The organism is Bacillus sp. KICET-3 (assembly GCF_033261025.1).
Taxonomy (GTDB): Bacteria; Bacillota; Bacilli; order Bacillales; family Bacillaceae; genus Bacillus; species Bacillus sonorensis.
Genome location: NZ_CP137345.1, coordinates 3,676,038 through 3,733,501, shown reverse-complemented (window position 1 = coordinate 3,733,501; position 57,464 = coordinate 3,676,038). Strand labels below are relative to the sequence as shown.

Below are 57,464 nucleotides of genomic sequence, written 5' to 3'. Positions count from 1 at the left end.
TTAGCTCAACATTCTCATATCAGGGTTGGCGAGCACGGTGCTAAAACTCTCGCGGTATAGGAACATCAGCGTTTGACGATCGCTCTTAACCCCTTTTTCATGATGATGATTTATTTCCGCTTGATGAAGATACAATTTCAAAAATCTCAATAATTATAATATGAAAACCGTAAAACACTTTAGTGACACATTGATGATTAAAAATGGTATACCTCGAATTCTTCATTTGCACCCATAATCATCCAGTCTATCTTTCAACCGTTTTTTAATGATGATTTAATGATTATACTTCTGGCTTTTCTATAGATGTAAGTCATGTTCTTTTAAGGAACTGTCTTCACATACGATTCTTCTAAAAAACTAAATTCTATTCTTTAAAGCCGCGACGTTTTTATAGAAATATTGTTAAAATGTATCTACAATCAAATACCGATTCTGCAACAAATAATGATCACGCTTCATCATCTGTTTGCCGCGGTGCTGCCGGGATTTTGACGAATATGATAAAGAACGCATATCGCTTTAATCTTCAAGTATTCTGCCGCCGGTCATACGCTCTGTTTAACATTTCGGCGGATTCGAGAGGCCGGTGCATCGTTCGAAAAAGCCAGATCTATGACAGGTCCGGCTTTTTTGCCCTGCCGAATATACCGGAAAAATGATACAATAAATGAAAAAGTTTGCGCCGGTGTCCAATAGGTTATTTGGGGGGAGTGTTTGATGAACACTGCGGCGTTTTGTGTTTTGCTATTATCGGCATTCATCCATGCTTCATGGAACTATCTTTCTAAAAAAGCCGGTGGCGGCATTGCATTTATTTGGCTTTTTACTGCGATCGCAGCCGTTTTTTACTGTCCTTTGGCCATAGGGGTTATATTATATGAAAAACCGGATATAGGACTCTGGGAAATCATTCTGATCATTGCGAGCATCCTCGTTCATTTGGGTTGTTTTCTCGTCCTTCAAAAGGGGTATAAAATCGGCGACCTTTCTCTTGTCTATCCGATTGCAAGGGGCACGGGCCCGCTGCTGACGTGCATACTGGCGGTCATCATCTTTCATGAGAAACTGACGCTGTTCACATTTATAGGCATCCTGCTGATTATGGCGAGCATTCTCTTTTTTACGGGAGGAATGAAAAAGTTAAAGGAGGAGGGGGCGCTCATTCCGATCCTTTACGGATTGGCCGTCGGGGCAATCATCGCAGCCTATACGATCCTTGACAAAGCGGCGGTCAGCCATTTTCTCATTCCGCCGCTGCTGTTGGATTATTGCAATACGATCGGCCGGCTGATCATCTTGACGCCTTTTGCGGTGAAGAATTGGAATGACGTCAGGGCCGAATGGAACAATCATCGGCTGGAGGCGGCCGGGGTGGGAATTTTTAATTCCCTGGCATATATTTTAGCCCTGGGCGTTATGGTTTTCGCTCCTGTCAGTCATGTCGCCCCGATTCGCGAGATCAGTATTTTAATCGGAACGATTATGGGTTCTGTTCTTCTTTCTGAAGGTTTTGGAAGAGTGCGTGTCATCGCCGCGTTTTTAATGGTGCTGGGGGTGATTTCGGTGGCCGCCGGTTAATGCCTGGGTTGTATTCAGCAGCACTTATCCGGTATATTTGTAAAATAATCAGAAATGAAAAAGGTGTTTGAAAGATGAAGAAATTGATCGTTGTCGGCGCTGGCATACTCGGGTCGTCAGCCGCCTATCACCTCGCAAAGGAAGGCGCCGATGTGACATTGATTGACCGCCGGGATCAGGGCCGGGCTACTGATGCCGCGGCGGGAATCGTCTGTCCATGGCTGTCGCAGCGCCGGAATCAGGCGTGGTACAAGCTGGCAAAGGGCGGGGCGAGTTACTATACTGACTTAATCAAGCAATTGGAAGCCGATGGCGAAACGGATACGGGATACAAACGAACGGGCGCCATCAGCCTTCATACAGACGAGCGGAAATTGGGGCAGATGGAAGAACGGGCGTATAAGAGACGCAACGATGCTCCGGAAATCGGCGACATAGCCCGCTTAACGCCGGAAGAAGCAAAGCGGTTATTTCCGCCTTTGGCAGAAGGGTATGGCGCGGTTCATATCAGCGGGGGAGCGCGGGTAAATGGAAAGGCGCTGCGCCGTTCGCTTGTGAGCGCCGCCAAAAAACACGGAGCTGCCGTGATCGAAGGGAATGCCGAATTGCTGTTTGAAAACGGTCGTGTGGGCGGAATCAAAGCGGGAGAAAGAGAAATTCCCGCTGATCAGGTGCTCGTCACCGCCGGCGCTTGGGCAAATGAACTGCTCGCGCCATTGGGAATCAATTTCTTAGTAACCTATCAAAAGGCGCAAATCGTCCATCTCCGGCTGCACGGCTTTGATACCGGCGGCTGGCCGGTCGTGATGCCGCCGAATGACCAGTATATCCTCTCATTTGAAGACGGAAGGGTCGTCGCCGGAGCGACCCATGAAAATGAGGCCTGTCTTGATGACTGCCGGGTAACCGCCGGCGGGCTTCATGAAATTTTTGCAAAAGCGCTGTCCATCGCCCCCGGTCTTGAAAATGGAACGATGCTTGAAGCGCGGGTAGGCTTCAGACCGTTTACACCGGGATTTCTTCCCGTGATCGGTCCGCTGCCAGGTATAAAAGGCTTGCTGGTCGCTAATGGGCTCGGTGCTTCAGGGCTGACATCGGGGCCCTATCTCGGATCAGAGCTGGCAAAGCTCGCTCTCGGCAAACAGGGCGACATTGACGTCAGCCTGTATGATCCGGCCGGCGCGCTGGCCATTTGATAAAAAAACGTTTGCTCATCCCAAGATGAGTGAACGTTTTTTCTTTTGTTGGAAAAGAAAAGCGGTAAATACTCGGCGATCACCATCGTGCAAATGAAAAAGGCATTTATTTTTTAAAAGTTCAGAAAATTATATTGACAGCTCTCTGTGTTCCCTATTACCATAACAATATATAATGTTATATAACGTTATATAATATGAGAATAGGAGTGAAGGAATTGAGCAGTCAGGCTACAGCAAAAGTAAACCCGGGAGTTCAGGCTTTTTTGCAGGATTTGAAAGGAAAAGAGATTGATCACGTATTTTTTGTGGCATGCGGAGGATCTTCCGCGATTATGTATCCGAGCAAATACGTGTTTGACAGAGAATCGAAAGCAATCAGTTCAGACCTTTACAGCTCAAACGAGTTTATTCAGCGCAATCCTGTACAGCTTGGCGGGAAATCGCTCGTTATTTTGTGCTCCCACTCAGGAAACACGCCGGAAACCGTGAAAGCCGCAAGTTTTGCAAGAAGCAAAGGGGCGCTGACGATCGCCATGACGTTTAAGCCGGAATCTCCTTTGGCAAAGGCGGCGCAATACGCCGTTCAATATGATTGGGGAGATGAAGCGCCCGCGATCAATACAAATTACGGCGTCTTATACCAAATCGTCTTCGGCACGCTGCAAGTATTGGAAAATCACCCGAAATTTGAGCAGGCGATCGATGGCTTGGATAAACTCCAGGCTGTTTATGACCATGCTTTGCAAAAAGAAGCTGAAAACGCGCATCAATTTGCAAAAAACCACCAAAAAGAAGAGGTCATTTATACGATGGCAAGCGGTGCGAATTATGGCGCCGCCTATTCCTACAGCATCTGTATCCTCATGGAAATGCAATGGATTCACTCCCAGGCCATTCATGCCGGCGAATATTTCCACGGCCCGTTTGAAATCATTGATGAGTCGGTGCCTTTTATCATCCTGCTAGGTCTGGATGAAACAAGACCTCTTGAAGAACGCGCCCTCGCTTTCTCAAAACGATACGGCAAAAAGCTGACGGTGCTTGATGCCAAGAATTACGATTTTGCCGGAATCAGCGAAGCTGTCAAAGGATACCTCGCCCCTCTGGTGCTGAACCGTGTATTGCGCATGTATGCCGATCGCCTGGCGGAAGCGCGCAATCATCCGCTGACGACAAGACGGTATATGTGGAAAGTCGAATATTGATATAACATTATATAACATCATGTACCACTTCCACGACCTCTAACATCCTAAGTCTTCTCCGCTTATCAGAAAAAGAAACGGCGTGACGGCCCGGATGATGATGACGCATTTGTGCCGTCACCCTTTATTACAGGTTGCTATGGCAATAATCATATCGATGCTTTTTTAAAGGAGGATTTTGATTTGAAAAAGAGATATGTGTTCCTAATTGCCGCGATCATCGGCATGCTGCTTGCAAGCGGCTGTTCAGGATTTCAAAGTTCGGGGGCCGATTCAGGAAAAATCACCTTGAAGCTGTTTCACCGCTGGCCGAAAGAGCCTGAAAAAAGCTTCTTTGAAGAAGCTGTCAAAGAATTTGAAGACAGCCATCCCGACATTTCCATCCAAACGGAAGCGGTTTTGAATGATTCTTATAAAGATAAGATCAAAGTCATGCTTGGTACAAGCCAGCCTCCGGATATTTATTTTTCATGGAGCGATGAATTTGCCAAGAAAATCATCAGAGGGGGCAGGGCGCTTGATTTGACCTCTTATTATCAGGATGATCAGACATGGTCTTCACAGCTTTTGACATCCCAGATCGAGCCGTTCTCCGACGGCGGCAAAACATACGGCGTTCCTTGGCAGATGGCCTCCAAAGAATTTTTTTATAACAGAGACATTTTCAAAAAACTGAAGCTTTCTCCTCCGAAAACGTGGGACGAGCTTATAGACGCGTCAAAGGTTTTAAAAGAAAACGGCTATACCCCGGTCGCGTTCGGCGCTAAAGCGACATGGGCGATATCGCACTATATCGGGACGCTGAACCAGCGGCTTGTCGATGAAAAAACAAGAGAGAAAGACTATCATACGAAAAACGCGAGCTTTACAGATAAAGGATATATAGAGGCATTGGCCAAATTCCAGGAGCTCTCTCCTTACTTTACGAAACATGTAAACTCTGTCGATCACGAATATGTCAGGCAGCAGTTTAAGAGCGGGAAAGCCGGAATGATCTATGCGGAGACTTCGGAGATCAAGCTTGTCAATGGCGCCGTCAATCTCGGCTTGTTTCCTTTCCCTGATATCGCCGGGCAAAAAGGGAGTTCCGACATGCTGACGGGAGCTCCGGAAGGCTTTATGATTTCATCGAAAACGAAGCATCCGAAAGAAGCGATGGCGTTTTTGAAGTTTTTGACGTCGAAACAAATGGGGGAAAAACTCGTGAAGGACGTCGGAAAGTTCAGTCCTGTCAAAGGAACGGCCAATAAAGGCAACGCCGATGATAACCAGCTGGAAGCCGTCGAAAGCCTGAATAAGGCAAAAGGAATGGTCGCCTGGTTTGACATGGATGCCGACCCGGAAATCGTCGATGCGTATTTAACAAACGTTCAAAAGATGCTTGAGGGGGATATGACGCCTGAACAGGTTATGAAAGACGTGCAAAAAGCGGCCAAATCCAAGTGAAAAGGAGATGAAGCGCTGTGGTGAATCGGAGTCGGTGGCTTCCCTATGTCTTTCAAAAGATGCTTGAGGGGGATATGACGCCTGAACAGGTTATGAAAGACGTGCAAAAAGCGGCCAAATCCAAGTGAAAAGGAGATGAAGCGCTGTGGTGAATCGGAGTCGGTGGCTTCCCTATGTCTTTTTGTTTCCGGCTTTGCTTTTTCTGTTATTTGTCTATATTCCGATCCTGCAAAACATCGTGTTGAGTTTTTTTCAATGGAGCACATTTGAGCCGCAAAAAGCGTTTATCGGTTTCAACAACTACATTGAGCTGTTTCATGATCCGGTATTTTATCAATCGCTTAAAAACAATGCGCTTTATGCCGCCGTTTCGATCGTCTTTCAAGTAGGAGGAGGATTGATCACCGCCGCCATTCTGGAGGACCGGCTTTTAAGAAAAAGCTCTCCTTTTTTCCGAACGGTTTTTTTCCTTCCTGTCGTCATTTCGATGACGGTTATCGCTTTATTATTCGATTTTATCTATAATCCGGAAACGGGTCTGCTGAATCAGTTTTTGCGGGCCGCAGGACTTGAGCAATGGACGAGAGCCTGGCTCGGAGAAAGGGAAACGGCGATGCTTTCGGTCATTTTTGTCTCTCAATGGCAGTCTGTCGGCTATATTGCGATGCTTTATATCATCGCTATCCAAAAAATCCCGTCAGAGCTTTATGAAGCGGCCCGCATGGACGGCGCGGGAAAGATCAGGACTTTTTTTGCCATCACCGTGCCGGGAACGAAGGAGATGTCATTTGTCGCCGTCGTGATGACGCTGACGGGCGCTTTTACCGTGTTTAACGAACCGTATATTTTGACGGGCGGAGGCCCTGGAAACGCCTCTGAGGTGCTCAGCACGTTTTTGTATAAGTCGGCGTTTTCGAAAGATATGATGGGCTATGCTTCAGCGATTGCGACCGTCATTTTATTGATCACGCTCAGCCTTTCTGTTATACAAATGAAGCTGTTCAAAACAGGGAAGGGGGACTGAAAACATGCAGCCGGAAAAAACGGAGCCGTTTGTTCCCGGGGCTGTTCCGGACAGGAGCGTGAAGGCGGGAAGAAGGCGGACAAAGCGGCATATCGGAGTGCCCGCAGTTTACTTGTATTTGCTTTTGTATACAGCCGCAGTCAGTTATCCGTTATTTTGGATGGTGATGAGCTCGCTGAAAAGCTCTGACGAGATTTTTGAGCACAGCTGGTCCCTCCCGAAAGAATGGCATTTTGAAAATTACGCGGCGGCCTGGAATCAGGGGATATCCGCTTATTTTATGAACAGTGTCATCGTGACATTTTTGACATGTGTGATCACTGTGTTTGTCAGCGCATGGGCGGCCTATGGATTGGCGAGGTTTGAATATAAGGGCAAAACAGCGGTTTTCATTCTTTGTCTCGGCGGGCTGATGCTGACGCCGCAGATCAGCATTGTTCCGCTTTATTCGATCATTCAGTCGCTTGGGCTTTACAATACGTACTGGGCGCTGATTTTGCCTTATGCCGCTTACCGGATCCCCTTTACGATCATTTTGATTCGTTCGTATTTTTTATCAATCCCGAAAGAGCTTGAAGAAGCGGCATATATCGACGGGTGCACAAGCTTCGGTGTATTTTTCAGAATTTTCTTGCCGATAAGCGTGCCGATCCTGCTTACATCGGGAATTTTGACGGCTTACCATACTTGGAACGAATTTATGTTTGCGATTATTTTTATTGATGATGAAAGCTTGAAGACGATTCCGGCCGGCCTGATGCAATTCAGGGACGCACTTGCAACTGATTGGGGCGTGCTGCTGGCGGGGCTGACGATTTCGGCGGCGCCGATCGTCATTCTGTTTTTATTGATGCAAAAATATTTCGTCCGCGGCATTGCCGGCGGGAGTGTAAAAGGCTAGGGGAGGAATGGATGTGAAGTTGCTTGCAATTGGTGACAATGTCGTCGATTATTACGAGGATCAGGATATGTTTTATCCCGGAGGAAATGCGCTAAATGTCGCCGTTCTTTCGAAACGGGCGGGAGCTGAAGCTTCGTATATCGGCATTGTTGGCGGTGATGAAGCGGGAGATCATGTGTTGAAAGTTCTGAAGCAGGAAGGAATCGATATCAGCAGAATCCGGCGCGCCTACGGGCAAAACGGCATGGCTGTCGTCAAGCTGAACGAACAGGGCGAGAGGGTGTTTGTCCGTTCAAACAAAGGCGGTATCCAGTCTGAGCTCGGCCTGATCTTGACAGAAGAGGATGCCGACTTTATCGCCTGTCATGACATCGTGCATACGAGTGTATACAGCCGAATGGAACACGCGCTGATAGAACTCGGCAAGCATGCTGCTGTTTCATTCGACTTTTCCACAAACTATGAGCGGGAATATGTAAAACGGGTTTGCCCTTATTTGACGTATGCCTTCTTTTCGGGAAGCGGGCTGACAAAAGAGGAGTGCCTGCAGCTGATCGGGGACGCCAGCCGCTTTGGCGCTGAGATGGTATGTGTGACGAGAGGGGAGGAGAGCGCTCTTTTTTGTCGGGAGGGCAGCATCATCGAACAGCCCGTTTTTCCAGTACGGGCGATTGACACGCTCGGAGCCGGCGATTCTTTTATTGCAGGATTTTTGACGGCTTATATGAAAGAACGCGATCTGAAAAAGGCTCTCATGTCAGCAGCCGAAACGGCGGCAGATACATGCCTGATATATGGAGCCTTCGGCTGCGGACACCCTTTTTCGCTAAAGGATCGTGCCAATTAGTGAGAACTGTTGATCGTAAATGTGACACGGTTCGTATGCATCAAAAACAATGAGCAGTAAATAGGTTCGTCCTTGGCGCAGTAGGCGACTTTATCAATTTCAAACAGCGCATCCCCGATATCGCATGCCAAATGTTTGCTGTCTTCCGCTTTTGCAAAAACGACATTTAACAGCTTTGTATTGTAGGCGGGGCTTACTTGATATTCAGTCTTTAAAATCTGGTGCATAGACACGGAATCGCTGATGAAACGGTCGATATCGGGAAACCGTCTGAGCGGATAGTGCGTAATCTCAAATGTGAACGGCTGTTCGTCATTGAACAATATCCGCTTCAGTTCAAGCACAGGGCTTTCAGGCGGCAGCTGAAGCCGCTTGGCAATGTACTGGGGGGCCGCTGTTTTTTCGGCGGAAATGACTTTGTGCTTCGGTTTTTTTCCTGTCGACATCATGTATTCGGAATAGCCGTTTACGGCGACCAGCTCCCGTTTCATTTTCGGGCTTTTTACAAACGTCCCTTTTCCTTGCTGCCGTGTCAGATAGCCTTCTTCCACAAGATCGGAAATCGCCTTTCTGACGGTAATTCGGCTGACTTGATATTTCTCGCAAAGTTCATTTTCAGCGGGCAGTTTTTCTGAAGGTGAATAAATTCCCCGCTTGATATCGTCTGATATGATTTGTTTAAGCTGGAGATACAAAGGCTTGGAACTATCGTTATTTAACAAAATAGACGTCCTCCTTCACGTGTTCAAGACCATTATAATGTATTATTACGTTATAATACAATTCAGGGACAGGCAGAAGATCTAAAAAATTACGGCAAACATGAAAATAGGGAGAGGTGTACATGGCTTCATTAACGTTTCATCACGTCCATAAGAAATACGGGACAGATCATCATGCTTTAAAAGATTTTCATTTAGAGGTCCGGGATCAAGAATTTCTTGTCATCGTCGGTCCTTCGGGGTGCGGAAAATCGACGGCGCTGAGGATGACGGCCGGTTTGGAAAAGGTGACGGAAGGAGAGCTTTATCTCGGGAATGAGCTGATCAATCACGTGCCCCCGAAGGACCGCGATATCGCCATGGTGTTTCAAAATTATGCGCTTTACCCGCACATGACGGTCTTTGACAATATGGCGTTCGGATTGAAGCTGAGAAAGCTTTCAAAAAGAGAAATTGAGAAACGGGTGCACGAGGCGGCTGAGATTTTGGAAATCGGCCATTTGCTGAAACGAAAGCCGAAAGCCTTGTCAGGGGGCCAAAGACAGAGGGTGGCGATCGGCAGGTCTATCGTCCGCGAGCCTCAAGTATTTTTGATGGATGAGCCGCTGTCAAATCTGGATGCCAAATTAAGAACGGCAATGAGAACGGAAATCAGCAAGCTTCACCAGCGGCTGAAGACGACAGTCATCTATGTCACCCATGATCAGACTGAAGCCATGACGATGGCAGATCGCATTGTCGTAATGTACAACGGGGAAATCCAGCAGGTGGCAAGTCCGCACGATATTTATCACCATCCGGCTAATCAGTTTGTTGCCGGCTTTATCGGCTCACCTGGCATCAATTTTTTTAAGGGCATCATCGAGGAGCAGAACGGTGAGCTGTTTTTCGCCAATTCTTCGATTCGCCTTCATATTCCGAAAGAAAAAAGCGGTGTCTTACAAAGGAAAGGCTACCTCCGAAAGGAAGCGGTGCTCGGCATCCGGCCGGAACATGTGAACGAACAGGGGCAGAGAGAAGAAACAAGCTTTCAGGCGCAGGTTGAATTAAGCGAAAATATGGGGTCTGAACAATTTCTGCACGCCGCAATAGGAGAAGCCCCTCTTATTGCTAGACTCGACGGTGCTAAAAACCTTTCGCCCGGAGAGGAAATCAGCCTGTCCGTCAATATGGAGCATGCCGTCTTTTTTGATCCTCACACAGAAGCGGCAATCTAAAAAGAATCAGACTAATGATAATCGGGTCGGTTACGTATAACTTTAAATTAAAGGTTAAAGAACCTATTTTGATGCAGGGATCGATCAAAATCTGTTTGAAGTGATCAGCCTTTTTTTATAAATCTACAAATTCAGCGCCATCCACTTCCAGGACTGCCGGCCGCGACCCGCGTCTGAATCGTTCATAAAAAAGATGTACACCCCCTTTTCCTCTGATCAATCTCGTTTTAAAAGGAAATAAGGGGGGTGAATATGAAAGGGCTGATAGATTCCGGTACTGCCTTTTCTAGTAGAGAAAAACACAGAACCGGAACGATTTTACGGCTCTGAATTTGATGCTGAAGTCATTACTTACGACAATACTGAAAATGGAGTCGTCCCGACTACAGAAGAAGAATATAAAGAAAGATGTCAAGCCTTTGCTTAAAATCTTCGAAGAAAGCGCCTTCGTTTGCACTTTCAAAACATTTAGCTTACTCCCAGATTTCCCCGGCCCATTCGGGATGATCAATGAATGGATTGCGGTTATGCTGGTAACGTTCATAAATGATGTCATTTCTTTTTCTTTCCAGGTCATCAACCGGGTCTTCCTGATGCCATTTCAGCAGGACGGCCATTTTGCCGTGGTATGGCAGAGAACCGTTTCCTGTCCTGTCGTTCATTTCAAGGTTGGGGTGCCCATCATCGCCTTCATAGCGGACGGCCATATAAAAAATCATTCTCGCAACATCCCCTTTTACACGGCTGTTCGGCTCCCATGAATCCCCGTCATAATAGTTTCCGGGAGCTCCCGAATACTCGGCGCCGCCTTCATCGAAATCAAGGTTTCCCCGTGCCGCATTCACCTGTACATCACTGGGCCTGATATGATGGAGATCTGTTCCGGGGCCTTTAGCTGTTCCAAAATCGCCGTGTGATTTAGCCCAGACATGCTCCCGGTTCCAATCGCCCGCGTCTCCTCCGCTTTCATTTTTAGAGCGGGATTCTCCGGAATACAGTAAAAGGACATTGCTGCGGTTTGCCGGATCTTCATCAGTCGTTTTAAGCGCGTTCCACACATCGCTGTACGAAAGCTCTGTGTGGTTATCGATAATATCGTGAAGCGACTGTTTTAATGCTTTCCCGGTTTTCCCTTGTGCAGTTTGATAATAGTCTGCAGGAGCGGCTGTAGCGCCGGACAAGGATTTCAGCGGAAACAGCGAAAAAGCATCCGCTTTCCCGGCGGGCATCCAAACGATTGACAGGATCAGCATAAACGACAGGACCAACATTCTGATCATGGGGTGAAAACCTCCTTTTCATTTGTTTTCATTATCCAATCATTTCATGAAAAGGAAATGTCATTTTCATTACGGTTTTCTTACTGTCTTGTAAATGACATTCTCCACTTGTTGAGGGTGGCTAACCCCGCTTTCTCTTTAAGCTGGCGTTCAGCGATCCGGACGCCCTCTTCGATCGTCGGGCAGTGCCTGAACAAATAGTAGCGCAATGCCGTGTTCATGATGACCTGCTTTCTTTCATATTCCACATCAGCCGACTGCTCTCCCGACAGGACCGCCTCGATTTTTTGGGCCTGCCGCTCTGCGGATAGGGGTTTGTTGAGCATACGCTCATCCGCATGCAGGCCGTATGCTTCCGGATTTAAAATAAAGGAAGAGATGTCACCGTTTTTTATCGTAAATACAAAGCTTCCCCTGTGCACCGGAACATCCTCTGAGCCTTCGATTCCCTGAACGATAAACACTTCTTTGTAAGAAAGGCGGGTAAACACGGGATGCATCTTTTGAATCGCCGTTCTGTGAAAAGCGCCCATCATGAGCCGGTCGGAACCGGCGAAGTTCACCAATTTTTCGGCCGTATTCAATACAGTGCGGACACCGATGTCCTCACGAATCTGGCGAAGGCGGGAAAACGGAGAGCACAGCTGTTCAGCCGCGGCGAAACCGATGGAAAGCTGCTCCAGTGTTTTCGCAGCCTGGGCGGCCCCCCCAATAAAGATGCCGAGCTTTTGCAGCACCTCTTTACTGCTTGTCCCGTATTTCGGCGGCAGGGAGTCGCTGCTGTGCAGAAATGCGGGAATGCCTCGTTCGGCGAGAAGAATCGATGCGGGAATCGTCGCCAAAAAAGAATGTCTCCCGGTGTACGGTCCGGCAAAATCGATGACCCTTTCCCTGATTCCTTTAGAAAGGTTCAGTTTCTCCGCATAATGTCTTAATGCCTCTGTAAATGCAAGCAATTCTTCAGGAGATTCTGTTTTGATCCGCTCCGCTATCAGAAAGGCCGCGATTTGAGCCGCGCTCGCCTGTCCGGCGACAATCGCTTCGGCAGCCTGCCGCGCCTCTTCATATATTAAATCCCTGGCGCCTCTTTTTCCTCTGGCCACCTCTTTAATCCATTGCTGCAATGTGTATCCACTCCTTTACAACATGACTTTTTCTTATGACTTTACATGAAAATGGCGAATTGCAGTAGGGGTATTTTTGATGATTGTGTTTGTCAGAAAATCTGTCTTTTTAGATATTTTAACCGAAAACTCAGTTGGATTCGGAGGATTTTTCAATGCTATTGCGTTTTTAATCGATTAATATGTTAAGAAAGTTGACATTAGGTGAAAAGGAGATGAACAGACATGGGAGTGCCCGCTTATCAAACAGAAGAATTGACAAAGAATCAAAAGCGCAAAAAGGAATTTCCGCATATTTATGTCATTCTTGCCGTCATGATTGTGGTAATGGCTCTTGCGACATACATCATCCCTTCAGGTGAATACGAAAGGGTTGAGAGCCCTGACGGCAGGGAGATGATCGATCCGGATTCATATCAGCGGATCGAACAGTCACCGGTCGGTTTGCTGACTGTGCTGTCTGCTGTTCCGCAAGGGATGACCGAGGCCGCTCCGATTATCTTTTTTACGTTCGTTGCCGGAGGCGTTTTTGCTGTTTTGCGGAAAGCCATGGTAATCGAACTCGGCGTGCGCCTATTGGGACACATGTTCCGGAACAGGCCGGCTTTGATCATTCCCGTTTTGATGTTTGTTTTTTCAGGGATCGCTTGTTTTATCGGGACGCCCGAGTTGTCGATCGTTTATGTTCCTGTCATCCTTCCTTTAATGCTGTCTTTCGGCTATGACCGGATGACGGCCGCCGCCATCGCATTATGCGGGCCGATTGCCGGTTTTACGAGCGCTTTGACCAATCCTTTCACTGTGGGCATCTCGCAAATGATATCAGGCGTTCCGCTTTATTCGGGCATGGGATACCGGACGGTCATCTTCTTTGTTATCACGGCGGTCGCCGCCGTTTATGTCCTTAAATATGCGGAACATGTACGAGCGCATCCGGAAACAAGCCTCACAGGCAAGGAAGAGGCCGGACCGGCTCCCGCTTTTTCAGCGGGAAAACGGGTAAAGTGGGCCGGGGCTGCGGCGCTTGCCTGTTTTATGGGGCTGATTGGGTGCGTGATTTATTTCAGGTGGGACATGGTGGCGATGGCCGGCTATTTTCTGGCGCTCGGCATCATTCCGGCTGTGATTGCCGGCATGAATTCAAAAGAGATTGCCGAATCTTTTAATGAAGGGTTTAAAGAAGTTCTGGTCGGCGCGATGGTCTGCGGAATCGCGCGGGCTGTGGCTGTCGTGATGACGGAAGGGCAGATCATGGATACGATTGTTTATGGCTTGTCACATGTTGTCTCACAGTTTCCTTCTTATTTGACGGTGGCGGCGATGCTCTTTACACAGATGCTGTTTAACTTTTTTGTGCCGAGCGGAAGCGGTCAGGCGCTGATTATGATGCCGATCATGGCTCCTTTGGCCGATATCGTCGGTATTACGAGGCAGACGGCGATCCTTGCCTTTCATATCGGAGACGGGTTTTCAAACATCGTGTTTCCGACATCAGGCTACTTTATGGCGACGCTTGCGATCAGCAGGATCCCCTGGAACAAGTGGCTGACATTCATCCTGCCGCTCTTTTGCCTTTGGATGGCGGCTGCTGTCGTGTTTTTAATGATTGCCCATGCCGCCGGCTGGTCATAGGTTTTGAGATCAATAGACTGGTGCCGTGCGCCAGTCTATTTTGTTAATCGCTTATTTCTCCCGTGATTCCTTTTATTTTCCTTATAGATCCTTTTGCCGATCCCCTCCACATCCCCGAGCAGTCTTCTGTTTAAGCCTCTGCAAACTGCGCGTTATCGGCATATCCCACCGTTTCACAACAGCTTGAGAATCAGTGAAGAACATCGTTCAATTGAGACTTTTGGATAAGTAAAAATTTGAAAAATAAATAAAATATGAAAAAACTAGACTTTAATCCCACTGCTGGATATACTGATTGAGTAGCAGTTTGGCTTTGAGAAGAGGGGTTCTGATCTCGCACAGAAGGAAGGGATTTGCACATGAAAAAAATGGCCAGATTATATATTCTCATGCTGAACGTATTTATCGTCATGCTCGGCATCGGGCTGATTATTCCGCTCATGCCTACATTTATAGAAAAATTCGGCGCCTCAGGAGGCACCCTCGGTCTGTTGATTGCGGCTTCAGGTGTCACGCAATTGCTGTTTTCGCCTGTTGCGGGTGAAATGACAGACAAATATGGCAGACGAAAAATGATTATTTTGGGTATCGGCGCCTTTGCGGTATCACAGCTGATTTTTGCCTGGGCCGGCCACCTGTGGCTCTTGTTTGTGTCGCGCCTTTTGGGGGGAGCCGGTGCGGCCTTTTTGGTTCCGGCGATGTTTGCCTACATCGCTGACATCACCTCGGAAAAGGATCGGAGCAAAGGGATGGGGCTGATTAGTGCAGCGATGTCCCTCGGATTTGTCATCGGCCCCGGAGCCGGCGGTTATTTAGTGGCGTTCGGACTGTCTTTTCCGTTTTACGTGTCAGCCGGGCTGGCCTGCCTGGCAACCGTATTGTCGCTTTTCGTGCTCCCTGAAACGCTCAGTAAAGAAAAAATGCTCGAAAAGCGGCAGTCGGCTGAACGGCGCGAACCGCTGCTGAAGCAAATGGCGCGGGCGCTGAAATCTCCATACGCTTTTCTGCTGATTTTGGTGTTCGTGCTGAACTTTGGCATTATGAATTTTGAAGCTGTCTTCAGCCTGTATGTCGATCATAAACACGGGTTTACACCTGGAGACATCGCGTTTGTCATCACGGCGGCGAGCTTGATCGGCGTGTTTGTGCAAGCCGTTGCGCTTGGAATGCTGACGAACCGCTTCGGGGAAAAGCGCCTGATGAACATCACATTGATCGGTTCGGCGGCAGCTCTTCTCGTCTGCTCATTAGCCGGCTCCTATTGGCTAGTGTTCGGCGCGACGATTGTCTTTTTTATGCTGACTTCCATCCTCCGCCCGGCGATCAATACGCTGATTTCGAAAATGGCGGGAGATGAACAAGGCTTTGCCGCAGGGATGAATAATGCGTTCATGAGCCTTGCCAATATTGTCGGACCGGCAATAGCGGGGCTGCTCTTCGATGTAAACGTCGAAATTCCATATATGTTTGGCGCCGCCGTCCTTGTACTCAGTTTTTTTGCTGCTGTCAGCTGGGGACGAAAAAAACAGACCAGCGCCATCCCGGAAAAAGTGTAAAGCGTCCGGCAGAAATGCCGGGCGTTTTTTGTATGCACTCTCCAATCTTCAATTTTCGATTTAGATGTTGATACAAAATCATCCCTCTTTATGACCATAAGCGCAAGGCTCCTCACAAACCAAGCAGCATTTGAATTCTGAGAGCCAGCCTTAAGCGCAGCGTTGTATCAGCGTCCTTCAGGCTCTTTCCGAGCATCTCCTCGCATTTTTCAAGTCTGTAGATGACCGTATTCCTGTGCACATACAGGCGTTTGGCTGTCTCGGAAATCTGACAGTGCGTTTCTAAATAGACGGATAATGTATGCAGCAGCACTTGGTCATCACCAGGCAGGTTTGCCAGGTTTTGCAGTGTATAGGCATGAAATTTTTTTAAATCATCGATCGGGATCATCCGCAGGAGCTCTGACACATCTTTCATATGGTACGTCTGAATGAATGCGGTGCTGCCGGAAAGATGGCCGGAGTGCAGAGCATCAACAGCTTCTTTGCAAATATCAGGAGCATCGAACAGCTGGTGGCTGAGATTGCTGATGCCGAAGGAGATCGTTCGTTGAAAATACTCTGCAGCATTTTGCTGAAACCGCCTTAAAAACGCGCAAATGGGAGCATTCATTTCCGCCCAGCTGTCCGTCCCTTCGGCCAGGAGGATGCACATATTTCCTTTGATGAACAAATGCGGAGGAAACGGAAAAGCATCAAGCTCTTCTTCCAAAAACTCGAACACGCTGTCTGAATCAAGCTGGTTTTCCGTGAAGCTGACGCCTTTTTCATTGCGGTCCAATTTGCCGGCGATGCATATATATTTTTGGTTCCACTTAAGCTGAAACTCTTTGGCCCGATTTTTGATTTCTTCAGGCGAAGAAAAAGCGCCGTCCAAAAAATTGCTGAAAAACTCGTTGCGGGCTCTTCTCGCATACTGTTTAAGCGCGTTTTCTTTCATGAGTTCAAAGCCGATCACATTGGCTGCCTGTTCAATTGTTAAAAGCAGGCCTTTGTCAGATGAGGGAATCATCCCGCAAACGACGAGGAACCCGCACTTTTTTTCATGGGTGTAGATCGGGAAAACGGAATAGGTTTTCTGTTTGGAAAGGGTGGAAAAGCATGTGAATGCCGTTTTGCTCCCTCTGTGAAAAACGCCTTCATAAAGCGGCGGTGCTTCTGTTCTATCCGTTCCTGAAGAGAATCTCGGCTTGAGATGCTGATTTAATAGGAGGACAGGGAGATCCAAGATACGAGAGACGTTCTTCAACAGCGACTGTATGCTTTTTCCGCTCATCACATGGTCTGTGAATTGCTTTTGCGCATTGATCGCTTGTTCAAGCTCAGCGGTGCGCTTATCAAGAATATGGCTCAGCGTATGGTTGACGATGTCGCCGAGGCGGATGCCCTCATTTAGTTCGATAATCGGAAAAGACTTCTTGTCGGCATATTCAATCACCTCTTTGGGGATTTCCCGCAAAAACCTTTTCGTTTTGATGCCGAGTCCGGCGCATCCGCGCCTGATCATCTTTTCGATCAATTCTTTTAACAATTGCGGACGGTCTTTGACATGATAGGCGGTCGTGACAAGCAGCTCGCCCGGATGCAGAAAATCCGCGATATCCGGGGCGTCCATCATATTGATATGCTGAATATTGCGAAAGCCCCCCGATTCCCCGGCGGCCAGCCTTGCGCCTTTAAAAACAGGGAGCTGCATGATGTCGAAAACGTTCATCTTTTTCAGGCCTCCTTTTGTTATGTCATCTGACAAGAATGTTTTCGATGTTTTGGTTAAGATGTACAAAAAAACAATGAAATTGTGACGATTATGCCGATGCTTATTTTTTATATTATCAGTAAACTGATATTTATATATAAAGTTGTAAAGAAATATAACAAGAAAATAGAAAGGAAGTTTCTTTACATGACCTTTGACACAAGCATAACCGGCAGCACGGCAAGCGAAATTGAACATTTAATCACCTGGCTCGCTTCATTTGGAGGCAGCGGGGAAGGCGGAGTGACAAGGTTTCTTTATTCAAAGCCATGGCTTGAAGCCCAGCATGCGTTAAAAGAAAAGATGACAGACTGGGGAATGGAGGCGTATTTTGATGACTCCGGGAATCTGTTTGGAAGAATCGCAGGAACGAAGAATATGAGCGGTGCGATATTGACCGGATCTCATATTGATACGGTCACCAACGGCGGGCGGTTTGATGGGGCATACGGGATTCTCGCAAGCCTCATCGCAGTGAAACAGCTTCGCGATGCTTACGGAGCGCCGAAAACGTCAATCGAGGTCGTCTCCATGTGTGAGGAAGAAGGAAGCCGTTTCCCCCTCACATTTTGGGGATCGGGCAATTTGACGGGTCTGTTTGACTGCGGAAAGGCCCCCGCTGTTTATGACCGCGACGGGGTCTCGATCGAAGGGGCGATGAAGCGTTGCGGCTTTGGAAAAGGACGGTATCGGAAGCCTTTCAGACATGATGCCAAATGCTTTATCGAGCTCCACATTGAACAAGGCGGCATCCTCGAAGCGAGCGGGCGGCAGATCGGTATCGTCACCGACATCGTCGGACAAAGGCGCTACACCATCATCCTCAAAGGCGAAAGCAACCATGCCGGAACGACGCCGATGAATATGCGAAAGGATGCGGTCGCGATGATGTCATTATGTATTTCCTGCTTGATGAAAAAAGCAAAAGCCGCAGATCCGTTCCTAACGGCGACTGTCGGACAGCTTGAAGCAAAGCCGAACGTCCCGAATGTCATACCCGGTGAAGCCGTTTTTTCTCTTGATCTTCGCCATCACAATGAAACGGTTTTGGATCAATTCAGCGAGGATCTTTTTGCCGATTTCGCAAAGCTGTCCGAAGAATCGGGCGTTCAGATCAGCGTGCAGCAGACGACGGATGTGAAGCCGGTAAAAATGGATCCGGAATTGACGCGGCTTTCTAAACAGTCGGCAGAGAACATAAATGTTTCCTATCGGGAAATGATCAGCGGTGCGGGGCACGACGCCCAGATCTTTGGGAGGCATTGCCCGACATCGCTTCTGTTCGTTCCAAGCCGGAACGGTGTCAGCCATTCGCCTGAAGAATGGACAAAACCCGAAGATCTCATTTCGGGAATCAAAGTTTTGAGCAATCTGCTATATACACTGGCTTATGAATGAGAGGAGAAAAGACAATGACAATCAGAGAAATCAATATTCCTAAGCGGACGATTATGACGCCGGGGCCTGTAGAGGTCCATCCAAGGGTGCTGAGGGCCCTCTCATATCCTGTGCTTGGACAGTTTGACCCGGCGTTTACGGAAATGATGAACGAGGTCATGGCGATGCTGAGACAGCTCTTTCGGACGAAAAACAATTGGGCTTTCCCTGTTGACGGAACGTCGAGAGCGGGGCTGGAAGCCGTCCTTGCAAGCATCATCAGACCGGGCGACAAAGTGCTCGTTCCGATATTCGGAAGGTTCGGCTATCTGCTTGCAGAAATATGCGAGCGGTACCGTGCCGATGTTTATACAATGGAATGTCCGTGGGGAGAAGTTTTTGCTCCTGAAGACGTCATCAGGGAAATCAAACGGGTCGCACCGGAGATTGTTGCGATTGTCCATGGGGAGACATCGACCGGATGCATGCAGCCATTGGAAGAAATCGGCCGTGCCTGCCGCGAGCTCGACGTGCTGTGTGTTGTCGATGCGGTCGCGACGATCGGCGGCACTGATGTGAACACGGACGAATGGTGTCTTGATGCGGTCATCGGCGGTACGCAAAAGTGTTTATCCGTTCCGTCGGGCATGGCGCCGATCACGTTTAACAGCCGGATTGAAAAGCGGATCAACGAAAGGAAAAAAGTCGAGCGCGGTATTGCGACAGAAGAAGACCTGAAGCGGGAAAGGGAGCGGGCGCCGATATTCAGCAATTATTTTGACATCAGCCAGCTGATGGATTATTGGAGTCCGCGGCGGCTGAACCATCATACAGAAGCAACCTCCATGCTGTATGCCCTTCGCGAGGGCGTGCGCGTCGTTCTTGAAGAAGGGCTTGGCGAACGCTTTGAGAGGCATCGGCTGCATGAAGCGGCATTGGTGGAAGGAATCAGGGCGATGGGGCTGGAATTGTTTGCGGAAGGCAGGAGAAAATTGCCGACTGTCACCTGTGTGAAGGTGCCTGAGCAGATTGATGCTGATCTTGTCCGCAACATGATGCTCGACGAATTCGGCGTCGAAATTGCCAGCTCTTTCGGTCCCCTTCACGGGAAGATTTGGAGGATCGGGACGATGGGATACAGCTGCCGCAAGGAAAATGTCCTATTTACGCTGGCGGCGCTTGAAGCGGTTCTCATTCATGTCGGAGCGCCGGTGCAGCCGGGCCGTGCCCTGCAGGCAGTGCTTTCTTTTTATCATGAAAAAACGGCTGTAAAAGGGGGAGTGTCATGACGAAGTACGATTTGCTGCTGAAAGATGCACACGCCGTAATGCCGGATGGGGTGGAAACAACCGATATTGGCGTTAAAGACGGCATCATTGCCGCAATCGGCGAGCTGAACGAAAAAGCTGCCGAAAAGGTATGGCATCCCAACAGGACAGTACGTGTTTCCGGGCGCCGTCGACTGCCATGTTCATTTCAGTGAACCGGGCCGGGCGGACTGGGAGGGCATTTCACACGGCTCGCAAATGATGGCTGCCGCCGGATGCACCGCCTATTTTGACATGCCTTTAAACGGCATTCCGTCAACCGTCACCGTTGAGGCGCTCAAGGAAAAGGCGCGGATTGCAAAAGAAAAATCGCTCGTCGATTTTGCGCTTTGGGGCGGTCTTGTCCACGGAAACCGCCGGCACATTAAGAAAATGACAGATGCAGGGGCTATCGGTTTTAAGGCGTTCCTTTCTCAAACAGGCACCGCAGAATTTCAAGCCGCAGATGATATGAGCCTTTTAGAGGGCATGAGGGAAATTGCCGCCTGCAAGAAAATACTGGCGCTTCATGCTGAAAGCGATGCAATGATTCAGTTTCTGCAAAAGGAAGCGGAGCAATCGGGGCGGACAGACGGTAATGCCTATGCGGCATCAAGACCGCCTGAGGCGGAAGCCGAAGCCGTTATGTCTGGCAAACATGGTGTCCTTTGTCACAGTATAGGAGTCATTCAAATTGACGATGGCAAAATCGGCATCAAAACCGACTTTGATCCGGCCTTTTTTCTCCCCAAGGCCGAATCGTCGTGCGGGCGTCCGCGCCGTCCAGTCCGCCACCTTGTATGTTAAAGCGGTTTCGATCATGGCCAAAAGCGTAAACTGGCCGCCGCTGATTCCGCCCCAAGCGCGAAACATATTCTCATCGTCGCACAGCCTTTACGAAGGGCGCGTTTTTCCCTGCCGCATAACGGCGACGTTCAACAGGGGAAGGCTTGTCTATGACGGCAGCGGGCCGCTACGCCAGAACGGCGGCAAATGGCTGAAAACGGTAGAATATGCAAAGGCCCGGAGAACGCAAGAACCAGCCTGATCCGCCATCAGACTGGTTCTGGTTCATCCGCCCAAAGATTTTAAATGGCTGGTCAGCACGGAATCGATCACTTCAAGAGAAATTTGTTCAGGCTCTATCAGGGAGTGGAGCGCAAGCCCGTCAATCAGGGCGTAAAGCCGCTCCGTTTCCAGCCGTACATCGATATCCGGCTTCTCCGCGGTTTGGGCCAGTGTGTCAACGGCCTTTTTGCAGGCCGAATAGATTCCTTCATTCATCTCCTTTCGTAACGGCCTAAGCTCCGGATCACTGAGCGATTTAGCCGTAAATGCCAGCCATGCCTCCATTTCCAGTTTTCTTTCCTCATCGACGGGCAAAAACTGAAGAAGAAGCTGTTTGACAGCTTCAAACGGCGTCCCCGGCCATTCCATATGTTCGATCCGCGTTTTGACCCGATTGGTAACCAGCTGCATCGAATAAATCAAAAGCTGTGACTGATTCGGGAAGTAGTGGCGCATGGAACCTGGGGAAAGTCCTGCCTCCTTCGCTATTTTCCTGACTGTGCAATGGTCGAGGCCTTCATGATGAATCACCTTCCAGACGGCCTCGGCAATTTTTTCTTTTTGTTTTTCATGGTCAACGATTTTAGGCATACATTTATTATAACACAGTTGTGTTTTTTAATACATTTGTGCTATTATTTTTTTGACACAAATGTATTAAAAAAGGAGAGTAGAAACATAGATGATCGGATTGTTGATTATTGCATGTGAAATCGGATTTTGGGCATTTATTTTGTTAGGGTTGTTTTTTCGCTATATCGCTAATAAGAAAAAAATCAGTTTGTTTTTTCTTGCCGCAACGCCTGTTCTTGACTTGGTGCTGTTGATTGCGACAGCCATAGATCTGCACAATGGTGCGACAGCGGACACTTTCCACGGATTGGCCGCCATCTATATCGGCGTCAGCATCGCGTTTGGCAGCCGGATGATCAAATGGGCGGATGTCCGCTTCGCTCATCGGTTTGCGGGGGGACCGAAGCCTGATAAGGGCCCGCGGTACGGAAAAGAACACGCCAAAAAAGAGCGTGAAGGCTGGATCCGCCATTTTGCCGCCTGGGTGATCGGGGCGGGGCTGTTGGCCGGATTGCACCTGTTCATCGGAGACTTCGAAAGAACACAATCTTTGTTGCGCATCGCATCCGCATGGTCGATCATACTTGCCATCGATTTTATCTATAGTTTCAGCTTCACCATTTTTCCAAAGAAAACGCCTTAAGTGGCCGGTTGATCCGGCTTCTTTTTTTTACGCGGAGTATTCGGGATTCCAAAAAGGAAAAGCTAACAAGCAGGCCGAAATAAAGGATTCTGAAAAAAACCTGTGATAAACTAAAAAGAGAGGTGAACGAGATTGATTTATATCGGATTGACAGGTTGGGGGGACCACGACAGCCTATATCCGCCCAAAACGAGCAGCCAAAAAAAGCTGATCCACTATTCGTCCCATTTTCCGATCGTCGAGCTTGATGCAAGCTTTTATGCGATCCAGCCGGAAAAAAACAATGAGAAATGGGTAAAAGAAACACCGGAATCCTTTCAATTTATCATAAAAGCTTATCAGGGGATGACCGGACATCAGCGCGGCGACATTCCTTTTGAATCAAAGGATGAGATGTTTGACGCTTTTAAGCTGTCCCTTACGCCTTATATAAAAGCTCGAAAGCTGGCGATGGTTCTGTTCCAGTTTCCGCCATGGTTTGACTGCAAAAAAGAAAACGTCAATTACTTAAGATGGTGCAGGGAAAAAATGCAAGGGATTCCTTGCGCCCTTGAATTCAGGCACCGGTCATGGTTCATGCCGCAATTTTACGATAAGACGCTTGCTTTTATGGAAGAGCAAGGCTGGATACATAGTGTGTGCGATGAACCGCAAATCGGAGAAGGGAGCATTCCGACCGTTCTTCATGCGACAGACAGCGAAAAAACGCTGGTCCGCTTCCACGGCCGCAATAAAGAAGGATGGGTCCGTCCGTCTTCAGGACAAAACTGGCGGGAAGTCAGATATTTGTATTTATATAATGAGCAGGAATTAAAAGACTGGACAAAACATCTGGAGCGTTTACAGCAGCAGTCCAAGCAGCTGTATGTGCTGTTCAACAACAATTCGGGCGGGGACGCAGCCGCGAACGGAAAACAAATGATGGAACTGCTCGGCCTTGATTATAAAGGGCTTGCGCCGAGGCAGCTCGATTTATTCAACTGAGAAAAGAGGACTTATTGATGGAATATTTTATACTGATCATACTCGGCTTGATCGCGGGAACCATCGGCAGTCTCGTCGGCCTTGGAGGCGGGATCGTCATCGTTCCTTCTTTGCTTTTTTTATCAGGCATCCCCGGGGTGTTTGACCATGTGACACCGCAGATGGCGGTGGGGACTTCGCTCCTTGTCATCATTTTTACGGGCTTGTCTTCAACAATCGCCTATATGAAATATAAAACCGTTGATTACAAGAGCGGGCTTATTTTTTTTATCGGATCTGGTCCGGGAAGCATCATCGGCGCCCATGTATCAAAATACTTCAGCGCTGATTCGTTTTCCCTGTGGTTTGGCATTTTTATGATTTTGATTTCCCTTTCATTAATGATCAAGAAAAAAGCGAAACCGCTCGATAAAATACACACAGGCGTCATCAGAACGTTTAAAGACGACGAGGGAAATGATTATACGTATTCCTACCAGGCGTGGGCCGGAATCGCAATCGCGTTTTTCGTCGGCTTCCTCGGCGGATTGTTCGGAATCGGCGGAGGTTCTTTAATGGTGCCGGCGATGATGCTTTTGTTTTTATTTCCCACACGGGTCGCCGTCGCCACATCGATGTTCATCATTTTTCTTTCATCTGTGGCAGGCTCTGCAGGCCACGTCGTTTCCGGCCATGTCAACTGGCTTTATGCTGTGGCGCTTATCCCCGGCGCCTGGTTCGGCGGGCAGCTCGGCGCTTTTATCAATAAAAAAATGCAGACGAAAACGATCGTTTTCGTCATGAGGCTTGTGTTGATTCTGATCGGACTCAGACTCATCTATCAAGGCGCATTTTAGTTTACACGTTAGGGAGAGATTTGCATGCGGGAAAAGCTCCATATCTATCACACAAACGATTTGCACAGCCATTTTGAAAACTGGCCGGCCATCGTTGATTACATCCAAACCCAAAGACAAAAACACGCGGCTGAGCATGAGGAAGTGCTGCTATTCGATATCGGCGACCATGTGGACAGATTTCACCCGGTATCAGAGGCATCCTTCGGAAAAGCGAATGTGGAGCTCTTGAACCGCCTTCACTATGATGCGGTGACGATCGGGAACAACGAAGGAATCACGCTTCCGCATCAAGAGCTGGACACGCTCTATGATCATGCGGAATTTCCGGTCATCGTTTCCAACTTGTATGACATGGACGGAAACAGACCGCCATGGGCGCAGCCGTATTGGATCAAAACGCTGAAAAGCGGCATCGCCATCGCCGTTCTTGGCGTGACGGTGCCGTATTATCCGATTTATGCGCAGCTTGATTGGAAGGTAACCGACGCCTTTGAAAGCATTGCCGCGGTATTGAAAGAGGTAAAAGGGAAAGCAGACATCACGATTCTTCTCTCTCACTTGGGCATCTTGGATGATCAGCAGGCGGCTGAGGCGTTTCCGGAAATCGACCTGATCCTTGGCTCCCACACCCATCATCTGCTTGAGGATGGCATGATGAAAGACGGCGTACTGCTCGCCTGCGCTGAAAAGTATGGAAACTATGCCGGCCATGTGGAAATAACGGTTAACCTCTCCGAGAGGACCGTTGAAGCGAAAAAGGCAACTGTTTTGAAGACGGCCGACTGGAGGGAAGAATCGGAAGAAACCGCCGCTTTTCTGAGAGAAAAAGAGGCGGAAGCCCGGACCGTGCTTCGGGAGGAAGTGACCGTATTGGATCATCCGCTCAAAACAGAATGGTTTGAGCCGTCCGCTCTGCCCCACATGCTGGCCGAAGCGCTAAAAGAATGGTGCGGCGCCGAGATTGGCATGGTGAATGCAGGGATTTTGCTCGACTCCCTTCCGGAGGGACCGGTGACGAAAGGTGATGTCCACCGCATTTGTCCGCATCCGATTAACCCGGTCAATGTGAAACTGACCGGCGAGGAATTAAAGGAGGTCATTCTCACCGCTTCATCGGCTGATATCGAACAGCTTCGGATCAAAGGCCTCGGCTTTCGCGGAAAGGTCATGGGAAAAATGATGTATGCAGGCCTTGATGCGGAAAAGCTGACAGTAAACGGGGCGGAAATTGAATCCGGCCGCACGTATTCGCTGGCAACCATCGATATGTATACGCTAGGCACCCTTTTCCCGGCCATTCGCGATGCCGGAGAGATCGAGTATTTCATGCCCGAATTTTTGCGTGACCTATTGGCGTGGAAGCTCAAAAAGCAAAGACCCGCAAGATAGAGGCCTGGGAAGAAAGCTTTTCCGGGCAAACGGGAACAAGTCCCCCGCTTTTACATACATTAATGGTAAAGGGGGGATAGCCATGGTGAATGTAACTCCGATTATGATTGAAGGTCAGCCATTCACTGCTGTAACGGTCAAACTGCCAAAAACGAATTTTATGGCGGTTACAAATGACCATGGATATATTATGTGCGGAGCGCTTGATGTTGCCCTGCTGAATGATAAATTAAAGGAACGAAGAATCATCGCCGCAAGAGCGGTCGGCGTCCGGACGATCGAACAGCTTCTTGAAGCCCCGCTGGAATCTGTTACAGACGCGGCCGGAGAGCTCGGCATCCACACCGGCATGAGCGGAAAAGAAGCTCTTTTAAAAATGGTGAAATAAAGTTGTCTGTTTGAATCGTATATCCCCTCTTACAAGCATACACATTGTTATGTAAGGGGGGATTTTGCTTGCGGAGATTTCGCAGGCCTCTTTCTAAAAGAGGGCCTTTGCCTTTTCGATATGTCATGCTCCTTTCCTTTGTGCTATTTATATTTTCGACAACGATCAGCTTATTGATGATCAACTCATCAATCAAGCCGACCCTTTTAAACATCGCCGAAATGGAAACGAACAGGATTGCAACACACGTCATTCAGGAAGCCGTTGATAATTATATGAGCGAAGATGAAAACGTGCAGAACATGATCGAGATGAAAACAAACGAAAACGGAAAAGTGACAACGATTGATTTTAACTCCCACGTCGTCCGTGATATGAAAAACAAAATTACAAAACAGCTTCATGATAATTTGAAAGAAACCGAAACAGAAGAATTTAATTCTTCTGCAAAAACGCCCGAAGGCCGGCATGACGGCGTCATTTATAATATTCCCCTCGGACAGACCACCGGCAATTCACTGCTCGGAAACCTGGGACCTAAGATACCCGTGCGCCTTAATATCGTCGGCGACGTTTTCACAGATGTGAAAGAAAGCGTCAAGCCCTATGGGATCAATAACGCATTAATCAACATCGGCGTGCTTGTCGAAGTAAAGGTGCGGGTCGTCATTCCGTTTGCGACCAAGACGGCGGTTGTAAAAAATACGATTCCCGCGACGATTCAGGCGGTACACGGAGATGTGCCCGATTTCTACAGCGGCAGCGGAAGTCAGACATCACCTTCGATCCAAATTCCGTCCAAAGAGGAGAAATCCGATAAAAAAGAGTAATCATTGTAAGCATTCTGCTGAACGAAACAGGCAGAATGCTTTTTTTGCCTGTGAAAAGGACATGCGTCTTTTTTCTCAAAAAAATACTTTGACTTAGGAATAAAGACTGTATATACTCTTCAATAATAATTATTTGAAAATTCATTTTTTTCAGATCTATAAAAAAGTAAAGGAGGAAGCAGATGGATAATCGTCCGCAATGGGGGACAAGAGCGGGTTTTATTATGGCGGCTGTCGGTTCTGCAATCGGCTTGGGCAATATTTGGAGATTCCCGGCTGTAGCTTATGAAAACGGAGGCGGCGCATTCTTTCTGCCATATTTATTTGCACTTTTAACCGCAGGAATTCCCCTACTCATTATGGAATTTACAATTGGTCATAAGTACAGAGGATCAGCCCCGCTTTCCTATGCAAGAATGGGCAAAGGAAAGGAATGGCTTGGATGGTGGCAGGTCGCGATATCATTTGTGATCTCGACATACTACGCTGTCATTGTTGCTTGGGCGATATCATATGCCGTCTTTTCGTTAAATTTAGGCTGGGGTAAAAATACAGAAAATTTCCTGATGAAAGAATATTTAGACAGAATTGACATGAGCGGGGGAGCCATCGGTCAATTCGGGGGTTTTGTTCCGAGCGTGCTGATTCCTCTCGCGATTGTGTGGATTGTGTCATTAGGGATATTATTTGCCGGCGTCAAAAAAGGAATTGAAGTAGCAAACAAAATTTTCATTCCGTTATTAGGCATCTTATTTCTTATTATCGTGATCTATTCGATTACGCTTGACGGAGCTGCACAAGGGCTGAATAAGTTTTTTAGGCCTGACTGGAGCCAGATTACAAACGGGCAAGTATGGGTTGCGGCCTATGGACAGATTTTCTTCAGTCTGTCGATTGCGTTTGCGATCATGATCACATATTCCAGCTATTTGCCGAAGAAATCAGATATCACGAACAATGCGTTTATCACCGGATTCGGGAACTCATCATTTGAGCTTTTGGCCGGGATCGGCGTTTTCAGCGCCTTGGGCTTTATGGCGGCGCAGCAGGGCGTTCCCGTGAAAGAGGTCGTTTCTTCCGGAGTAGGTCTGGCGTTTGTCGTATTTCCGCAAATCATTAATGAGTTCCCGGCATTTAATGCGTTCTTCGGCTTTTTATTCTTTGGTTCGCTCGTACTGGCCGGGTTGACATCGCTCATTTCGATTTCTGAAACATATGTGGCCGCGCTGCAGGATAAGTTTAATGTGCCCCGGCGGAAGGCCGTCCTTTTCGGCGGCGGAGTAGCTGCTCTATGTTCACTCGTTTTTGCAACAAAAGGCGGACTGTTCTTCCTCGATGCGGCCGATTACTTTATTAACAATTTCGGCGTTGCACTGGCCGGTCTGATTGAAGTCATCGTCATCGCCTGGTTTTCGAGGGAGCTGAAAGCTCTGCAGCAGCACGCGAATTCTGTTTCTGACATTCAGCTCGGCGCATGGTGGAGAATCTGCCTCAGTGTCGTGACACCAGCTGTATTAGGCTATATGATGTTTGACAATATCAAAACCAATGTGACGTCGGCCTATGGCGGACTGCCAGTGGAATTCCTGCTGAAGTGGGGATGGTGTGTGGCCTTCGGCGCTATTGCAGCAGGCTTCGTGCTTTCGCTCTCAAAATGGAAAAACGGGCTTGCCTATTCTTCGCTTCATCAAGATAAGGAGGTTTCTTCATGAGCGGCGCATCTATTGCCATGATGGCGATTGGAATCATCATCATTTGGGGAGGATTGGCCGCAAGCATCGCAAATGCGGTCATCAAAAGCAAAAAAAGCAGCTGAAAAAACATCCCGAGAGAATCGGGATGTTTTTTATTTTTTCTTTCTCAGCTCTTTTCGTTCCCATGCTTTCAGATGAGGATACGGATCGAACGACCACTCGGTTCTTCCGTTGTCCTTGTACATCCCGTAGTGGAGATGGGGAGGGAATTTTCCGGATGTGCCCGGGGGCCCGTAGCCGGTGTTTCCGACAGAGCCGATCACCTGTCCGGGCTCGACGATCTGGCCGACCTTTAATCCCTTGCTGAACCCGTTCAGATGGGCGAAATAGTGATACGTATTATGGATATCCCTGATGCCGATTCTCCATCCGCCAAAGCGGTTCCAGCCTTTCATTTCAATGATTCCGTAGCATGTCGAACGAACCGGAAGGCCGTGGTGGGCGAACAGGTCGGTTCCTTCATGGATGCGCCTTCCCCCGAATCCGCGTGCATCTCCCCATGTGCTTCTATAGCTGTAATCCGATCTGACAGGGAGGGGAAAAGCGTGCTGGCCTAAATCGATGTGTCCGTATTTTTGAAAAAGCTTGATAAATCCTGAAATAATGCCGACTGACTGATCCCTTTCATAAAATTCCCACAGGCCGATGCGGATGTTGGCAAGATCTTTTCCATATGTCATCAAATATTGGCCGAACGTATACAGGACATCTTCATCATTATCGGATTCCGCCCGTCCGTCTCCGTTGCCATCCATTCCAATCCCGTCAAATACCTTGATGCTGAGAGGGGATGTATCATTCGGGTTTGGGTTCTCAGGCCCGCTCCATATGTCTTGGGGAATAAAGATCCCTGTATACCCCTTTTTTTTCGGCAGATCTTTGCGGTTTTTACGGATATTGATTTCATATTGGTCAACAGCCGCGAAAACGTACCACGGAATTTGGGTGGCAGCTTCCGTCTTATGATAAAGCGCCATTCTTTCTTTAAGTTCTGATGCTTTCTTTTCCTTCCCGAAGGCGCACGGCTGAAACATGGCTAAAAGGAGGATGAGAACGGATAATACAACCTTCACAGTGTCCTAGGCTCCTTTCCATTTGAATACGTATAGTGTGTGACAAACGGAAGAAACGATAATTAGAAAATGTTGTTAATTCGAGCTTGGTAAATCAATCTCTTGTTCACAAATCTGTACTATGTTAAAGTGACTAAAGACAAGTATTTAAGTTTTTTAAGCGGTTCCAGAAGGCAGGGACGCATCCATCGTTATGTCAGAATTTTCGTAGCAAAACTTGATTACTATCCACGAGTGGAGTTGATGGAATTGGCAAAGAAAGACGAGCACCTTAGAAAGCCCGAATGGCTGAAAATAAAGCTGAATACGAATGAAAACTATACGGGCCTGAAAAAACTCATGAGAGAGAATAACCTGCATACGGTTTGTGAAGAGGCAAAATGCCCGAACATTCACGAGTGCTGGGCCGTCAGACGGACTGCAACTTTTATGATTCTCGGATCTGTCTGCACGAGAGCCTGCCGCTTTTGTGCGGTCAAAACCGGACTGCCGACCGAGCTTGATTTAAACGAACCGGAACGCGTGGCGGATTCCGTCAGCATCATGAATTTGAAGCATGCGGTCATCACAGCCGTCGCCAGGGATGATTTGAAAGACGGAGGAGCCGGCGTTTTCGCCGAAACTGTGCGTGCCGTCAGAAGAAAGAGCCCGTTTACGACCATTGAAGTGCTTCCTTCCGATATGGGCGGGGACTACGACAATTTAAAAACGCTGATGGATACACGGCCGGACATTTTGAACCACAACATTGAGACGGTCCGGAGGCTGACGCCGAGAGTCCGTGCAAGAGCTACATATGACCGTTCTTTAGAATTTTTGCGCCGCGCCAAAGAAATGCAGCCTGATATTCCGACGAAATCGAGCATCATGGTCGGCCTTGGCGAAACAAAAGAAGAAATCATTGAAACAATGGATGACCTTCTGGCCAACAACGTCGACATTATGGCCATCGGCCAATACCTGCAGCCGTCTAAAAAGCATCTGAAAGTACAGAAGTACTACCATCCTGATGAGTTTGCCGAGCTGAAACAAATCGCTATGGAAAAAGGCTTCAGCCACTGTGAAGCAGGACCTCTCGTCCGGTCTTCATACCATGCCGATGAACAGGTGAACGAAGCATCCAAAAAGCGGCAGGCCCAAGCATAAGCGGGTCTCTGTGCCTTCTATCCGCGGGCAAAATGAAAACGCCAGACATTCTGGCGTTTTTTTATTTTAGGATTCGGTGGTTTTACCTTTTCCATCAAGATCCCCGCGCTCATCTTTATCCTTAGTAGCGCTCCCCTGCGGCGATTTTTTCATTTCCTCAATCGTATCTGCCATCAGCTGATCGATGTTTCTTGAATTTGAGCCGAGCGAGCTGAAGTTTGCGACAGACTGCATCAAATTCGGATTATCCGAGACATAGATGTGATAGTATCTCGGAACGACGGAGGCGGCCGTTTTTTTCACCTGATCAGCGGTTTCCTCCCGCTGTTTGGAACCGGTTCTATACACGACCAGCGCTTCTTCGTCTGTCACCAGCGCCGAGGCATCTTGAATATTGGGAAGCTGAACCGTTAAACTAGATATAATATGGGCCATTTCTTCCCGATTGATTTTTGGGGCTTGCATTTGATCTTTGTTTTTTACAGGGGTTGCCTGATGGCGCGCATATCCGAATCTGCCTTTTCGATCATCGTTTCTGAAGTTTTGGTTGTATTGGCGGTTCCGGTCCGCGATGTGAACGGTATTTCCGTCTTCATCATAAATGTCGTTTTTTTCAGTATCGTTTAGAGCCGTCTGGCATCCGGCAAGCGGAACCAGCAGCAAACCGGTTAAAAGTAATTTTTTATTCATCCTGCATTTCCTCCTTATCTATAGCTTTTCCAAAGACGGAGATTTATTCTTAGCAATTGATGGCGGCTGGTGTTTGAATTATCATATAAAAGAGGTGAAAAGTATGATTGTCGTTCAGAACGCTGCATTTGAAGTCGTCAAAGATGTGAAAAACGGTTTTAATGAAGAAGCGTTTAAAGCAAGATACTCCGATATTTTAAATAAATATGACTATATTGTCGGGGACTGGGGGTACAGCCAGCTGAGACTGAAAGGTTTTTTTGATGATCAAAATCAAAAGGCGACCTTTGATACAAAAATCAGCACCCTTGATGAATATATCTACGAATACTGCAATTTCGGCTGTGCGTATTTTGTGTTAAAACGTTTGCGAAAATAATCGATCATAAAAGGGGATGCCGCTATGTATTTTGTCGATCGAAACAAAATTGAACACACGCTGGACTTTCTTGAAGAAGCGTTCCGGCTGTTTCAAACGCAGTCTGAGTGGACGTCTGACATCGAAAAAAAAGCGCTTGAACGAATCGGCCATACGCTGATCGAATGTGTATTGGATATAGGGAACGATATGATTGACGGCTTCATAATGAGAGATCCGGGAAGCTATGACGACATCATGGATATACTGACTGATGAGAAAGTCGTCAGCCAAACAGAAGGGGAAAATCTGAAACAGCTGATCGCCTACCGGAAGCCGCTGGTTCAGGACTACCTGAATATCAGCCATGAAGAATTGGAACATTTGCTGAATACCCATGCGGAAACGATAGAAGCATTTCCAGCCCGTATCCGCGATTATTTAAACCATGAGCTTGGTCCCGTATCTGCTTTTAAACCGCAACAATAAACTGGAGTGTAAAACATGAAAACATACAAAGGATATTTAATCGACTTAGACGGAACAATGTACAAAGGAACGGAAAAAATCGAAGAAGCCTGTGAATTCGTAAGAAAACTGAAAGACCGGGGGATTCCATATTTATTTGTGACGAACAACTCTTCGCGTACTCCGAAACAAGTGGCTGACAAGCTTGTATCTTTTGACATCCCGGCAACGGAAGAGCAAGTATTTACAACAAGCATGGCGACGGCGAACTTCATCGCCGAGAAAAAACCGGACGCTTCCGTGTACGTGATCGGAGAAGAAGGAATCCGCCAGGCCATTGAAGAAAAAGGCTTAACATTCGGCGGTGAAAACGCCGATTTTGTCGTCGTCGGCATCGACCGCGGCATTACATATGAAAAGCTTGCCGTCGGCTGCCTTGCGATTCGGAATGGAGCGACATTTATTTCTACAAACGGCGATATTGCGATTCCTACTGAAAGAGGGCTTTTGCCGGGGAACGGTTCATTGACTTCGGTATTAACCGTGTCCACAAAAACAGAGCCGATTTTTATCGGAAAGCCCGAACCGATTATTATGGAGCAGGCGATGAAGGTAATCGGAACCGATATCAGCGAGACGCTGATGGTGGGAGACAACTATGACACCGATATTATGGCCGGCATGAATGCCGGAATGGATACGCTCCTTGTCCACACTGGAGTAACCAAAAAAGAACACCTTGAGGCTTATGCGGAAAAGCCGACACATGTGATTGATTCACTGACGGAATGGATGGACCGCATATAAACAAAAAAACACTTGCCTTTGAAACGGCAAGTGTTTTTTCGGCTTTATTCGGCATCTCTTGCCCGGTGCGCCAGCCTGCTTGAAGCGGCTGCCGCGATGGCGCCGACGATATCATCCAAAAACGTGTGGCATTCACCGGTTGATTTATCGTTTAAACGGCCAAGCACACCGGGCTTGATTTTATCAATATATCCATAATTAGTATAACCGATCGACCCATAAAGGTTGATGATCGAAAAAGATAAAATCTCATCTACGCCATAAAGGCTTTCATCTGTCTCAATTAAGGACTGCAGAGGCTGCAACAGCTTTTTCTGCTCTCCTAGCATATCCAATTGGATGCCTGTCAGCACGGCATTTTGGACTTCGCGTTTTTTCAAGACGCGGTTGACGTTTTCTTCACATTCTTCTTTTGTAATGTTTGGATGATAGTTCTTCTGCAGAAGGTAGACAAGGTCCGCAATTTCAGAAATTTTGACCCCGCGTTTTTCCAGCCACTCTTTTGCTGCTGTTTCAATTTGATGCATGCTGTTGTTTTCCGGCATTTTTTCACCCAATCTTTTTTTACTTAGTGTATACAAACGCCCCTAAAAACGTAACATTTTGAGGGCGCTTTTTCTCTGCTCCATTCATAAATGGATTCCTGCTCGACTACGATGTGTAGAAGGCCATTTTCAGAAATGAAGGTGATGTACGGTGAAGGATTTGATAAAAGAAAAATTCGGGATCCATATTCGCGAGCTATCGCCATATCTCTCATACCAAACCTTTCAAACCCCAAACTCCATGTTTTTAATCATTCCGGTTTCCCATTTCAGCGAATCTGAACTGGAGGAGCTTTATTACATGAGTCAGTATTTGCAAGAACAGCGCGACCCATACGTTCCCGCCTTTTTATTCACCAAGGACGGGGACTTGACCTTTGAAGAAAACGGCGCCGCCTATGTGCTGCTTCAGGCGGCGCCCCGCTTTACAAACAGGTCTGTTCCCTTCGGCGCGGAGCTTGCGGAATTTCATCAAAAAGGGAGGGGGTACCCGTATGAAGTAAAAGAAACGACAAGAATCGGCCAATGGAAAGAACTATGGGGAAAACGTCTTGATCAGCTGGAGCAGTTTTGGATTCAAAAATCCCAGTCCCCGCAATTGCAGCCTTTTGAAAAACGGTTTATCGAATCGTTTCCTTATTATCTCGGATTAACGGAAAACGCCATTCAGTATCTGGCTGATACGGAATTGGATGACCAGCCGCAATCGGTGGATTCCGGAACGATATGCCAGCAGCGCCTGACTTGTGAGACATGGAAGCAGGAGCCCCTGATCAAGGTACCAGTCGAATGGGTTTTAGATCATGCGGCGCGCGATCTTGCGGAATACGCCAGAAGCGCGTTTCAGCAAAAACAAGATGTTGATGAGGTTGCGCTATTTCTTCAGCAATATGAACAAGTCAGCCCCCTGTCTTCATTTTCCAAGCGCTTGATGTACAGCAGGCTGCTATTTCCGCTTCACTATTTTGAAACGGTTGAAGGCTACTACATCTCTCCGGAATCAGAGCAGCATGTTTATGAAAACAAGCTTGACCATATCCTTTCCCAGGCTTCGGCGTATGAACGGTTTCTCAGCGGATTTCAGGAGATGGCAGCCATGAGATCCGGAGGAAATGTCAGCATGCCGCCCGTCAATTGGCTGAAAAGGACGCCTTGACGGGCGGGTGTTCTTTTTCATTTCAGTGCGGTCTTAACTTTTGCCGTTTTTTTCGATATGCTTAAGATGAATCAGCCGTGAGAAAGGACGAGGCATCATGGATAAACCGTTTGTGTATGTGACGAGAAGATTACCGGAAGAACAGCTTTCTTCATTAAAAGAACTGGCCGATATTGAGATGTGGGAGAAAGAGGATGAACCATGTCCGCGGGACGTCCTGCTTGAAAAAGCAAAAACAGCTGACGGGCTTTTGACAATGCTGTCAGACCGGATTGATGCCGAGCTTTTGCAAAGAGCGCCGCGTTTACAAGCGGTCGCGAATTTGGCGGTCGGCTTTGACAATATCGATGTGGAGGCCGCAAAAAAACAGGGTGTGATTTGCTGCAATACGCCTGATGTGTTGACGGAATCCACCGCGGATTTAACCTTTGCATTGCTGCTTGCGGCGGCGAGAAGAATCATCGAAGCCAGCGATTGGATTAAGCAAGGGAACTGGACCGGCTGGGGGCCGCTTTTATTGGCGGGAGCAGACGTCCATCATAAAACGATCGGCATCGTCGGGATGGGCAGCATCGGACGAGCCGTGGCCAGGCGGGCAAAAGGGTTCGGCATGAACATTTTGTACCATAACCGGAGCCGAAATCCAGAAGCGGAAATAGAACTTGGAGCTGCTTACACATCGTTTGATGAACTGCTTGGACAAGCTGACTTCGTTGTATGCCTGACACCGCTGACAGAAGAGACCAAGCACCTGTTTAACCGCTCCGCTTTTCAAAAGATGAAGCAGAGTGCGGTTTTCATCAATGTCTCTAGAGGACAGGTTGTTGATGAACAGGATCTCTATCACGCGCTTGTTGAAAACGAAATCGCCGGTGCAGGGCTTGATGTTTTTGCCGAAGAGCCGATTTCAAAGGAGCACCCGCTCGCCAAACTTCCTCAGGTGACGGCGCTTCCTCATATCGGAAGCGCCAGCAGGGAAACGAGAGAAGCGATGATGAGGCTATGCGCAGAAAATATCGCACTCGTCCTCAGCGGCAAACCGGCAAAAACGGAGATTTAACGCTTCGCTTCCGGCTTTTATAAGTCCGGAAGATTTTCTCACAAAAATATTTCTGAATATATAGAATCTTAATTTATCAATATCTTAAGCGTTTACAAACATTGATTTTCAGCAATTGTCACCTTGTCAAAAAAAGAATACCCCATTATAATGTTTGTAACTTAAATGTCTGCGTTGAGTTTACAAATGTCCTCTTAGAAAGGACGATCAGAAAGAAAGGTGGAATTGTAGTGAAGGCGATACGAGTGGGGCTTCTAGGTTTAGGAACAGTCGGAAGCGGGGTGGTGAAAATCATCCAGGATCATCAAGATAAACTGAAACACCAGGTCGGGTGCCCCGTCACCATACAAAAAGTACTTGTTAAAGATAAAGATAAAAAAAGAGATGTCGAGCTTCCTAGAGAAGCGCTGACAACGGAAGCCTATGACGTGATAGAAGACCCCGAAGTGGATGTCATCATCGAGGTCATCGGAGGAATAGAGCAGACAAGGAGATATTTGCTGGACGCACTCCGGGCAAAAAAACATGTCGTAACGGCGAATAAAGACCTGATTGCGCTTTACGGGTCAGAGCTTTTAGCCGCTGCCAAAGAGAACGGCTGCGACCTTTATTTTGAAGCGAGCGTTGCCGGCGGAATCCCGATTTTGCGGTCCTTGGAAGAGGGCCTCGCTTCAGACAGAATCACGAAAATGATGGGAATCGTCAATGGAACGACCAATTTCATCCTGACGAAGATGAACAAAGAAAAGGCGCCTTATGAAGAGGTGCTGAAAGAAGCGCAAAGGCTCGGCTTTGCAGAAGCTGATCCGACCGCAGACGTGGAAGGCCTTGATGCCGCAAGGAAAATGGCAATTTTGGCTCGGCTCGGCTTTTCAATGAATGTCGACCTGGAAGATGTCAAAGTGAAGGGGATTTCCAAAGTGTCTGATGAAGACATCAATTTCAGCAAGCGGCTTGGCTATACGATGAAGCTGATCGGGATCGCTCAGCGCGATGGGCAAAAAGTCGAAGTCAGCGTTCAGCCGACATTGCTCCCGGACCATCACCCGCTGTCATCCGTTCATAACGAATTCAATGCGGTTTACGTATACGGAGAAGCCGTCGGGGAAACGATGTTTTACGGACCGGGTGCCGGCAGCATGCCGACGGCCACCGCCGTTGTATCGGATCTGGTATCTGTCATGAAAAACATGCGTCTCGGCGTGAACGGCAGCAGTTTTGTCGATCCGCAGTTTGAGAAAAAAATGAAGTCGCCTGCTGAAATCTTCGCCCAGCAGTTTTTAAGAATCCATGTCAAAGATCAGGTCGGTTCGTTTTCAAAAATCACCGCGGTTTTTTCAGAAAGAGGCGTCAGCTTTGAAAAAATTCTTCAGCTTCCGATCAAAGCCAATGACGGCTTGGCTGAGATCGTCATCGTCACGCATCACACATCTGAAGAAGATTTCACAAATATTTTGAAAGAACTGAACGATCTCGAGGTCGTCCAGCAAGTCAAAAGCACTTATCGAGTAGAAGGGAACGGTTATAGCTAATGTGGAAAGGACTCATTCATCAATATAAAGACTATCTGCCTGTAACGGACAAGACGCCTGAGCTGACATTGCATGAAGGAAACACACCGCTCATTCACCTGAAAAACTTATCAGAAAAGCTTGGCATCGAGCTGTACGTCAAAACGGAAGGCGCAAATCCGACCGGTTCCTTTAAAGACCGCGGCATGGTGATGGCGGTCGCAAAAGCGAAAGAAGAGGGCAATGATACGATCATGTGCGCCTCGACTGGAAATACATCCGCTGCCGCCGCGGCGTACGCGGCACGCGCCAACATGAAATGCATTGTCATCATTCCGGACGGCAAGATCGCCTTCGGAAAACTGGCCCAAGCCGTCATGTACGGGGCCGAAATCATCGCGATCAACGGAAACTTTGATGATGCGCTGAAAATGGTCCGCGGCATTTGTGAGAAAGAGCCCATCGCTTTAGTAAACTCAGTGAATCCGTACCGGATCGAAGGGCAGAAAACCGCGTCATTCGAAATTTGCGAGCAGCTTGGCGGAGCCCCTGATATCCTTGCGATTCCCGTCGGAAATGCCGGGAATATTACAGCATACTGGAAAGGCTTCAAAGAATACCATGAAAAACACGGCACAGGACTCCCTGTGATGCGGGGATTCCAGGCTGAAGGCGCCGCGCCGATTGTCAAAGGCAAGGTGATTGAAAATCCCGAAACCGTTGCGACGGCGATTCGAATCGGAAATCCTGCAAGCTGGGATAAAGCGGTCAATGCCGCAAACGAATCAAACGGAAAAATCGATGAAGTCTCAGATGAAGAAATTCTGCACGCTTACCAGCTGTTGGCAAGGGAAGAAGGGGTTTTCGCCGAGCCGGGCTCCTGCGCGTCAATCGCCGGAGTGCTGAAGCAGCTGAAAACAAACGAGATTCAGCCTGGAGCGAAAGTGGTCGCCGTTCTAACCGGAAACGGCCTGAAAGATCCAAATACAGCCGTCGACGTATCAAAGATCAAGCCCGTCACACTGCCGACGGATGAAGAAAAAATTCTTGAGCATCTCAAAGGAGCCGCACGTGTATGACAGAAGCTGACATGCTGTTTTCAATCACGGTTCCCGGAAGCACGGCCAATTTGGGCCCCGGCTTTGATTCAGTCGGCATGGCGCTGTCGCGCTATTTGAAACTGTCTGTGTTTCCTTGTGAAGAATGGCGCTTTGAAGCTGAAACCGATGTGGTAGCAGGCATTCCCGCTGGAACCGAAAACTTGATTTATCAAGTAGCCAAGCGGACTGCCGGCCATTTTGGGAAAGAGCTTCCGCCTTGTCTTGTAAAAGTGTGGAGCGATATACCGCTTGCCCGCGGACTCGGCAGCAGCGCGGCCGCGATTGCCGCCGCCGTCGAACTTGCAAACGAATTGGCTGATTTAAAGCTGTCGGAAAACGATAAACTGCATTTCGCAAGTCTTGAAGAAGGCCATCCCGACAATGCCGGAGCCTCGCTTTACGGCGGCCTCGTCATCGGTCTTCATGAAAAGGGTGAAACACAGCTGGTCTCCGTCAAGGACATTGATTTGGATGTCGTTGTCGTCATTCCTTTTTATGAAGTGCTGACAAAAGATGCGCGCAACGTTCTTCCGGAGAGCCTATCCTATTCAAAAGCGGTTGAAGCGAGTGCGGTCAGCAATATGCTGGTGGCCGGGCTGATGTCAAAGAATTGGCCGCTTGTCGGCCGGATGATGAAAAAGGATCTTTTTCACCAGCCATACCGGAGGGCGCTCGTTCCTGAACTCGCCAAAGTGGAGCATCAAGCGCAATTAAACGGCGCGTACGGTACGGCTTTAAGCGGCGCAGGGCCGACCATTCTCTCCTTTATTGAAAAAGGAAAAGGCGAACAGTTGAAAGCCCAGCTGACATTAGCATTTCCGCATTGTGAAGTCGATTGCCTGCATGTCCCGAATACAGGCAGCATCGTCGAAAGAAATCCGGTGAAAAGCGTATAACAACCGTCTAAAAAAGAGCTGTCACAGCTCTTTTTTAGTTTGCAGGCAACAAGGATTTTTATTTAGAAAGTCGAAATAGAATATAGAAACGAACAAGAGGAGGAGAATCGCCATTGAAGCAGGCCATAACAGAAGCAGATCTTACCCGGCTGGTATCCATTACAGATCCCCAGTATTCGCCTGACGGCAAGAAGCTGGCTTATGTGCAGACAAAAGTCAACAAAAAACAAGATTCCTATGACGCTCACATTTACGTCTTTGATACCGATGCGCAGGAATCGGCGCAATGGACGTTTGGAAATGGAAGGAATCAGCACCCTCGATGGTCCCCTGACGGCAGGATGCTCGCATTTACGTCCAACCGGGAGGAGACATCACAAGTTTACGTTATCCATACAGCCGGTGGCGAAGCGAGAAAGGCGACTGATATCCCTTATGATGTCAACCAGCCTGTCTGGTCGCCTGACGGAAACTATTTGCTTTGCTCTGTCAAATTAACGAAAGACGAAAGCGTCACAGATGAAAAAAAGCCTGAAATTGAAGATTACGAACCGTTGGAGGTCGATTCTTTAACATATAAAGCCGACGGACAAGGTTTCAAAAGAGGAAAATATACACAGCTTGTGCTCGTTCAGCTGGATACGGGGGAAATCAGGCAAATCACAAAGCACGAAAGAGACCATGCCGGCCACACGTTTTCACCATGCGGAAAAACCATTGCTTTTTGCGCGAATTTGACCGAAAAAGAAGACAGCCGGGTAAACGATGTTTATATCATGACGCTGTCAACCGGTGAGATCAAACGTCTGACAGGACAAAACGGGATGTTTTCTTCGCCGTCATTTTCGCCTGACGGAAAATACCTTGCTTTTTTAGGACATGAACAAGAGTTTGAAAATGCGACGCTTGATAAAGCTTGGCTGTATGATGTGGAGAAAGGGGAGCTTGTTTGTTTAACCGACATGCTTGACGTCCATTTAAATGATGCGGTGGTGGGTGACAGCCTTGTCGGCGGCGTGCTGCCAAAGCCGGCCTGGACAAAGGATGGCAAAGGCTTTTATGTGATCGGGACCGAGCAGGGATCGACCGGCATTTATTACATATCGACAGAAGGACTCGCTTATCCGGTCCGCCTGGAAAAAGAACATGTAAACGGATTTAGCCTCCACCCGGATGAGACGGGATTCGCCGCTTCCATCACCCTTCCTGTTTGGCCGAGCGAGCTGTACGATATCGCGCTGGGCGAAGATCAGGCAGTACGGCTGACGAATGTTAACAAAGCGTTTATCGAAGAACGCATCATCTCAGAACCGGAAGAGCTTCAATTTGCAACGACTGACGGTTTAACGGTGCACGGATGGCTGATCAAGCCCGCCCGATTTGAAAAAGGAAAGACATATCCGCTTATTTTGGAGGTTCACGGCGGGCCGCACGCCATGTATGCCAATGCCTACTTTCATGAATTCCAGGTGCTGGCCGCTAAAGGCAGCGCGGTCGTCTATGTGAATCCGAGAGGGAGCCACGGCTATGGACAGGATTTCGTCAACAGGGTCAGAGGCGACTACGGGGGCGGAGACTTTGAGGACGTCATGGCGGCCGTCGACCATGTTTTAGACCGTTACCAGTTTATTGATCACGACAGGATCGGGATCACCGGGGGAAGCTACGGCGGTTTTATGACAAACTGGGCCGTCGGCCATACGAATCGTTTTAAAGCCGCTGTGACGCAGCGGTCGATTTCCAACTGGGTCAGCTTTTACGGTGTCAGTGATATCGGCTACTTTTTCACTGAATGGCAGATCGGGGCGGACCTCTTTGAAAATCCGGACAAACTGTGGGATCGCTCCCCCCTGAAATATGCCGACCGGGTTGAAACCCCATTATTAATCCTGCATGGCGAACGGGATGACAGATGTCCGATTGAACAGGCGGAACAGCTGTTTACAGCATTGAAAAAAATGGGCAAGAAAGTAAAGCTCGTCAGGTTTCCGAATGCATCACACGATTTATCAAGAAGCGGCCATCCGAAGCAGAGAATCAAACGGCTGCAATATATTTCAGGATGGTTTGATAGCCATTTATAAATAAAAAAGGCTGCCATGATGCCGGGCAGCCTTTTTGTTGATTAAAATACTTGCTCTACCTCGATAACGCCCGGAACCTCTTCCAAAAGGGCGCGCTCGATTCCCGCTTTCAGCGTGATCGTGGAACTTGGGCAGCTTCCGCATGCGCCGAGAAGACGAAGCTTTACGATACCGTCTTCGACGTCAACAAGCTCACAATCTCCGCCGTCACGGAGTAAAAACGGACGAAGTTTGTCCAGCACTTCCTGCACCTGTTCTTTCATTTCGACTTCTGTCGCCATTCATATCGCTCCTTTCAAATCATACAACCATTATATTCAGTCGAACAATAAAAAGCTATTGTTTAGTTTCAGCGTTTTCCCACCTATTATATCATATTTGCCGCTAAAGACAAAAAACGATTTTCATATCAAATATGGAGCACACGATGAAAATAGACTAAAATAAAAGAAAAGGGAAAGGAGCGTTTTGACATGACAAAACCAGCCGAGCTTTTTGTTTACGGAGCCGACGTTCTTTGTCCGAGCTGTGTGAATCTGCCTTCATCAAAAGAAACATACGAATGGCTTGAAGCCGCACTCAAAAGAAAGTATCCGGACCAGCCGTTTTCGATTACCTACATTGATATTCATCATCCGCCTGCACATGATCAAAAAAAGCAAGAGATCTCACAAAAAATATTAAATGACGAATACTTCTATCCATTGGTCCTGATCGGCGATCAAGTGGTCGGCGAAGGCAATCCGAAGCTGAAGGACGTATATAAAGAAATGGAAACGCAGGGATATCAGCCGGCAATATAAAAAACAGCAAGGGATGTTAAAGCCTTGCTGTTTTTTTATGCATGGTTGATCTGTTGAAAAAAGGGACAAACTAAAGAAAAAAGTGCAGGAGTGGTAGACATGTCTTTTATTGAAGGACAAATCGTAACAGGCGATTTTGATCGCGAGATGAACGTGTTTTCTTTAAAAACAATCAAACAGTTTCACACGCAAACAAGTTTGAATGAAAGCCAACTGCGGGCTTTGCAGCAATACTTGGAGCAGCATGAGCATGAAGAAGACGGACAGATCGTCACCCTTTATGACCAAATGCTTGTTCCTTTATCACAAAAAGACATCAAAGCGCTGCTGGCCGATTTAACAAAAGTTCAGTCCTTATATCAATAAAAAGAGAAAGTTTCCTCCCTAGCTTCTTTGCACTTATGTTACACCCGTTTTCCGGCGCGGATGTCATCCGTCATTCCGGGATAAGGCGCTTTGGAAATCAATTCTTCATTATCGGCCCCCGCATTTTCCATAAACGTGATGTCCGCGAACTCTGGTACGACATATTTTGGATATGTCTCATATTTTTCGCGTGATTCTTCCATTAAATCAATATGGTCATTTTGATAGCAGACCGTAATGTCCGGACGTTCATGAACCCATTTAGGAAAGAAAATAATGCCGTGCATACGTTTTTCTTTTGGCATAAAGTTCAGCGAAACGTCAGTGCCTGTCGGTTCTGTCCATGACACCTTATAAACGCCTTCAGTCAGCTTGACAAGGTCGACCTCCTGATCGCGAACCCAGCGGCCCGCGACCATGCCGCTGTGAATGCGGTAATCGATTGTATGGTCATTCTTAATGTAGATTTCATATTCCCAGCCGTTTTCATAGGTATAGATCATATGGCTTCCAACAAAATCTTTGACATCTTGATTCATATGAACCGCTCCTTTTCGTTGTAAATTAAAACATGTTGATGTTTACATATATAATTATAATTTTCTTGTTATAAGCTGTCAATTCAAAACATTTGTCAAAAATTAAGCGTAAAAAAAGAAATGTAAGTCATATTAGGAAATTTTGCTAATATTTAGAAAAATGGATTGTCAAAAAATGCTCCATTCTGTAAAATGAAAAACAACCCATAAAAAGGAAAAGAGAGAGGGATGAAAGGAAGGATGATCGATTGAAAACGAAAATTGCCTACGAAGAAGTCGCTAAAATGCTGAATCAATGGTATGTTATGATCAAACGCCACGAAATATCCCAAGCGGTCTCCATAAAATACGATATTGAACATCAGCTTCCGAATATGGAAGAAAATCAAGATTTGCTGCTCTATTTTAATCTTTTAGACTATCGGCATAAACTGCTGACAGAAAAATTTGCCGAATCGACCCGATTGTTTAAAGACATTCAGCACCAGAAAGCGGATATACAGAGCACTGATGACATGATTGAATACTATTTTTTCTTTTTCGCAGGCATGTATGAATTTCACAAAAAGGATTACACAAATGCAATCAATTACTACAAATTGGCTGAGGACAAGCTCAGAAAGATCCCCGATCAAATCGAAAATGCCGAATTCCATTACAAACTGGCGATCGCCTACTATCAAATCAAACAAAATTTCTTCTCCTTAAACCATGCGAAAACAGCCTTAAAAACATTCAAAACCCATGATGACTACATTCAAAAAGCGATAAGCAGCGAAATGCTTATCGCAGCGAATAAACTCGATTTATTTCATTTTGATGAAGCGGAAAAACATTATAAACAAGCCTTGAAAGACGCTGAACAGATTCAGCACAACATCCTCATCGGCATGGCGCATCACAACTTAGGCCTGAGCTATGTCAGCCGGGATCTCCTCGCACTGGCCGAAAAGCACTTTAAAGAAGCGCTAGTGTTAAAAGAGCATGAAGAATCGGTATACGGCATCCACTCGATGTTTGAATTGACGCATGTTCTCTATAAATTAGGGCTTTTTAAGGAAGCGCGCGACTGGTATGAAAAAGGATTTTCCCGTGCGAAAAAAGCAGGAGAAAGGGAATATTTGTCGAAATTTAAACTTATTCATGCTCTGTATGATGAACACGATTCGCTTATGATTGAACATGCTTTAGAATATCTTAAAACGATCAATCTTTGGACAGATATAGCGGAATTAACATTAGATATTGCTCATTATTACAAAAAAAATGGTGATGTACACAATGCGGCTGGATACTTTGAAGAGTCTCATCATGCAAGAGACCAAATTCTTAAAAGAACGGAGGAGTTAAAGTGAAAAAGATTCTTGCCGTTGTTTCAGCGGCCGTTTTCGCCAGCCTTGCCGCTCTAAGCTTCGCTTCCCAGCCGAAGGGGAATGCCGAGTTTGCCGGGCGAGCCATTTTTCTTGAGCATTCATCCGCAAAACAGCTTGCCGGACGAGCGATCTTTCTTGATCGCTATACCGGAACATCGCTTGTATCTGATGCCGCTAACACAAAAGCGGATGTAACAGCATGAAGCTGGCGGACGCGATTGGACAAGCCGCGGGCGGTTTTGTCCGCTCACGGCCATCGATTTGAAAGAGGCGCCAAGATCGGCGCCTCTTTCAAATCGATAAACTGGCAGCCTTTGGCCGCGTTTGTTTCTTTTCTATTGAGGAAGCAGGCACGAACTGTCGCGGATGCCATGGATGTTATCACATCGGGGCAGTCCACCTCCGCTACAGCATATTGCTGAGGGGCCGTACATAATGAATTTGAGCAGGATAAGGAGCCGGATCAATGATAGATATTCAGAAAAATTCCTCTGCAGCCGTCATCGTACTTCATGAAATATACGGTATTAACAAGCATATCCAAGATGTTTGTCAATCGCTTTCTGCGGCCGGTTTTGCTGTCGTCTGTCCGAATTTATTGCATAGGGAAGAACCCTTCGATTATTCGGACGAGAAAGCCGCCTATCATCATTTTATAGAGAAGGTCGGTTTTATCGATGCTTCTCACAAAATAAAAACGCTGGCAATGAATTTGAAAGATCAATACCAAAAGGTCATAATAGCTGGATTCAGTGTGGGAGCGACTATTGCCTGGCTGTGCAGTGAAGATGACCATGTTGATGGAATTGTCGGATACTACGGTTCCCGTATTAGAGATTACTTGGAGACATCGCCTGCATGTCCAGTCATGCTTTTCTTTGCGGAAGAAGAACGATCCTTTCACATTAATGAATTGATATCAGCTTTAAACAGAAAGAACATCAAAGCGGACAAACTGCCGGGTGCGCACGGGTTTAACGATCCCTACTCTGCGGCATACAACAGCAGGTCATCGCGAATAGCATTTGAGAAAATGATGGGCTTTTTAAAGAGGTTGTAATTTTAATGAAGCGGATAAAGGGAATTGAAAACTGCAAAACTCAGGAAAGCTCATCAAGACAGATGAGCTTTCCTGAGTTTATGAAAGGAATAATATAATGATGGCGAAACCCTATCCATTATGATGCTTATACATCCACAGCAGCCCTGATTTTAATAAGCGCGGAACCCTGCCGATCAGCGGGCGTTCTGCGACGAGTCCGAATCCTGCTTTCTTGCCGAGTGAACCGAGGACGCCTTTCAGCTTGAATTTTGGCATTGTTTCCGGAAGAGGCTCGCCTTTCCAGCGGGACTCGAGAACCTGAACGATTTGTTCCGCCTGTGCTTCGGCAAGCTGTGCGCTTGGTGCGTGAGGAAGGCTTGCGCAATCTCCGACGACATAAACGTGTTCATCTCCCGGCAAATTGTGGTGCGGCGTCAGGACGACGCGGCCTTGCGGATCTTTTTCCACGTCAAGATCACGGACGACATGATTCGGCTGAATTCCGGCGGTCCAGACAATCGCATCGGCACGAACCGGATCATCATGGTTGTAGACGGCGCCTTCCTCCACTTTTGTAATGTTGGCGCAGTTAATAATGTTTACGCCATGCTCTTCAAACCAGCTTTGAACATATTTGCTGAGCCGCTTAGGGAAGCTGGACAAAATCAGTTCGCCGCGGTCAAAGAGAATGATGTTTAAATCCTTTCTGCTTTCCCTTAATTCGCTAGCAAGCTCGACGCCGCTGAGTCCTGCCCCGACGATCGCGACGGTCGCTTCGGCATTCAAATTGTTGAGCGCCTGGTAAGTACGGCGTGACTCGTCGATCGTCTGAATGCTGTAGGTATAGTTAGGCGCTCCGGGAACATTGTGATATTTATCCTCGCAGCCAAGCCCGATCACTGCATCATCATAGGAAATCGGCTCTCTGTCGTGAAACAGCACCTTTTTCTGTTTCAAATCAACAGCCGATATGTTGCCGTATTCAATCGTTAACTTAGGGTGATCCGGGAAGGACACTCTGATATGATGATCAGAAATCGTTCCGGCAGCAAGAGCATAATACTCCGTTTTCAAACAATGGTAAGGGTTTCTGTCAATTAAAGTGATCATCACATCATCAGGCAGCTGATTCGGCAATAGACGGTGAATGACACGCATATTTCCGTAACCGCCGCCAAGCAAGACTAAATTTCTCATTGCTAATTCCCCTTTTCCCCTCAGATTCAAAAAAGTTATCTTTTTACACTGCAAAAATAAAAAACTATGTAAATACCCTCTAGAATTATATCTAATTTGATGCAAAATCACAATATTTCTTAAAAAATAACCTACACTTACGCCGTAAAAACAGAATTAGTAAAACTTTTTTGGATAATTAATATGTTACAAAAGGTGGATTGCTCAGATCGTATATTTTGACTAATGAAAGGACATTAGGGTACGATAAAAAAACGATGTGAGGTGAATAAACAGTGTTTCCAATCGTTGAATTTTGTGTCAGCAATCTTGCCCAAGGTTCTCAAGCGGCAAAAGAAATTTTGGAAAAAGATCCGAATTTAGACGTTGTCGAGTACGGCTGTTTAAGCTACTGCGGTCAATGCATGCAGACGCTGTTCGCCCTTGTCAACGGAGAGATGGTTTCAGGGAATAATCCGGCTGAATTGGTCGAAAATATATATACATTCATTGAAGAAAATGACATCATGTAGGCGGGATCATAAGATGATTCCGTTTTTTATAAGCATTTTTTGAAAGAGTTTACATATATGCGGATGATCCGTAAAAATTTTTGTGGACAGGCAAATGATTAATTGTTATCTTAATAAAAGTTTAAAAATTCTTTCAGAGGTGTGGTCATTGAACATATTATGGGGACTTCTTGGTATTATCGTCGTTTTCGCGATAGCGTTCTTACTGTCAGAACATAAAACCAAAATAAATATCAGGACGATTTTAATCGGTCTGGCGATCCAGCTTTTGTTCGGATTTATCGTGCTCAAATGGGAAATGGGTCGAGAGGCCTTCCTGTCGTTTACGAAATCGGTTCAGCATCTTGTGAATTTCGCAAATGAAGGGATCAGCTTTATCTTCGGACCTCTTTTAAAGGTGGGGGACAGCCCGGCCTTTGCTTTAAGCGTTTTACCCGTTATCATCTTCTTTTCATCACTGATTGCCGTCCTTTACCACTTAAGAATCATGCAGGTGATTATTCGTGTGATCGGCGGCGGATTATCGAAACTTCTTGGAACAAGCAAAACTGAATCTCTTTCTGCGGCCGCGAATATTTTTGTCGGCCAAACAGAGGCTCCGCTTGTCATTAAGCCGTTTATCGCGGGATTGACAAAGTCTGAGCTGTTTGCCGTCATGACGGGCGGATTGGCATCAGTTGCCGGTTCTGTTCTCTTTGGCTACGCCCTTCTGGGGGTTCCGCTTGAATACTTGCTGGCGGCAAGCTTTATGGCTGCACCTGCCGGATTGATTATGGCAAAAATGCTGATTCCGGAAACTGAAACAGCAAAAACAACGTCAAAAGATATTCAAATGGCTGATGACGAGGATGCCGCAAATGTCATCGACGCCGCGGCAAAAGGAGCGTCAACAGGTTTGAAGCTTGCTTTAAACGTCGGTGCGATGCTGCTTGCATTTGTTGCTTTGATTGCCGTGCTGAACGGGATTCTCGGAGGAATCGGCAGCTGGTTTGGATTTAAAGGGCTGTCTCTCGAATTCATTCTCGGATATGTTTTTGCTCCGCTCGCCTTTGTCATTGGGGTTCCTTGGCATGAGGCCGTTCAGGCCGGAAGCTTTATCGGACAAAAGCTCGTTTTAAACGAATTTGTCGCTTATTCCAACTTTGCGCCGATGATGGATCATTTGTCCGCTAAAACCGTTTCAGTTATCAGCTTCGCACTTTGCGGTTTTGCAAATTTGTCTTCTGTTGCGATTTTGCTTGGAGGACTGGGCGGAATGGCGCCGAGCCGCCGTCAGGACATCGCGCGCCTCGGACTAAAAGCCGTTGCCGCCGGAACATTGGCCAACCTGTTAAGCGCGGCGATCGCCGGCATGTTTATCGCATGATAAAAGCTCCCTGCACGATTTGCAGGGAGCTTTTATGTATGAAAAACGGGGGATAATCATATTGTGTCCCATCCTTTCAGCTTTTATACTAAAAGAAATAAAAAAATTGTTGGAGGCCGCTATGAATGTTTTTCGATTTACTAAAATGCACGGTTTAGGAAACAGTTATATATATGTCAATCAATTTGAAGAAAATCTGCCTGAGGAAATGCTATCAGATCTTGCCGTCAAGGTTTCCTCGGTTTATACGGGAATCGGCTCCGACGGGATGATTTTGATTTGTCCTTCTGATCAGGCGCCCGTAAAAATGCGGATTTTCAACAGCGACGGCTCCGAAGGGAAGAATTGTGGAAACGGTTTGCGCTGTGTCGCAAAATATGCTTACGAACATAAACTTGTAAAAGAAAAAACATTTTTAATTGAAACGCTGTCAGGCCTTGTGACGGCTGAAGTCGAAGTCAAGGACGGAAAAGTGGTTTCGGCTACGGTCGATATGGGGGAGCCGCGCCTGCTCAAATCCGATCTGCCGATGCTTGGCGATCAGGATTCTGAAACGATCAATGAACCGATGGATTTCAGCGGCCGGGAAATGAAAGGAACCGCCGTTTCGATGGGAAATCCGCACATTGTCTTTTATGTAGATCGTATTGAAGAAGCCCCGCTTGAAACGCTGGGACCCCTTATCGAAAAAGACAAAAGATTTCCGGAAGGCGTCAATGTGGAGTTTGTTGAAGTGGAGAACGAGAAGGAACTTCATTTCCGTGTATGGGAGAGGGGCTCAGGCATCACCCAGGCTTGCGGAACAGGCGCTTGTGCGGCAGCGGTCGCTTCGGTATTAAACGGATCTGCCAAAAAGGAAACGGACATCACCGTTCATCTTGCCGGAGGCGATCTCATCATCAACTGGAAAGACGACGGCCGTGTCATGATGACAGGACCGGCCGAAACAGTATGTGAAGGCGTATTTTACGTTTGAAAACAGGCTGTTTGAGAAATAAAGGATTGGCATTTATAATAGAGATGCACATGACAGCCAGAGGAGGTGCTTTTTCATGAGCGATAAAACCGTTACGCTTACTGAAGCGGCTGCCCTTCATATTAAAGATATGATGAAGGAGCATGAAGAGGAAAATGCTTTTTTGAGAATCGGTGTTAAAGGCGGCGGCTGCAGCGGTCTTTCATATGGAATGGGATTTGAACACGAAAAAAACGAGAATGACAATGAATTCGTCCAGCATGGCATCACGTTCCTGATTGATCAGGAAAGCCTGGATATCATGAACGGAACGGTCATTGATTTCAAACAGTCGATGATGGGCGGAGGCTTTACGATCGACAACCCGAACGCCATCGCATCGTGCGGCTGCGGCTCATCATTCCGGACGGCGGCGAACGCCGGCAAGCCTGAAGAGTGTTAACGCCTTTTCCCGAGAGATAAATAACAAAAACACGCCTTTCGATGATGGAGATCATTCATCATGAAGAAGGGCGTGTTTTTCTGAATGCGGGCCGGGAACAAGCGGAAATAACCGTCCCGCTCAGGAGGCTTGAGCAGGACATCTGCGAATGGAGAACGGCCGGGGTGTTTATTTTTGGTTAAAGATGCGGTGAAGGTTGCTTGTATTGTTGGTAATTGAAGTTAAAAAGCGGCTGCCGCTCACCATTTCCTGATTGCAAAGCGGACATAAAGGGCGGTCACTGCTTGTAAAGTTTTTTCTCATCCATCCGTTGCATTCTTCTGCCGTACATTCCCACGTGCTGACATCTTCTTTTGGAAGAGGTTCCTGGTTTCGATTGTTGTAGTAAGACATAGCGTCACTTCCTAACGAGGATTTTTTTGGTGCATATAAGAATATTTTGTGAATCTTAAGACATTCTATTCGCTCTTTTGTTATTCTATACTGGACAAGTTCCATTTTGGAACAAAAGCCCCCTATGAAAAGAGGTGCAATATTGGAAGAAAAAATAAACTGCAGACACTGCGGCCAGCTGATCCCATACCGTTCAACAGTATGTGAAGCGTGCGGCTGCAAGGAGCCTCTGCCGAAAGCTGATAAAATCAAAGACCGCATCATTCTGACTACTGCGGGCATTGTTGGTGTATTGACGATTGTCCTGATTTTAGGAACGATCTTTTCGTATATAAAACTGATCTAATAAAAAGGAGCCGGTTGTAAGGCTCCTTTTTTTATTTATTCTCAAACATGCTTGTTGAATGAAGCGGCTGAACGCGCGCTTTAGGGTCCATATAGGCTTTTGCGTTGTTGACGGCGGTTGGAGCTTCTCCAAATCCGCTGGCAATCAGCTTGACTTTTCCTTCATATGTGCAGATGTCGCCTGCGGCATAGAAGCCCGGGATGTTTGTTTCCATCGTGGATTTGACCTTGATGGAGTTTTTCTCGATGTCGAGCCCCCAGTTTTTGATCGGGCCGAGAGATGAAACGAATCCAAAGTTGACAATAACATCATCCACATCCAGGATTTCTTTTCTTTCCCCTTTGACTTCCTCAATAACGAGCTGCTCAATCTTTGTTTCGCCGATCAGCTCAGTCGGAACAAACGGGGTCAACACGTTGACTTTAGAGTTATGAAGGTTTTCAACGCTGTGTTCATGAGCACGGAATTTGTCGCGGCGGTGAATGATCGACACCTCTTTTGCAATCGGCTCAAGCATAAGCGCCCAGTCAACGGCAGAGTCTCCGCCTCCCAATACCGCGACGCGTTTGCCCGCGAATTTGTTCAAATCATCGATAAAGTAGTGCAGGTTCGCGTTTTCAAATTGAGCTGCTGATTCAAGCTCAAGCTTTCTCGGCTGGAAAGCGCCGTTTCCGGCCGTAATGATGACCGTTTTTGAATAATGCACTTCTTTGTTTGTGACGAGTTTAAATATGCCGTCCGCCTGTTTTTCGACGCTTTCGACGGCTTGTTCAAGGCAAACAGTCTGATCGAATTTATCCATTTGCTCCTTTAGATTGTCAACGAGTTCCTGGGCGCGGATTTTAGGGAAGCCGGCCACGTCATATATGTATTTCTCCGGATATAGAGCGGACAGCTGGCCGCCAAGCTGCGGCAGACTTTCAATGATTTTAACGCTGGCTTGCCGCATCCCGCCGTAAAACGCGGTAAACAAGCCGACAGGGCCGCCTCCGATGATGGTAATGTCATATACTTTTGAGTCTTCACGCATGAAAATAATGCCCCCTAAGTGAAAATTGTTCTTAATTATATCATATCACATAAAATAAATACGAGCGTGCCGGTTTTTTTTGGTGAGAAAATCTTACCACCATGGCCGTGTTCAAAATGCACATGAAGCATATTGAATCTTGAAAAAACAAATATGAATCGCTATGATGTAGTTGTGAACAAAACGGTAACTCTTTATGAATCTTTTGTGTCGATCGAATGCGGAAAAAAGCGGCTTTTTGGTGTTTTAAAGTGAAGGATTTCACAAACTTTTTTTCATAAAAAGCCGGCCTCAGGTTGAAAATAACCCAAAGGCTATTTTTAATCCGGCTTGGCAGTAAAATATAGAAAAGGTGGATGTGATTCCGTTGAATAAGCCAAAAGTAGTAGTGTTAGGTGCAGGTTATGGAGGATTAATGACTGTTACAAGACTCGGCAAAAAAATCGGTGTCAATGAAGCAGATATCACGCTTGTCAATAAACACAACTATCATTATGAAACGACCTGGATGCATGAGGCGAGCGCAGGAACGCTTCATCATGACAGATGCCGCTATCAGATCAAAGACGTCATCAATCAGTCGCGTGTCCGCTTTGTACAGGATACGGTTAAGAAAATCAATAAAGAAGAAAACAAAGTCGTCCTGGAGACCGGCGAGCTTTCATACGATTACCTTGTTGTTGCTCTGGGAGCCGTTCCCGAGACTTTTGGGATTTCCGGTTTGAAGGAGCATGCCTTTCCGATTTCCAATATCAATACGTCACGCCAGCTTCGCGAACATATTGAATACCAGTTTGCAACATACAACACGGAAGCCGAAAAGCGTCCTGAGCGCCTGACGATCGTAGTCGGAGGGGCGGGTTTTACCGGTATTGAATTTTTGGGCGAATTGGGCAACCGCATTCCCGAATTGTGCAGAGAATATGATATTGACCGTGAGAAGGTCAACTTGATCTGCGTTGAAGCGGCGCCGTCCGTCCTTCCGGGATTTGATCCGGAGCTTGTCGATTATGCGGTCAATTATCTGGAAGGCAAAGGGGTTCAATTTAAGATCGGCACCGCTGTAAAAGAATGTACGCCTGACGGCATCATTGTCGGGAAAGACGATCAAACTGAAGAAATCAAGGCCGGAACAGTGGTGTGGGCAGCGGGTGTCCGCGGAAATCCGGTCATTGAAGAATCCGGATTTGAAAACATGCGCGGCCGTGTCAAGGTAAAACCGGATCTCAGGGTCGAGGGCCATGACAACATTTTCGTGATCGGAGACTGCTCGCTCGTCATTAATGAAGAGACAGACCGCCCTTATCCGCCGACCGCCCAAATTTCAATGCAGCAGGGCGAGACATGCGCCAAAAACATCGCCGCTTTGATACACGGCAAAGAAACGGAAACGTTTACTTTCGATAATAAAGGCTCTGTCGCATCGCTTGGCGAACATGACGCGATCGGTGTGGCATTCGGCAAAAAAATGACAGGAACAACGGCCTCCATGATGAAAAAAATCATCGACAACCGCTCGCTCTTCTTGATCGGCGGACCGGGGCTCGTACTGAAAAAAGGAAAATTCAAGTTTTTCTAACGCTCAGAAGCCTGCAAATTTATTGCAGGCTTTTTTATGTACCGTTTAAAACTTCAAAAACAAAAGAAAAAGAAAGAATACCGATATTTTAAGCGCTTACATGAAATAATCCGTTATATTTTCTGACTTTAACATTGACAATCTTCATGATATTATTATCAGAAAATTGAGAAAAAGGTGTGTTTATGATGAAAACTTCTTCTTCGCCTCATCATTCTGATTCATCATGTACATTTTGTTCCGGAAAGGGCTACTTTCAGCTTCTGCTCGGCGGCTCTGAAACGTGCAGCAATTGCCGTGGAACAGGAAAAGACCGCTGATTCGGCTTTCCAATGATTGACTCGTCTTCCTGCTCCAATGTAAACTAAAAGAGGTTACATGGGGGTGGAAGGCTTTGATTAGTTTACCAGTCGTCATTATTTCAGTTGTCTTGTTTTTTGTGCTGTTTTTCGGAATTGGTTTCTTGCTGAACATGCTGCTCAGGATGTCATGGATTATGGCCGTCATATACCCGATTGTATGCCTTTTCATTGTGAATAAAGAAAAGCTGATACGCTATGTAGAAGCTCCTGGAGAGGCGTTTTCCGGACTCTTTGCCCGTGTGGCTTCTTTGGCGGCGGCGGACATCATGATTTTAGCAAGCGGGATGGCCGGGGCCCTGCTATCCGGAATCGCGATCAAAGCATTGCGAAAAAGAGGATATCAAATGTTTTAAGCCTTCTTCTTTTCCTGAAGAGGGCTTTTTACACGGTTAATTTTCTTACTTTTCTTAAAACTTTCTCGCCATCTGAATATTTCTTTTCCTTGTTGGAAACAACTAGATGGTGAGAGGAGTGGAAAGAATTGAAAAAAGCGATGGCAATATTCAGGCGTTTCTTGATGTCGGCTTTATTTGTCCTGGCTCTTATGACGACTTTCTTTGCGGTTTCCGGAGTGGAGGCTGAGGATATATCAAGCTGGGCAAAGGAACGGGAGTTGTCGTTCAAACAATTGCATCTGACCTTTAAATCACTTCCGAAAGAAAAAGCGGAAAAGACATCACTGTCGGCCGCCAAAGAAATTAAAAACAAACCGAAAAAGCTTGAAGACGCTTTTGACTGGAGCAAATATCCGAAACAAAAAGTGACTGCGACCGGGTACACGGCCGGAGTCGAATCTACGGGAAAACATCCGCACCATCCCGAATACGGGCTTACATATTCCGGTGTCAAAGTAAAAAGGGATTTGTATTCGACCGTTGCAGCCGATCCGTCCGTTTTTCCCATCGGTACGATTTTGTTCATTCCGGACTACGGCTATGGCGTAGTGGCGGATACAGGATCAGCCATTAAAGGAAACCGTCTTGACCTCTATTATGAAACGGTTGAAGACGTCTATAATGAATGGGGAAAGAAAACCCTTGATGTATACGTCATTAAAAAAGGAGACGGTTCCGTAACGGAAGAGGATCTCTTAAAGCTGAATGAAAACAAATCGATGCAGGTATTCAGGCAAAAATACAAAATGGCAAAAGAATAACCAAAAAAACGTTTAAGACCGGACAGGCTTAAACGTTTTTTTAATGCTACATAAAGATATAGTGCAAAAGCAGCGTCAGGACGATTCCCGTCAGCCCTCCGAAAAAGACTTCGATCGGCTGGTGTCCCAACAGTTCTTTTAATTTCTTTTGCTTTTCTTCCTGATGGCTCTTTGGGAAATCCTTCGCTTCATTGACGAAGCGGTTAAAGTCTCTGACAAGCCGGTTGAGAACGGTGGCCTGTTCGCCGGCATGCCTCCTGACTCCTGTCGCATCAAACATCGTGATGACTGCAAAGATTGAAGAGACGGCAAACAAAGATGAATCTATCCCCTGATCAAGCGCTACTCCTGTCGAAAGCGCCGTGACGGCCGCCGAATGCGAACTTGGCATTCCTCCCGTGCTTGTCACCAGCCGCCAGTCCCACTTTCTTGAGACAATGAAAAAAATGGGCACTTTGATAAACTGGGCGAAAAAGATTGCGGCGAAGCCAGCCAGTAAAGGAAAGTTGTTGAGGATTTCCATTTCCCAGAACATCCTTTCTATAAGGAAAATAAAAGATGAATTCAGAAAAACATACGTTTATTTGCTAAAATAAAGGTATGGATTTTAAAGAGGAAAAATGTTTTTCCTATTATAACATTGTTGTTTCATTTTTACTCACTTTGCCGAGAAGGAGCTGTGAACAAATGTTTTACGCCTTTCATGATTTTGAAAAAAACGAAACGCTGATGATCGGATTGTTTAAAAAAAGCCAATTGAATGGAAAAGCGGAAGAAATCGACCGCCAGTTGAACGGCCAGCTGACACAGCTGTTAAAAGACGGGGACGTCTCCTCCACAAAAGCGAAAGTGTCTAAAATATTTACCCCGTCGCTCCCAGGAGTCAAACGGCTGTATGTAGTCGGATTGGGGCGGGAGGCAGAATTTACATTCGAGGATGCAAAGCATTGCTTTGCCGAAGCCATTCAGATGATTCATAAAGACAGGAAACAGGAGTTGACAGTCTGTCTCGACACCTTTGTTTCAGATCGCGTCAACGCGAACGATGCGGCGCATGCTTTGGCGGAATCCGCCATGCTCTCCAGCTATGAAGTGCAGGATTACAAACATAAATCAAATGAACCGGAACGTCCTCTGGAAAACGTTTATGTCCTGACAGACCATGATCTGAAGGAAGTCCAGGCGAGCCTCCATGTCGGCCAAGTGTACGGACATGCGACAAATTCGGCGAGAACGCTTGTGAACATGCCGGGCAACATGCTGACCGCCACAGATCTCGCTTCTTATGCCGCCGAGCTTGCCGCCAAATACGAATTCGAATGCGAAATTCTTGAAAAAGAGGAAATGGAAGAGCTCGGCATGGGCGGACTGCTGGCGGTCAACCAAGGATCAAGCGAGCCGCCGAAAATGATCGTGTTGAAATATCAGGGGAAAGAAACATGGGACGATGTCATCGGTTTGGTCGGCAAAGGAATCACGTTTGATACCGGAGGCTATTCCTTAAAAACGAAAGACGGCATTGTCGGCATGAAATCAGATATGGGCGGAGCCGCCAGCGTGTTAGGTGCGATGGAAGCGATTGGCGAGCTGCGTCCGGAACAAAATGTTCTTGCCGTGATCCCGTCCACAGACAACATGATTTCAGCGACCGCCATGAAGCCGGACGATGTCATTGTGTCGCTCAGCGGCAAAACGATTGAAATTTTAAATACGGATGCAGAAGGAAGACTTGCTCTTGCCGACGGCTTGACCTACGCAAAACATCATGGAGCCTCCATGCTGATCGATGTAGCGACGCTAACGGGAGGAATCATCGTGGCCCTTGGCACGGAAACGACAGGCGCCATGACAAATCATGAGCCGCTTTATGAGGAGCTCAGACAGGCGGCTGAAGAAGCGGGGGAAGCGATCTGGCAGCTTCCGATTACGGAAAAAGACAAAAAGAGAGTGAAAAACAGCCAGATGGCCGATTTGAATAACTCACCTGGAAGAGAAGGGCACGCCATCATGGCCGGCACGTTTCTCGGAGAATTCGCAGAGCAGACGCCTTGGGTGCATCTTGATATAGCCGGTACTGCAACGACAAATAAAAGCACTTGCTTTGGACCAAAAGGCGGAACAGGCGTCATGGTGAGAACCCTTGTCACGTTTGTGGAGCGGTTTGCGGGCAATATGTAAAATGATGATCCTCTTCATTTAATGAAGAGGATTTTTTACGGGCAAATTTTTCATATTGTTAAAGCTTCATTGACGCAATCACAAAAAATGTGATAATATACGTTCATTACTTTAATTATCTACTACATTAGCAAACTAAAGTGTTTGTTCGGAGGTTTCATTATGAATGCAGTTGTGATTGCGGTTATCATTATGCTTATATTAAGCCTGCTGCGGGTCAATGTCGTCATTGCCCTGATGGTGGGCGCCCTCGCCGGCGGTCTGACGG

General features: G+C 47.1%; 60 protein-coding genes and 3 pseudogenes (1 of these 63 only partly in view). 48 read left to right on the top strand and 15 right to left on the bottom strand.

Annotated features, from left to right (window positions below; genetic code table 11):
• Nucleotides 1–720 precede the first annotated feature (720 nt).
• The 7 genes from R5H20_RS19140 (at nt 721) to R5H20_RS19110 (ending at nt 8,203) form a co-directional block, all read left to right on the top strand.
• Entirely contained in the window at nt 721–1,581 is an 861-nt protein-coding gene (locus R5H20_RS19140; RefSeq protein ID WP_006638983.1) for a DMT family transporter, read from the top strand.
• Nucleotides 1,582–1,655: 74 nt separating this feature from the next.
• Nucleotides 1,656–2,777 (top strand): NAD(P)/FAD-dependent oxidoreductase, encoded by a 1,122-nt coding sequence (locus tag R5H20_RS19135; protein WP_006638982.1) that lies wholly within the window; start codon nt 1,656–1,658, stop codon nt 2,775–2,777.
• A gap of 197 nt (nt 2,778–2,974) precedes the next feature.
• Nucleotides 2,975–3,985 (top strand): SIS domain-containing protein, encoded by a 1,011-nt coding sequence (locus R5H20_RS19130; RefSeq protein ID WP_040348535.1) that lies wholly within the window; start codon nt 2,975–2,977, stop codon nt 3,983–3,985.
• A 183-nt stretch (nt 3,986–4,168) separates the two neighbouring features.
• Nucleotides 4,169–5,431 (top strand): ABC transporter substrate-binding protein, encoded by a 1,263-nt coding sequence (locus R5H20_RS19125; RefSeq protein ID WP_006638980.1) that lies wholly within the window; start codon nt 4,169–4,171, stop codon nt 5,429–5,431.
• Between the two features lie 145 nt (nt 5,432–5,576).
• Nucleotides 5,577–6,455, top strand: a complete 879-nt coding sequence (locus R5H20_RS19120) for a carbohydrate ABC transporter permease (protein ID WP_006638979.1) — start codon at nt 5,577–5,579, stop codon at nt 6,453–6,455.
• A 4-nt stretch (nt 6,456–6,459) separates the two neighbouring features.
• Nucleotides 6,460–7,356, top strand: a complete 897-nt coding sequence (locus R5H20_RS19115) for a carbohydrate ABC transporter permease (RefSeq protein ID WP_006638978.1) — start codon at nt 6,460–6,462, stop codon at nt 7,354–7,356.
• 13 nt (nt 7,357–7,369) lie between these two features.
• Entirely contained in the window at nt 7,370–8,203 is an 834-nt protein-coding gene (locus tag R5H20_RS19110) for a PfkB family carbohydrate kinase (protein WP_029418491.1), read from the top strand.
• Here the strand turns inward: R5H20_RS19110 and R5H20_RS19105 are convergent.
• Complete coding sequence (locus tag R5H20_RS19105; RefSeq protein ID WP_006638976.1) at nt 8,200–8,925, bottom strand: transcriptional regulator FrlR; 726 nt, start codon at nt 8,923–8,925, stop codon at nt 8,200–8,202. The two genes, R5H20_RS19110 and R5H20_RS19105, sit on opposite strands and share 4 nt — an antisense overlap.
• A gap of 122 nt (nt 8,926–9,047) precedes the next feature.
• On the opposite strand from R5H20_RS19105, the gene R5H20_RS19100 reads away from it, so the two are divergent.
• A complete protein-coding gene (locus R5H20_RS19100) occupies nt 9,048–10,142 on the top strand; it encodes an ABC transporter ATP-binding protein (RefSeq protein WP_006638975.1) in 1,095 nt (364 codons plus the stop codon).
• Nucleotides 10,143–10,615: 473 nt separating this feature from the next.
• Here R5H20_RS19100 and R5H20_RS19095 read toward each other — a convergent pair whose 3' ends face one another.
• Both R5H20_RS19095 and R5H20_RS19090 read right to left on the bottom strand, forming a co-directional pair.
• On the bottom strand, nt 10,616–11,422 hold the full coding sequence (locus R5H20_RS19095; protein WP_006638974.1) for an endonuclease I family protein: 807 nt from the start codon (nt 11,420–11,422) through the stop codon (nt 10,616–10,618).
• Between the two features lie 80 nt (nt 11,423–11,502).
• Nucleotides 11,503–12,546 (bottom strand): anthranilate phosphoribosyltransferase, encoded by a 1,044-nt coding sequence (locus R5H20_RS19090; protein ID WP_006638973.1) that lies wholly within the window; start codon nt 12,544–12,546, stop codon nt 11,503–11,505.
• Between the two features lie 225 nt (nt 12,547–12,771).
• Here R5H20_RS19090 and R5H20_RS19085 point away from each other — a divergent pair, with 225 nt between their 5' ends.
• Both R5H20_RS19085 and R5H20_RS19080 read left to right on the top strand, forming a co-directional pair.
• A complete protein-coding gene (locus R5H20_RS19085; RefSeq protein ID WP_088273039.1) occupies nt 12,772–14,178 on the top strand; it encodes a YfcC family protein in 1,407 nt (468 codons plus the stop codon).
• A 359-nt stretch (nt 14,179–14,537) separates the two neighbouring features.
• Nucleotides 14,538–15,734, top strand: coding sequence for an MFS transporter (locus R5H20_RS19080; RefSeq protein ID WP_006638971.1), 1,197 nt, complete (start codon nt 14,538–14,540; stop codon nt 15,732–15,734).
• Between the two features lie 112 nt (nt 15,735–15,846).
• Here R5H20_RS19080 and R5H20_RS19075 read toward each other — a convergent pair whose 3' ends face one another.
• Nucleotides 15,847–17,448, bottom strand: a complete 1,602-nt coding sequence (locus tag R5H20_RS19075; protein ID WP_006638970.1) for a PucR family transcriptional regulator — start codon at nt 17,446–17,448, stop codon at nt 15,847–15,849.
• Between the two features lie 189 nt (nt 17,449–17,637).
• Here R5H20_RS19075 and allC point away from each other — a divergent pair, with 189 nt between their 5' ends.
• The 3 genes and pseudogenes from allC to R5H20_RS19060 form a co-directional block, all read left to right on the top strand.
• Nucleotides 17,638–18,888 carry an allantoate deiminase gene (allC, locus tag R5H20_RS19070; protein WP_029418496.1) on the top strand — a complete coding sequence of 417 codons (1,251 nt, stop codon included), beginning with the start codon at nt 17,638–17,640 and terminating at the stop codon, nt 18,886–18,888.
• 14 nt (nt 18,889–18,902) lie between these two features.
• On the top strand, nt 18,903–20,156 hold the full coding sequence (locus R5H20_RS19065; protein ID WP_006638968.1) for a pyridoxal-phosphate-dependent aminotransferase family protein: 1,254 nt from the start codon (nt 18,903–18,905) through the stop codon (nt 20,154–20,156).
• Nucleotides 20,153–20,819 (top strand): annotated as a pseudogene (locus tag R5H20_RS19060) (amidohydrolase family protein); the annotation flags it as partial. The gene R5H20_RS19065 and the pseudogene R5H20_RS19060, both read left to right, overlap by 4 nt.
• Here R5H20_RS19060 and R5H20_RS19055 read toward each other — a convergent pair.
• Nucleotides 20,820–21,056 (bottom strand): annotated as a pseudogene (locus R5H20_RS19055) (amidohydrolase family protein); the annotation flags it as partial.
• Between R5H20_RS19055 and R5H20_RS19050 the strand changes: the two are divergent.
• A complete protein-coding gene (locus R5H20_RS19050) occupies nt 20,995–21,222 on the top strand; it encodes a hypothetical protein (protein ID WP_006638964.1) in 228 nt (75 codons plus the stop codon). The pseudogene R5H20_RS19055 and the gene R5H20_RS19050 sit on opposite strands and share 62 nt — an antisense overlap.
• Before the next feature lie 23 nt (nt 21,223–21,245).
• On the opposite strand, the gene R5H20_RS19045 is transcribed toward R5H20_RS19050, so the two are convergent.
• Nucleotides 21,246–21,833 (bottom strand): TetR/AcrR family transcriptional regulator, encoded by a 588-nt coding sequence (locus R5H20_RS19045; protein ID WP_029418498.1) that lies wholly within the window; start codon nt 21,831–21,833, stop codon nt 21,246–21,248.
• Nucleotides 21,834–21,924: 91 nt separating this feature from the next.
• Between R5H20_RS19045 and R5H20_RS19040 the strand changes: the two genes are divergently transcribed.
• The 8 genes from R5H20_RS19040 (at nt 21,925) to R5H20_RS19005 (ending at nt 28,704) form a co-directional block, all read left to right on the top strand.
• Entirely contained in the window at nt 21,925–22,458 is a 534-nt protein-coding gene (locus tag R5H20_RS19040) for a hypothetical protein (RefSeq protein WP_006638963.1), read from the top strand.
• Between the two features lie 132 nt (nt 22,459–22,590).
• The gene (locus R5H20_RS19035; RefSeq protein ID WP_006638962.1) at nt 22,591–23,442 is read left to right on the top strand and encodes a DUF72 domain-containing protein; all 852 of its coding nucleotides are present in this window, start codon (nt 22,591–22,593) and stop codon (nt 23,440–23,442) included.
• 17 nt (nt 23,443–23,459) lie between these two features.
• Entirely contained in the window at nt 23,460–24,278 is an 819-nt protein-coding gene (locus R5H20_RS19030; RefSeq protein ID WP_006638961.1) for a sulfite exporter TauE/SafE family protein, read from the top strand.
• 24 nt (nt 24,279–24,302) lie between these two features.
• Entirely contained in the window at nt 24,303–25,670 is a 1,368-nt protein-coding gene (locus R5H20_RS19025; RefSeq protein WP_006638960.1) for a bifunctional metallophosphatase/5'-nucleotidase, read from the top strand.
• An 82-nt stretch (nt 25,671–25,752) separates the two neighbouring features.
• Nucleotides 25,753–26,058, top strand: a complete 306-nt coding sequence (locus tag R5H20_RS19020; protein WP_006638959.1) for a YunC family protein — start codon at nt 25,753–25,755, stop codon at nt 26,056–26,058.
• 68 nt (nt 26,059–26,126) lie between these two features.
• The gene (gene yunB / locus R5H20_RS19015; RefSeq protein WP_006638958.1) at nt 26,127–26,888 is read left to right on the top strand and encodes a sporulation protein YunB; all 762 of its coding nucleotides are present in this window, start codon (nt 26,127–26,129) and stop codon (nt 26,886–26,888) included.
• Nucleotides 26,889–27,070: 182 nt separating this feature from the next.
• Complete coding sequence (locus R5H20_RS19010) at nt 27,071–28,600, top strand: sodium-dependent transporter (RefSeq protein WP_006638957.1); 1,530 nt, start codon at nt 27,071–27,073, stop codon at nt 28,598–28,600.
• Entirely contained in the window at nt 28,597–28,704 is a 108-nt protein-coding gene (locus R5H20_RS19005; RefSeq protein WP_006638956.1) for a methionine/alanine import family NSS transporter small subunit, read from the top strand. Before R5H20_RS19010 ends, R5H20_RS19005 begins: the two co-directional genes overlap by 4 nt.
• A 30-nt stretch (nt 28,705–28,734) precedes the next feature.
• Here R5H20_RS19005 and R5H20_RS19000 read toward each other — a convergent pair whose 3' ends face one another.
• A complete protein-coding gene (locus tag R5H20_RS19000; RefSeq protein WP_006638955.1) occupies nt 28,735–29,715 on the bottom strand; it encodes a M23 family metallopeptidase in 981 nt (326 codons plus the stop codon).
• 249 nt (nt 29,716–29,964) lie between these two features.
• Between R5H20_RS19000 and lipA the strand changes: the two genes are divergently transcribed.
• A complete protein-coding gene (lipA, locus tag R5H20_RS18995) occupies nt 29,965–30,861 on the top strand; it encodes a lipoyl synthase (protein ID WP_006638954.1) in 897 nt (298 codons plus the stop codon).
• Nucleotides 30,862–30,927: 66 nt separating this feature from the next.
• Here the strand turns inward: lipA and R5H20_RS18990 are convergent, their stop codons facing one another.
• Nucleotides 30,928–31,551, bottom strand: coding sequence for a YhcN/YlaJ family sporulation lipoprotein (locus tag R5H20_RS18990; RefSeq protein WP_006638953.1), 624 nt, complete (start codon nt 31,549–31,551; stop codon nt 30,928–30,930).
• 103 nt (nt 31,552–31,654) lie between these two features.
• Here R5H20_RS18990 and R5H20_RS18985 point away from each other — a divergent pair, with 103 nt between their 5' ends.
• From R5H20_RS18985 to R5H20_RS18975, 3 genes are read left to right on the top strand one after another with little or no spacing between them, the layout of a single operon-like run.
• Nucleotides 31,655–31,930 carry a YutD family protein gene (locus tag R5H20_RS18985; RefSeq protein WP_003184977.1) on the top strand — a complete coding sequence of 92 codons (276 nt, stop codon included), beginning with the start codon at nt 31,655–31,657 and terminating at the stop codon, nt 31,928–31,930.
• Between the two features lie 24 nt (nt 31,931–31,954).
• Nucleotides 31,955–32,398 (top strand): DUF86 domain-containing protein, encoded by a 444-nt coding sequence (locus tag R5H20_RS18980; protein ID WP_006638952.1) that lies wholly within the window; start codon nt 31,955–31,957, stop codon nt 32,396–32,398.
• Nucleotides 32,399–32,413: 15 nt separating this feature from the next.
• On the top strand, nt 32,414–33,184 hold the full coding sequence (locus R5H20_RS18975) for a TIGR01457 family HAD-type hydrolase (protein ID WP_006638951.1): 771 nt from the start codon (nt 32,414–32,416) through the stop codon (nt 33,182–33,184).
• 44 nt (nt 33,185–33,228) lie between these two features.
• Here R5H20_RS18975 and R5H20_RS18970 read toward each other — a convergent pair whose 3' ends face one another.
• Nucleotides 33,229–33,729 carry a phosphatidylglycerophosphatase A family protein gene (locus R5H20_RS18970; RefSeq protein WP_006638950.1) on the bottom strand — a complete coding sequence of 167 codons (501 nt, stop codon included), beginning with the start codon at nt 33,727–33,729 and terminating at the stop codon, nt 33,229–33,231.
• 151 nt (nt 33,730–33,880) lie between these two features.
• Between R5H20_RS18970 and yutH the strand changes: the two genes are divergently transcribed.
• The 6 genes from yutH to R5H20_RS18940 all read left to right on the top strand — a co-directional run bounded on the left by yutH (nt 33,881) and on the right by R5H20_RS18940 (nt 41,536).
• On the top strand, nt 33,881–34,885 hold the full coding sequence (gene yutH / locus R5H20_RS18965) for a spore coat putative kinase YutH (protein ID WP_006638949.1): 1,005 nt from the start codon (nt 33,881–33,883) through the stop codon (nt 34,883–34,885).
• A 97-nt stretch (nt 34,886–34,982) separates the two neighbouring features.
• Nucleotides 34,983–35,945: a 2-hydroxyacid dehydrogenase gene (locus R5H20_RS18960; RefSeq protein ID WP_006638948.1), complete on the top strand. Its 963-nt coding sequence runs from the start codon at nt 34,983–34,985 to the stop codon at nt 35,943–35,945.
• Nucleotides 35,946–36,175: 230 nt separating this feature from the next.
• Entirely contained in the window at nt 36,176–37,477 is a 1,302-nt protein-coding gene (locus R5H20_RS18955; RefSeq protein ID WP_006638947.1) for a homoserine dehydrogenase, read from the top strand.
• A complete protein-coding gene (gene thrC, locus R5H20_RS18950; protein WP_006638946.1) occupies nt 37,477–38,535 on the top strand; it encodes a threonine synthase in 1,059 nt (352 codons plus the stop codon). The genes R5H20_RS18955 and thrC overlap by 1 nt, the downstream gene beginning before the upstream one ends.
• Nucleotides 38,532–39,452, top strand: coding sequence for a homoserine kinase (gene thrB, locus R5H20_RS18945; RefSeq protein ID WP_006638945.1), 921 nt, complete (start codon nt 38,532–38,534; stop codon nt 39,450–39,452). Before thrC ends, thrB begins: the two co-directional genes overlap by 4 nt.
• Nucleotides 39,453–39,565: 113 nt before the next feature.
• Nucleotides 39,566–41,536: a S9 family peptidase gene (locus tag R5H20_RS18940; RefSeq protein ID WP_006638944.1), complete on the top strand. Its 1,971-nt coding sequence runs from the start codon at nt 39,566–39,568 to the stop codon at nt 41,534–41,536.
• A 41-nt stretch (nt 41,537–41,577) separates the two neighbouring features.
• Here the strand turns inward: R5H20_RS18940 and R5H20_RS18935 are convergent.
• Nucleotides 41,578–41,840, bottom strand: a pseudogene (locus R5H20_RS18935) (NifU family protein).
• Nucleotides 41,841–42,009: 169 nt separating this feature from the next.
• Between R5H20_RS18935 and R5H20_RS18930 the strand changes: the two are divergent.
• Complete coding sequence (locus R5H20_RS18930; RefSeq protein WP_006638942.1) at nt 42,010–42,339, top strand: YuzD family protein; 330 nt, start codon at nt 42,010–42,012, stop codon at nt 42,337–42,339.
• Between the two features lie 99 nt (nt 42,340–42,438).
• Nucleotides 42,439–42,705 carry a hypothetical protein gene (locus tag R5H20_RS18925; protein ID WP_006638941.1) on the top strand — a complete coding sequence of 89 codons (267 nt, stop codon included), beginning with the start codon at nt 42,439–42,441 and terminating at the stop codon, nt 42,703–42,705.
• 38 nt (nt 42,706–42,743) lie between these two features.
• Here R5H20_RS18925 and R5H20_RS18920 read toward each other — a convergent pair whose 3' ends face one another.
• Nucleotides 42,744–43,244 (bottom strand): phenolic acid decarboxylase, encoded by a 501-nt coding sequence (locus tag R5H20_RS18920; RefSeq protein ID WP_029418743.1) that lies wholly within the window; start codon nt 43,242–43,244, stop codon nt 42,744–42,746.
• 248 nt (nt 43,245–43,492) lie between these two features.
• Between R5H20_RS18920 and R5H20_RS18915 the strand changes: the two genes are divergently transcribed.
• The 3 genes from R5H20_RS18915 (at nt 43,493) to R5H20_RS18905 (ending at nt 45,677) form a co-directional block, all read left to right on the top strand.
• A complete protein-coding gene (locus R5H20_RS18915) occupies nt 43,493–44,599 on the top strand; it encodes a response regulator aspartate phosphatase (protein ID WP_006638940.1) in 1,107 nt (368 codons plus the stop codon).
• Nucleotides 44,596–44,820, top strand: coding sequence for a hypothetical protein (locus tag R5H20_RS18910; RefSeq protein ID WP_006638939.1), 225 nt, complete (start codon nt 44,596–44,598; stop codon nt 44,818–44,820). The genes R5H20_RS18915 and R5H20_RS18910 overlap by 4 nt, the downstream gene beginning before the upstream one ends.
• A 263-nt stretch (nt 44,821–45,083) precedes the next feature.
• Nucleotides 45,084–45,677, top strand: a complete 594-nt coding sequence (locus R5H20_RS18905; RefSeq protein WP_006638938.1) for a dienelactone hydrolase family protein — start codon at nt 45,084–45,086, stop codon at nt 45,675–45,677.
• A gap of 111 nt (nt 45,678–45,788) precedes the next feature.
• Here R5H20_RS18905 and R5H20_RS18900 read toward each other — a convergent pair whose 3' ends face one another.
• Nucleotides 45,789–46,856 (bottom strand): NAD(P)/FAD-dependent oxidoreductase, encoded by a 1,068-nt coding sequence (locus R5H20_RS18900; protein WP_006638937.1) that lies wholly within the window; start codon nt 46,854–46,856, stop codon nt 45,789–45,791.
• A gap of 275 nt (nt 46,857–47,131) precedes the next feature.
• On the opposite strand from R5H20_RS18900, the gene R5H20_RS18895 reads away from it, so the two are divergent.
• The 4 genes from R5H20_RS18895 to R5H20_RS18880 all read left to right on the top strand — a co-directional run bounded on the left by R5H20_RS18895 (nt 47,132) and on the right by R5H20_RS18880 (nt 50,152).
• Complete coding sequence (locus tag R5H20_RS18895; protein ID WP_006638936.1) at nt 47,132–47,368, top strand: YuzB family protein; 237 nt, start codon at nt 47,132–47,134, stop codon at nt 47,366–47,368.
• A 148-nt stretch (nt 47,369–47,516) separates the two neighbouring features.
• Nucleotides 47,517–48,734 (top strand): NupC/NupG family nucleoside CNT transporter, encoded by a 1,218-nt coding sequence (locus R5H20_RS18890; RefSeq protein WP_006638935.1) that lies wholly within the window; start codon nt 47,517–47,519, stop codon nt 48,732–48,734.
• A 121-nt stretch (nt 48,735–48,855) separates the two neighbouring features.
• A complete protein-coding gene (gene dapF, locus R5H20_RS18885) occupies nt 48,856–49,710 on the top strand; it encodes a diaminopimelate epimerase (RefSeq protein ID WP_006638934.1) in 855 nt (284 codons plus the stop codon).
• Between the two features lie 76 nt (nt 49,711–49,786).
• Entirely contained in the window at nt 49,787–50,152 is a 366-nt protein-coding gene (locus tag R5H20_RS18880) for a HesB/IscA family protein (protein WP_006638933.1), read from the top strand.
• A gap of 168 nt (nt 50,153–50,320) precedes the next feature.
• Here R5H20_RS18880 and R5H20_RS18875 read toward each other — a convergent pair whose 3' ends face one another.
• Nucleotides 50,321–50,545, bottom strand: coding sequence for a cold-shock protein (locus R5H20_RS18875; protein WP_006638932.1), 225 nt, complete (start codon nt 50,543–50,545; stop codon nt 50,321–50,323).
• A 142-nt stretch (nt 50,546–50,687) separates the two neighbouring features.
• Between R5H20_RS18875 and R5H20_RS18870 the strand changes: the two genes are divergently transcribed.
• Nucleotides 50,688–50,891 (top strand): hypothetical protein, encoded by a 204-nt coding sequence (locus R5H20_RS18870; RefSeq protein WP_006638931.1) that lies wholly within the window; start codon nt 50,688–50,690, stop codon nt 50,889–50,891.
• A 31-nt stretch (nt 50,892–50,922) separates the two neighbouring features.
• Here the strand turns inward: R5H20_RS18870 and yumC are convergent, their stop codons facing one another.
• Entirely contained in the window at nt 50,923–51,921 is a 999-nt protein-coding gene (gene yumC / locus R5H20_RS18865; protein WP_006638930.1) for a ferredoxin--NADP reductase 2, read from the bottom strand.
• Between the two features lie 361 nt (nt 51,922–52,282).
• Between yumC and R5H20_RS18860 the strand changes: the two genes are divergently transcribed.
• The 4 genes from R5H20_RS18860 to R5H20_RS18845 all read left to right on the top strand — a co-directional run bounded on the left by R5H20_RS18860 (nt 52,283) and on the right by R5H20_RS18845 (nt 55,018).
• Nucleotides 52,283–53,500: an NAD(P)/FAD-dependent oxidoreductase gene (locus tag R5H20_RS18860; protein WP_162148091.1), complete on the top strand. Its 1,218-nt coding sequence runs from the start codon at nt 52,283–52,285 to the stop codon at nt 53,498–53,500.
• 188 nt (nt 53,501–53,688) lie between these two features.
• Nucleotides 53,689–53,820 (top strand): YuiA family protein, encoded by a 132-nt coding sequence (locus tag R5H20_RS18855; RefSeq protein ID WP_006638928.1) that lies wholly within the window; start codon nt 53,689–53,691, stop codon nt 53,818–53,820.
• 74 nt (nt 53,821–53,894) lie between these two features.
• A complete protein-coding gene (locus tag R5H20_RS18850; protein WP_006638927.1) occupies nt 53,895–54,215 on the top strand; it encodes a YuiB family protein in 321 nt (106 codons plus the stop codon).
• A 140-nt stretch (nt 54,216–54,355) separates the two neighbouring features.
• Nucleotides 54,356–55,018, top strand: a complete 663-nt coding sequence (locus R5H20_RS18845; protein WP_029418739.1) for a 3D domain-containing protein — start codon at nt 54,356–54,358, stop codon at nt 55,016–55,018.
• A gap of 46 nt (nt 55,019–55,064) precedes the next feature.
• Here R5H20_RS18845 and R5H20_RS18840 read toward each other — a convergent pair whose 3' ends face one another.
• On the bottom strand, nt 55,065–55,541 hold the full coding sequence (locus tag R5H20_RS18840; protein ID WP_006638925.1) for a divergent PAP2 family protein: 477 nt from the start codon (nt 55,539–55,541) through the stop codon (nt 55,065–55,067).
• Nucleotides 55,542–55,705: 164 nt separating this feature from the next.
• Between R5H20_RS18840 and R5H20_RS18835 the strand changes: the two genes are divergently transcribed.
• Nucleotides 55,706–57,196 (top strand): leucyl aminopeptidase, encoded by a 1,491-nt coding sequence (locus R5H20_RS18835; protein ID WP_006638924.1) that lies wholly within the window; start codon nt 55,706–55,708, stop codon nt 57,194–57,196.
• Nucleotides 57,197–57,358: 162 nt separating this feature from the next.
• Nucleotides 57,359–57,464, top strand: the start of a protein-coding gene (locus tag R5H20_RS18830; protein WP_006638923.1) for a Na+/H+ antiporter family protein. 1,223 nt of this gene lie beyond the right edge of the window; the window shows 106 of its 1,329 coding nt (coding positions 1–106); its start codon is at nt 57,359–57,361; its stop codon lies off the right edge, out of view.

Coding starts and splice junctions, on each gene's coding strand:
- R5H20_RS19010 (WP_006638957.1), top strand. CDS start 27,071: ATGGATAATCGTCCGCAATGGGGGACAAGAGCGGGTTTTATTATGGCG.
- R5H20_RS19050 (WP_006638964.1), top strand. CDS start 20,995: ATGGCCAAAAGCGTAAACTGGCCGCCGCTGATTCCGCCCCAAGCGCGA.
- R5H20_RS18845 (WP_029418739.1), top strand. CDS start 54,356: ATGGCAATATTCAGGCGTTTCTTGATGTCGGCTTTATTTGTCCTGGCT.
- R5H20_RS19075 (WP_006638970.1), bottom strand. CDS start 17,448: ATGAACGTTTTCGACATCATGCAGCTCCCTGTTTTTAAAGGCGCAAGG.
- yumC (WP_006638930.1), bottom strand. CDS start 51,921: ATGCGTGAAGACTCAAAAGTATATGACATTACCATCATCGGAGGCGGC.
- R5H20_RS18980 (WP_006638952.1), top strand. CDS start 31,955: ATGTATTTTGTCGATCGAAACAAAATTGAACACACGCTGGACTTTCTT.
- R5H20_RS19030 (WP_006638961.1), top strand. CDS start 23,460: ATGGAATATTTTATACTGATCATACTCGGCTTGATCGCGGGAACCATC.
- R5H20_RS19020 (WP_006638959.1), top strand. CDS start 25,753: ATGGTGAATGTAACTCCGATTATGATTGAAGGTCAGCCATTCACTGCT.
- R5H20_RS19040 (WP_006638963.1), top strand. CDS start 21,925: ATGATCGGATTGTTGATTATTGCATGTGAAATCGGATTTTGGGCATTT.
- R5H20_RS18840 (WP_006638925.1), bottom strand. CDS start 55,541: ATGGAAATCCTCAACAACTTTCCTTTACTGGCTGGCTTCGCCGCAATC.
- R5H20_RS18960 (WP_006638948.1), top strand. CDS start 34,983: ATGGATAAACCGTTTGTGTATGTGACGAGAAGATTACCGGAAGAACAG.
- R5H20_RS19100 (WP_006638975.1), top strand. CDS start 9,048: ATGGCTTCATTAACGTTTCATCACGTCCATAAGAAATACGGGACAGAT.
- R5H20_RS18920 (WP_029418743.1), bottom strand. CDS start 43,244: ATGAATCAAGATGTCAAAGATTTTGTTGGAAGCCATATGATCTATACC.
- allC (WP_029418496.1), top strand. CDS start 17,638: ATGACCTTTGACACAAGCATAACCGGCAGCACGGCAAGCGAAATTGAA.
- R5H20_RS18975 (WP_006638951.1), top strand. CDS start 32,414: ATGAAAACATACAAAGGATATTTAATCGACTTAGACGGAACAATGTAC.
- R5H20_RS19115 (WP_006638978.1), top strand. CDS start 6,460: ATGCAGCCGGAAAAAACGGAGCCGTTTGTTCCCGGGGCTGTTCCGGAC.
- R5H20_RS19085 (WP_088273039.1), top strand. CDS start 12,772: ATGGGAGTGCCCGCTTATCAAACAGAAGAATTGACAAAGAATCAAAAG.
- R5H20_RS18835 (WP_006638924.1), top strand. CDS start 55,706: ATGTTTTACGCCTTTCATGATTTTGAAAAAAACGAAACGCTGATGATC.
- R5H20_RS19095 (WP_006638974.1), bottom strand. CDS start 11,422: ATGATCAGAATGTTGGTCCTGTCGTTTATGCTGATCCTGTCAATCGTT.
- R5H20_RS19025 (WP_006638960.1), top strand. CDS start 24,303: ATGCGGGAAAAGCTCCATATCTATCACACAAACGATTTGCACAGCCAT.
- R5H20_RS19065 (WP_006638968.1), top strand. CDS start 18,903: ATGACAATCAGAGAAATCAATATTCCTAAGCGGACGATTATGACGCCG.
- R5H20_RS18855 (WP_006638928.1), top strand. CDS start 53,689: ATGAAAACTTCTTCTTCGCCTCATCATTCTGATTCATCATGTACATTT.
- R5H20_RS18985 (WP_003184977.1), top strand. CDS start 31,655: ATGATTGTCGTTCAGAACGCTGCATTTGAAGTCGTCAAAGATGTGAAA.
- thrB (WP_006638945.1), top strand. CDS start 38,532: ATGACAGAAGCTGACATGCTGTTTTCAATCACGGTTCCCGGAAGCACG.
- R5H20_RS18905 (WP_006638938.1), top strand. CDS start 45,084: ATGATAGATATTCAGAAAAATTCCTCTGCAGCCGTCATCGTACTTCAT.
- R5H20_RS19005 (WP_006638956.1), top strand. CDS start 28,597: ATGAGCGGCGCATCTATTGCCATGATGGCGATTGGAATCATCATCATT.
- R5H20_RS19135 (WP_006638982.1), top strand. CDS start 1,656: ATGAAGAAATTGATCGTTGTCGGCGCTGGCATACTCGGGTCGTCAGCC.
- R5H20_RS18930 (WP_006638942.1), top strand. CDS start 42,010: ATGACAAAACCAGCCGAGCTTTTTGTTTACGGAGCCGACGTTCTTTGT.
- R5H20_RS18970 (WP_006638950.1), bottom strand. CDS start 33,729: ATGCCGGAAAACAACAGCATGCATCAAATTGAAACAGCAGCAAAAGAG.
- R5H20_RS19140 (WP_006638983.1), top strand. CDS start 721: ATGAACACTGCGGCGTTTTGTGTTTTGCTATTATCGGCATTCATCCAT.
- R5H20_RS19080 (WP_006638971.1), top strand. CDS start 14,538: ATGAAAAAAATGGCCAGATTATATATTCTCATGCTGAACGTATTTATC.
- R5H20_RS18900 (WP_006638937.1), bottom strand. CDS start 46,856: ATGAGAAATTTAGTCTTGCTTGGCGGCGGTTACGGAAATATGCGTGTC.
- R5H20_RS19045 (WP_029418498.1), bottom strand. CDS start 21,833: ATGCCTAAAATCGTTGACCATGAAAAACAAAAAGAAAAAATTGCCGAG.
- R5H20_RS18875 (WP_006638932.1), bottom strand. CDS start 50,545: ATGTCTTACTACAACAATCGAAACCAGGAACCTCTTCCAAAAGAAGAT.
- dapF (WP_006638934.1), top strand. CDS start 48,856: ATGAATGTTTTTCGATTTACTAAAATGCACGGTTTAGGAAACAGTTAT.
- thrC (WP_006638946.1), top strand. CDS start 37,477: ATGTGGAAAGGACTCATTCATCAATATAAAGACTATCTGCCTGTAACG.
- R5H20_RS18880 (WP_006638933.1), top strand. CDS start 49,787: ATGAGCGATAAAACCGTTACGCTTACTGAAGCGGCTGCCCTTCATATT.
- R5H20_RS18990 (WP_006638953.1), bottom strand. CDS start 31,551: ATGAATAAAAAATTACTTTTAACCGGTTTGCTGCTGGTTCCGCTTGCC.
- R5H20_RS19130 (WP_040348535.1), top strand. CDS start 2,975: ATGAGAATAGGAGTGAAGGAATTGAGCAGTCAGGCTACAGCAAAAGTA.
- R5H20_RS18925 (WP_006638941.1), top strand. CDS start 42,439: ATGTCTTTTATTGAAGGACAAATCGTAACAGGCGATTTTGATCGCGAG.